At 54.9% G+C, this 56,741-nt stretch carries 55 protein-coding genes and 1 riboswitch (2 of these 56 running past the window's edge); of the genes, 22 read left to right on the top strand and 33 right to left on the bottom strand.

Features of this window, described 5'->3' with window-relative positions:
• The 5 genes from galT to modE all read right to left on the bottom strand — a co-directional run.
• Positions 1 to 1,009, bottom strand: the 5' portion of a protein-coding gene (gene galT, locus AC1MKH_RS07350; RefSeq protein WP_276218310.1) for a galactose-1-phosphate uridylyltransferase. 38 nt of this gene lie to the left of the window's left edge; 1,009 of the gene's 1,047 nt are visible here — the first part of the coding sequence; the start codon lies at positions 1,007 to 1,009; its stop codon lies off the left edge, out of view.
• Positions 1,010 to 1,018: 9 nt separating this feature from the next.
• Complete coding sequence (gene galE, locus AC1MKH_RS07355; protein WP_276218308.1) at positions 1,019 to 2,035, bottom strand: UDP-glucose 4-epimerase GalE; 1,017 nt, start codon at positions 2,033 to 2,035, stop codon at positions 1,019 to 1,021.
• Positions 2,036 to 2,286: 251 nt separating this feature from the next.
• Complete coding sequence (locus AC1MKH_RS07360) at positions 2,287 to 3,198, bottom strand: DUF2167 domain-containing protein (RefSeq protein ID WP_442961868.1); 912 nt, start codon at positions 3,196 to 3,198, stop codon at positions 2,287 to 2,289.
• A 172-nt stretch (positions 3,199 to 3,370) separates the two neighbouring features.
• On the bottom strand, positions 3,371 to 4,840 hold the full coding sequence (gene modF, locus AC1MKH_RS07365) for a molybdate ABC transporter ATP-binding protein ModF (RefSeq protein WP_327621802.1): 1,470 nt from the start codon (positions 4,838 to 4,840) through the stop codon (positions 3,371 to 3,373).
• Between the two features lie 67 nt (positions 4,841 to 4,907).
• Positions 4,908 to 5,696: a molybdenum-dependent transcriptional regulator gene (gene modE / locus AC1MKH_RS07370; protein WP_276218301.1), complete on the bottom strand. Its 789-nt coding sequence runs from the start codon at positions 5,694 to 5,696 to the stop codon at positions 4,908 to 4,910.
• A 128-nt stretch (positions 5,697 to 5,824) separates the two neighbouring features.
• Here modE and AC1MKH_RS07375 point away from each other — a divergent pair, with 128 nt between their 5' ends.
• From AC1MKH_RS07375 to modC, 4 genes are all read left to right on the top strand, one after another.
• The gene (locus AC1MKH_RS07375; RefSeq protein ID WP_015965278.1) at positions 5,825 to 5,974 is read left to right on the top strand and encodes an AcrZ family multidrug efflux pump-associated protein; all 150 of its coding nucleotides are present in this window, start codon (positions 5,825 to 5,827) and stop codon (positions 5,972 to 5,974) included.
• A 155-nt stretch (positions 5,975 to 6,129) separates the two neighbouring features.
• On the top strand, positions 6,130 to 6,906 hold the full coding sequence (gene modA, locus AC1MKH_RS07380) for a molybdate ABC transporter substrate-binding protein (RefSeq protein WP_276218297.1): 777 nt from the start codon (positions 6,130 to 6,132) through the stop codon (positions 6,904 to 6,906).
• Positions 6,903 to 7,592, top strand: coding sequence for a molybdate ABC transporter permease subunit (gene modB / locus AC1MKH_RS07385; RefSeq protein WP_149464458.1), 690 nt, complete (start codon positions 6,903 to 6,905; stop codon positions 7,590 to 7,592). The genes modA and modB overlap by 4 nt, the downstream gene beginning before the upstream one ends.
• A 3-nt stretch (positions 7,593 to 7,595) precedes the next feature.
• Positions 7,596 to 8,654 (top strand): molybdenum ABC transporter ATP-binding protein ModC, encoded by a 1,059-nt coding sequence (modC, locus tag AC1MKH_RS07390; RefSeq protein ID WP_276218295.1) that lies wholly within the window; start codon positions 7,596 to 7,598, stop codon positions 8,652 to 8,654.
• On the opposite strand, the gene AC1MKH_RS07395 is transcribed toward modC, so the two are convergent.
• Positions 8,655 to 9,473: a pyridoxal phosphatase gene (locus tag AC1MKH_RS07395; RefSeq protein ID WP_276218293.1), complete on the bottom strand. Its 819-nt coding sequence runs from the start codon at positions 9,471 to 9,473 to the stop codon at positions 8,655 to 8,657.
• Between the two features lie 151 nt (positions 9,474 to 9,624).
• Here AC1MKH_RS07395 and pgl point away from each other — a divergent pair, with 151 nt between their 5' ends.
• Positions 9,625 to 10,620, top strand: a complete 996-nt coding sequence (gene pgl, locus AC1MKH_RS07400; protein ID WP_276218291.1) for a 6-phosphogluconolactonase — start codon at positions 9,625 to 9,627, stop codon at positions 10,618 to 10,620.
• 103 nt (positions 10,621 to 10,723) lie between these two features.
• On the opposite strand, the gene AC1MKH_RS07405 is transcribed toward pgl, so the two are convergent.
• The 3 genes from AC1MKH_RS07405 to bioA form a co-directional block, all read right to left on the bottom strand.
• Positions 10,724 to 12,007: a putative acyl-CoA thioester hydrolase gene (locus tag AC1MKH_RS07405; RefSeq protein WP_276218289.1), complete on the bottom strand. Its 1,284-nt coding sequence runs from the start codon at positions 12,005 to 12,007 to the stop codon at positions 10,724 to 10,726.
• A 166-nt stretch (positions 12,008 to 12,173) separates the two neighbouring features.
• Entirely contained in the window at positions 12,174 to 12,650 is a 477-nt protein-coding gene (locus AC1MKH_RS07410) for a kinase inhibitor (protein ID WP_276218287.1), read from the bottom strand.
• 69 nt (positions 12,651 to 12,719) lie between these two features.
• Positions 12,720 to 14,009, bottom strand: coding sequence for an adenosylmethionine--8-amino-7-oxononanoate transaminase (gene bioA / locus AC1MKH_RS07415; RefSeq protein ID WP_276218285.1), 1,290 nt, complete (start codon positions 14,007 to 14,009; stop codon positions 12,720 to 12,722).
• Between the two features lie 84 nt (positions 14,010 to 14,093).
• Between bioA and bioB the strand changes: the two genes are divergently transcribed.
• From bioB to bioD, 4 genes are read left to right on the top strand one after another with little or no spacing between them, the layout of a single operon-like run.
• Complete coding sequence (bioB, locus tag AC1MKH_RS07420; protein ID WP_276218283.1) at positions 14,094 to 15,134, top strand: biotin synthase BioB; 1,041 nt, start codon at positions 14,094 to 14,096, stop codon at positions 15,132 to 15,134.
• A complete protein-coding gene (gene bioF / locus AC1MKH_RS07425; protein WP_276218281.1) occupies positions 15,131 to 16,288 on the top strand; it encodes an 8-amino-7-oxononanoate synthase in 1,158 nt (385 codons plus the stop codon). The genes bioB and bioF overlap by 4 nt, the downstream gene beginning before the upstream one ends.
• A complete protein-coding gene (gene bioC, locus AC1MKH_RS07430; RefSeq protein WP_276218279.1) occupies positions 16,272 to 17,027 on the top strand; it encodes a malonyl-ACP O-methyltransferase BioC in 756 nt (251 codons plus the stop codon). Before bioF ends, bioC begins: the two co-directional genes overlap by 17 nt.
• The gene (gene bioD / locus AC1MKH_RS07435) at positions 17,020 to 17,718 is read left to right on the top strand and encodes a dethiobiotin synthase (protein WP_276218277.1); all 699 of its coding nucleotides are present in this window, start codon (positions 17,020 to 17,022) and stop codon (positions 17,716 to 17,718) included. Before bioC ends, bioD begins: the two co-directional genes overlap by 8 nt.
• On the opposite strand, the gene AC1MKH_RS07440 is transcribed toward bioD, so the two are convergent.
• On the bottom strand, positions 17,684 to 18,406 hold the full coding sequence (locus AC1MKH_RS07440) for an ABC transporter ATP-binding protein (protein ID WP_276218275.1): 723 nt from the start codon (positions 18,404 to 18,406) through the stop codon (positions 17,684 to 17,686). The genes bioD and AC1MKH_RS07440 overlap by 35 nt on opposite strands.
• A 749-nt stretch (positions 18,407 to 19,155) precedes the next feature.
• On the opposite strand from AC1MKH_RS07440, the gene uvrB reads away from it, so the two are divergent.
• Positions 19,156 to 21,177 (top strand): excinuclease ABC subunit UvrB, encoded by a 2,022-nt coding sequence (uvrB, locus tag AC1MKH_RS07445; RefSeq protein WP_276218273.1) that lies wholly within the window; start codon positions 19,156 to 19,158, stop codon positions 21,175 to 21,177.
• 137 nt (positions 21,178 to 21,314) lie between these two features.
• Here uvrB and pmrB read toward each other — a convergent pair whose 3' ends face one another.
• The 4 genes from pmrB to yvcK form a co-directional block, all read right to left on the bottom strand.
• Entirely contained in the window at positions 21,315 to 22,457 is a 1,143-nt protein-coding gene (gene pmrB / locus AC1MKH_RS07450; protein WP_276218270.1) for a two-component system sensor histidine kinase PmrB, read from the bottom strand.
• 3 nt (positions 22,458 to 22,460) lie between these two features.
• Positions 22,461 to 23,132, bottom strand: coding sequence for a two-component system response regulator PmrA (gene pmrA, locus AC1MKH_RS07455; RefSeq protein WP_231828095.1), 672 nt, complete (start codon positions 23,130 to 23,132; stop codon positions 22,461 to 22,463).
• A 4-nt stretch (positions 23,133 to 23,136) separates the two neighbouring features.
• Positions 23,137 to 24,771, bottom strand: a complete 1,635-nt coding sequence (eptA, locus tag AC1MKH_RS07460) for a phosphoethanolamine transferase EptA (protein WP_276218267.1) — start codon at positions 24,769 to 24,771, stop codon at positions 23,137 to 23,139.
• Positions 24,772 to 24,847: 76 nt separating this feature from the next.
• On the bottom strand, positions 24,848 to 25,756 hold the full coding sequence (gene yvcK, locus AC1MKH_RS07465; RefSeq protein ID WP_276218265.1) for a uridine diphosphate-N-acetylglucosamine-binding protein YvcK: 909 nt from the start codon (positions 25,754 to 25,756) through the stop codon (positions 24,848 to 24,850).
• A 224-nt stretch (positions 25,757 to 25,980) separates the two neighbouring features.
• Positions 25,981 to 26,128: riboswitch (molybdenum cofactor riboswitch) on the top strand.
• On the opposite strand from yvcK, the gene moaA reads away from it, so the two are divergent.
• From moaA to AC1MKH_RS07500, 7 genes are all read left to right on the top strand, one after another.
• Positions 26,116 to 27,105 carry a GTP 3',8-cyclase MoaA gene (moaA, locus tag AC1MKH_RS07470; protein ID WP_276218263.1) on the top strand — a complete coding sequence of 330 codons (990 nt, stop codon included), beginning with the start codon at positions 26,116 to 26,118 and terminating at the stop codon, positions 27,103 to 27,105. Its footprint overlaps the riboswitch before it by 13 nt.
• A 21-nt stretch (positions 27,106 to 27,126) precedes the next feature.
• Positions 27,127 to 27,639, top strand: a complete 513-nt coding sequence (gene moaB / locus AC1MKH_RS07475; RefSeq protein ID WP_015965256.1) for a molybdenum cofactor biosynthesis protein B — start codon at positions 27,127 to 27,129, stop codon at positions 27,637 to 27,639.
• Positions 27,640 to 27,642: 3 nt separating this feature from the next.
• Positions 27,643 to 28,128 carry a cyclic pyranopterin monophosphate synthase MoaC gene (moaC, locus tag AC1MKH_RS07480; RefSeq protein WP_015965255.1) on the top strand — a complete coding sequence of 162 codons (486 nt, stop codon included), beginning with the start codon at positions 27,643 to 27,645 and terminating at the stop codon, positions 28,126 to 28,128.
• Positions 28,121 to 28,366, top strand: a complete 246-nt coding sequence (gene moaD / locus AC1MKH_RS07485) for a molybdopterin synthase sulfur carrier subunit (RefSeq protein WP_276218260.1) — start codon at positions 28,121 to 28,123, stop codon at positions 28,364 to 28,366. Before moaC ends, moaD begins: the two co-directional genes overlap by 8 nt.
• A gap of 2 nt (positions 28,367 to 28,368) precedes the next feature.
• The gene (gene moaE / locus AC1MKH_RS07490; protein ID WP_276218612.1) at positions 28,369 to 28,830 is read left to right on the top strand and encodes a molybdopterin synthase catalytic subunit MoaE; all 462 of its coding nucleotides are present in this window, start codon (positions 28,369 to 28,371) and stop codon (positions 28,828 to 28,830) included.
• 492 nt (positions 28,831 to 29,322) lie between these two features.
• Positions 29,323 to 30,027: a Bax inhibitor-1/YccA family protein gene (locus tag AC1MKH_RS07495; protein ID WP_327621801.1), complete on the top strand. Its 705-nt coding sequence runs from the start codon at positions 29,323 to 29,325 to the stop codon at positions 30,025 to 30,027.
• A gap of 149 nt (positions 30,028 to 30,176) precedes the next feature.
• A complete protein-coding gene (locus AC1MKH_RS07500) occupies positions 30,177 to 30,875 on the top strand; it encodes a Bax inhibitor 1 family protein (protein ID WP_276218257.1) in 699 nt (232 codons plus the stop codon).
• A 94-nt stretch (positions 30,876 to 30,969) separates the two neighbouring features.
• Here the strand turns inward: AC1MKH_RS07500 and AC1MKH_RS07505 are convergent, their stop codons facing one another.
• From AC1MKH_RS07505 to AC1MKH_RS07515, 3 genes are read right to left on the bottom strand one after another with little or no spacing between them, the layout of a single operon-like run.
• Positions 30,970 to 31,926: a lysylphosphatidylglycerol synthase transmembrane domain-containing protein gene (locus AC1MKH_RS07505; RefSeq protein ID WP_276218255.1), complete on the bottom strand. Its 957-nt coding sequence runs from the start codon at positions 31,924 to 31,926 to the stop codon at positions 30,970 to 30,972.
• A 5-nt stretch (positions 31,927 to 31,931) separates the two neighbouring features.
• The gene (clsB, locus tag AC1MKH_RS07510) at positions 31,932 to 33,173 is read right to left on the bottom strand and encodes a cardiolipin synthase ClsB (protein WP_276218253.1); all 1,242 of its coding nucleotides are present in this window, start codon (positions 33,171 to 33,173) and stop codon (positions 31,932 to 31,934) included.
• Complete coding sequence (locus AC1MKH_RS07515; RefSeq protein ID WP_276218250.1) at positions 33,170 to 33,931, bottom strand: endonuclease/exonuclease/phosphatase family protein; 762 nt, start codon at positions 33,929 to 33,931, stop codon at positions 33,170 to 33,172. Before AC1MKH_RS07515 ends, clsB begins: the two co-directional genes overlap by 4 nt.
• 131 nt (positions 33,932 to 34,062) lie before the next feature.
• Between AC1MKH_RS07515 and AC1MKH_RS07520 the strand changes: the two genes are divergently transcribed.
• Complete coding sequence (locus tag AC1MKH_RS07520; RefSeq protein ID WP_015965245.1) at positions 34,063 to 34,479, top strand: YbhQ family protein; 417 nt, start codon at positions 34,063 to 34,065, stop codon at positions 34,477 to 34,479.
• On the opposite strand, the gene AC1MKH_RS07525 is transcribed toward AC1MKH_RS07520, so the two are convergent.
• The 5 genes from AC1MKH_RS07525 to cecR form a co-directional block, all read right to left on the bottom strand.
• Positions 34,441 to 35,547: an ABC transporter permease gene (locus AC1MKH_RS07525; protein ID WP_149464490.1), complete on the bottom strand. Its 1,107-nt coding sequence runs from the start codon at positions 35,545 to 35,547 to the stop codon at positions 34,441 to 34,443. The genes AC1MKH_RS07520 and AC1MKH_RS07525 overlap by 39 nt on opposite strands.
• A gap of 94 nt (positions 35,548 to 35,641) precedes the next feature.
• Positions 35,642 to 36,775: an ABC transporter permease gene (locus AC1MKH_RS07530; RefSeq protein ID WP_276218245.1), complete on the bottom strand. Its 1,134-nt coding sequence runs from the start codon at positions 36,773 to 36,775 to the stop codon at positions 35,642 to 35,644.
• Positions 36,765 to 38,504, bottom strand: coding sequence for an ATP-binding cassette domain-containing protein (locus tag AC1MKH_RS07535; RefSeq protein ID WP_276218243.1), 1,740 nt, complete (start codon positions 38,502 to 38,504; stop codon positions 36,765 to 36,767). The genes AC1MKH_RS07530 and AC1MKH_RS07535 overlap by 11 nt, the downstream gene beginning before the upstream one ends.
• Entirely contained in the window at positions 38,497 to 39,489 is a 993-nt protein-coding gene (gene hlyD, locus AC1MKH_RS07540) for a secretion protein HlyD (RefSeq protein WP_276218242.1), read from the bottom strand. Before hlyD ends, AC1MKH_RS07535 begins: the two co-directional genes overlap by 8 nt.
• On the bottom strand, positions 39,486 to 40,163 hold the full coding sequence (gene cecR, locus AC1MKH_RS07545) for a transcriptional regulator CecR (protein WP_276218240.1): 678 nt from the start codon (positions 40,161 to 40,163) through the stop codon (positions 39,486 to 39,488). The genes hlyD and cecR overlap by 4 nt, the downstream gene beginning before the upstream one ends.
• A gap of 260 nt (positions 40,164 to 40,423) precedes the next feature.
• Between cecR and rhlE the strand changes: the two genes are divergently transcribed.
• The 3 genes from rhlE (at position 40,424) to ybiB (ending at position 45,103) form a co-directional block, all read left to right on the top strand.
• On the top strand, positions 40,424 to 41,815 hold the full coding sequence (rhlE, locus tag AC1MKH_RS07550) for an ATP-dependent RNA helicase RhlE (protein ID WP_015965239.1): 1,392 nt from the start codon (positions 40,424 to 40,426) through the stop codon (positions 41,813 to 41,815).
• Positions 41,816 to 41,964: 149 nt separating this feature from the next.
• Positions 41,965 to 44,109, top strand: a complete 2,145-nt coding sequence (dinG, locus tag AC1MKH_RS07555; RefSeq protein ID WP_276218236.1) for an ATP-dependent DNA helicase DinG — start codon at positions 41,965 to 41,967, stop codon at positions 44,107 to 44,109.
• A 31-nt stretch (positions 44,110 to 44,140) separates the two neighbouring features.
• Entirely contained in the window at positions 44,141 to 45,103 is a 963-nt protein-coding gene (gene ybiB, locus AC1MKH_RS07560; RefSeq protein ID WP_276218234.1) for a DNA-binding protein YbiB, read from the top strand.
• Between the two features lie 139 nt (positions 45,104 to 45,242).
• Here the strand turns inward: ybiB and ybiJ are convergent, their stop codons facing one another.
• The 6 genes from ybiJ to AC1MKH_RS07590 form a co-directional block, all read right to left on the bottom strand.
• On the bottom strand, positions 45,243 to 45,503 hold the full coding sequence (gene ybiJ / locus AC1MKH_RS07565) for a DUF1471 family protein YbiJ (RefSeq protein ID WP_015965230.1): 261 nt from the start codon (positions 45,501 to 45,503) through the stop codon (positions 45,243 to 45,245).
• A 283-nt stretch (positions 45,504 to 45,786) separates the two neighbouring features.
• Entirely contained in the window at positions 45,787 to 46,053 is a 267-nt protein-coding gene (locus AC1MKH_RS07570; RefSeq protein WP_276218232.1) for a DksA/TraR family C4-type zinc finger protein, read from the bottom strand.
• Positions 46,054 to 46,122: 69 nt separating this feature from the next.
• Positions 46,123 to 46,800: a PKHD-type hydroxylase YbiX gene (ybiX, locus tag AC1MKH_RS07575; protein WP_276218230.1), complete on the bottom strand. Its 678-nt coding sequence runs from the start codon at positions 46,798 to 46,800 to the stop codon at positions 46,123 to 46,125.
• A 64-nt stretch (positions 46,801 to 46,864) separates the two neighbouring features.
• On the bottom strand, positions 46,865 to 49,153 hold the full coding sequence (locus AC1MKH_RS07580; protein ID WP_276218228.1) for a catecholate siderophore receptor Fiu: 2,289 nt from the start codon (positions 49,151 to 49,153) through the stop codon (positions 46,865 to 46,867).
• 313 nt (positions 49,154 to 49,466) lie between these two features.
• The gene (mcbA, locus tag AC1MKH_RS07585) at positions 49,467 to 49,730 is read right to left on the bottom strand and encodes a DUF1471 family periplasmic protein McbA (RefSeq protein WP_231827953.1); all 264 of its coding nucleotides are present in this window, start codon (positions 49,728 to 49,730) and stop codon (positions 49,467 to 49,469) included.
• 159 nt (positions 49,731 to 49,889) lie between these two features.
• Positions 49,890 to 50,507, bottom strand: coding sequence for a flavin reductase family protein (locus tag AC1MKH_RS07590; protein WP_276218225.1), 618 nt, complete (start codon positions 50,505 to 50,507; stop codon positions 49,890 to 49,892).
• Between the two features lie 94 nt (positions 50,508 to 50,601).
• On the opposite strand from AC1MKH_RS07590, the gene rlmF reads away from it, so the two are divergent.
• A complete protein-coding gene (gene rlmF / locus AC1MKH_RS07595; protein WP_276218223.1) occupies positions 50,602 to 51,528 on the top strand; it encodes a 23S rRNA (adenine(1618)-N(6))-methyltransferase RlmF in 927 nt (308 codons plus the stop codon).
• Here rlmF and ybiO read toward each other — a convergent pair.
• From ybiO to dps, 5 genes are all read right to left on the bottom strand, one after another.
• Positions 51,525 to 53,744, bottom strand: coding sequence for a mechanosensitive channel protein (gene ybiO / locus AC1MKH_RS07600; RefSeq protein WP_276218221.1), 2,220 nt, complete (start codon positions 53,742 to 53,744; stop codon positions 51,525 to 51,527). The genes rlmF and ybiO overlap by 4 nt on opposite strands.
• A 212-nt stretch (positions 53,745 to 53,956) precedes the next feature.
• The gene (gene glnQ, locus AC1MKH_RS07605; RefSeq protein WP_276218220.1) at positions 53,957 to 54,679 is read right to left on the bottom strand and encodes a glutamine ABC transporter ATP-binding protein GlnQ; all 723 of its coding nucleotides are present in this window, start codon (positions 54,677 to 54,679) and stop codon (positions 53,957 to 53,959) included.
• Positions 54,676 to 55,335, bottom strand: coding sequence for a glutamine ABC transporter permease GlnP (gene glnP / locus AC1MKH_RS07610; RefSeq protein ID WP_276218218.1), 660 nt, complete (start codon positions 55,333 to 55,335; stop codon positions 54,676 to 54,678). The genes glnQ and glnP overlap by 4 nt, the downstream gene beginning before the upstream one ends.
• Positions 55,336 to 55,443: 108 nt before the next feature.
• Positions 55,444 to 56,190, bottom strand: a complete 747-nt coding sequence (glnH, locus tag AC1MKH_RS07615) for a glutamine ABC transporter substrate-binding protein GlnH (protein ID WP_015965205.1) — start codon at positions 56,188 to 56,190, stop codon at positions 55,444 to 55,446.
• A 362-nt stretch (positions 56,191 to 56,552) separates the two neighbouring features.
• Positions 56,553 to 56,741, bottom strand: the 3' portion of a protein-coding gene (dps, locus tag AC1MKH_RS07620) for a DNA starvation/stationary phase protection protein Dps (protein ID WP_015965204.1). The gene runs 315 nt beyond the window's last position; the window shows 189 of its 504 coding nt (coding positions 316-504); its start codon lies beyond the right edge, outside the window; its stop codon occupies positions 56,553 to 56,555.

Raw genomic sequence — 56,741 nt, forward strand, 5'->3', positions numbered from 1 at the left:
CGCGCAGGCGCTCGGCGGCTTGTTCTGCCGTCAGGTCGCGCTGGGTTTCTGCCAGCATTTCATAGCCAACCATAAATTTACGCACGGTGGCGGAGCGCAGAAGCGGCGGGTAAAAGTGCGCGTGCAGCTGCCAGTGTGCATTTTCTTCGCCATTAAACGGCGCGCCGTGCCAGCCCATCGAGTAGGGGAAGGAGCACTGGAACAGGTTGTCGTAGCGGCTGGTCAGTTTTTTCAGCGCCAGCGCCAAATCGTCACGCTGGGCATCCGTTAAGTCGGTGATGCGCAAGATATGCGTTTTCGGCAGCAGCAGCGTTTCAAACGGCCATGCCGCCCAGTAAGGGACTACGGCCAGCCAGTGTTCGGTTTCCACGACGGTACGGCTGCCGTCTGCCAGTTCGCGCTGAACATAATCGACCAGCATCGGCGCACCCTGCTCGGCAAAATAGGCGCGTTGCAGGCGATCTTCGCGCTCGATTTCGTTTGGCAGGAAGCTGTTGGCCCAAACCTGACCGTGCGGATGCGGATTAGAGCAGCCCATCGCCGCGCCTTTGTTTTCAAAGACCTGAACCCACGGGTAGGTTTGCCCCAGATCGTCGGTTTGTTCCTGCCAGGTTTTGACCACGTCCTGCAACGCGGGTAGCGTTAATTCGGGCAGCGTTTTGCTGTGATCCGGCGAGAAGCAGATCACGCGGCTGGTGCCGCGCGCGCTCATACAACGCATCAACGGATCGTCGCTTTCCGGCGCATCAGGTGTGTCGGTCATCAGCGCGGCGAAGTCATTAGTAAAGACGTAAGTGCTGGTGTAGTCGGGGTTTTTGTCGCCCGTCACCCGGGTGTTGCCCGGGCATAAAAAGCAGTCCGGATCGTGCGCGGGCAGCGTCTGTTTTGACGGTGTCTCTTGCGCCCCTTGCCAGGGGCGTTTTGCGCGATGCGGTGAAACTAAAATCCACTGCCCCGTTAAAGGGTTATAACGGCGGTGGGGATGATCGACGGGGTTAAATTGCGTCATCACAAATCCTTAGTCTGGATATCCCTGAGGATGACGGGACTGCCAGTGCCAGGTGTCCTGCGCCATTTCATCGAGATTACGGGTTACGCGCCAGTTCAGATCCTTGTCAGCTTTGGTGGCATCGGCCCAGTAGGCCGGAAGGTCGCCATCGCGACGCGGAGCGAAATGGTAGTTAATCGGTTTGCCGCAGGCTTTGCTAAAGGCGTTCACCACGTCAAGCACGCTGCTGCCTACGCCAGCACCGAGGTTATAGATATGCACACCGGCTTTGTTCGCCAGTTTTTCCATCGCGGCGACGTGGCCGTCGGCGAGGTCCATCACGTGGATGTAGTCGCGCACGCCGGTACCGTCAGGCGTGGGGTAGTCGTTACCGAAAATCGCCAGCGATTCACGGCGGCCAACGGCAACCTGAGCGATATACGGCATCAGGTTATTTGGAATGCCCTGCGGGTCTTCACCCATGTCGCCAGACGCATGTGCGCCTACCGGGTTGAAGTAACGCAGCAACGAAATGCTCCATTCCGGCTGTGCTTTTTGCAGGTCGGTCAGGATTTGCTCGACCATCAGTTTGCTTTTGCCGTACGGGCTTTGTGGGGTACCGGTTGGGAAGCTTTCAACGTAAGGGATTTTTGGCTGGTCGCCGTAGACGGTGGCGGAGGAGCTGAAAATGAAGTTTTTAACATTCGCGGCACGCATGGCGGAAACCAGTCGTAGTGTTCCGTTGACGTTATTGTCATAATACTCCAGCGGTTTTTGCACCGACTCGCCAACAGCCTTCAGGCCCGCGAAGTGGATCACCGCCTCGATGGCGTGATCGGTCAGGATCGTGGTCATCAATGCTTCATCGCGAATATCGCCTTCCACGAACGTGGCCTTTTTCCCGCCCAGACGTTCGATCACCGGTAACACGCTGCGTTTGCTGTTACACAGGTTGTCGAGAATGATGACATCGTGACCCTGTTGCAGCAGCTGCACGCAGGTATGACTTCCTATGTAACCGCTACCACCCGTAACCAGTACTCTCATTTTTCGCTCCATTAGGCATATGGTATGTAATGAAGATAGCATATCAGAGAAGGTAAAAGTGTGACATGGGATAAATTAGTGGAATCGTTTACACTAAACGCATGAAAGTGAATTTTATTATTAGTTCTTTATTTTCAATTGGTTATATCTAATCGTATAAATCTTAAAAATGTGCAGTGAAATTTTTGTGGAACAGCTTGATGTTGCGCCAGCGCAGTAAAGCCACACCGGCGCAGCAAGGGGAGGGCGGATTAGTCGTCAGATTTTTTACGGAACACCAGATGCTTCAGCCCGGCGCCGAAAGCGACCACGGCAATGGCGGCAATTTTCCAGAACTTGAGCAGGGTGATGCCAATCATCGCCAGCAGACCGATTTTCTTCGCCGCAATCCCGCCAATCAACGCGGCCAGACCATATTCAGCCAGCTTATCGGTTTTGGCGTTATAGTCGCTGTAACGCTGACCTTCGTTAAAGTTCACGGCGTTAAGCAGCGTTTTCGTCAGAGGTTTGGCGGCCTCCACGCTACCGCGATCGGTAATCAGGTTTAGCTCGAAATAACCTTCACGGCCCAGCAGATAGGTATTGTAGTTCACACCCTGTTCGTTCACGGGCACATTGCTGCCAATGTCTTTTAAGGCGGCAGACCAAATCAGGCGATGCGTGGCGGCATCGTAGCCTGGTTTTTCTACCCAGCCAATCACTTCAATGGCCGGAATGCCTTTTTTCACACGGTCTTTATTACCTTCTTTTGTACCTTCGCGAAGGCTGCTGAGTAATTCATCGGCATCCCAGTCTTTCGCATCATCGTCTTTGATATAACCGGAATTGTCATAATCGATAGAAATAAAGCCATCGATGTTTTTATGGAAAACCAAACCATAAAAATTCTCATCATCGACGTAATTCCCCAGTTCAATCATAAATACCGACGACTCTTTCGGTGGGAAATAGACGTAGTCTTTCGGTAATTGAATGGTGGCTTTTTTGCCCAGAGGAATGGTCGCCGGACCGGGAACGGCCACGCGCTTCATCGCGGCAAAGGCAATTTCTGCAGGGTCTTCGGCCTGCTGCTGTTCCGATTGATTAGCCGCAACAACCTGAAAAGATAATGCAAAAAGAAAACTGAGAAATACGCAACGTGTACGGGGAAGTCTAAACGACAGATTCATATATTTTCCTGTAAGTAACACCGCCGACCTCATTGTCAGCGCTAAAAAATAAACGAGCACCGGGATTTTATTCCGGGCGCTAGCTTTTCACTTTTTAGTTTTTGTTAATGCAGGATTAAGGTTCTCTTTATATATAATTCGGGCCCCTCAATTGGGGCCCTGATATTTATATTTTGCCTAACTGATAGCGGTATCCTTCGCCATCGGCAATAAATTCCAGCCGATGGGTAATGCAGTCTGGGGCATCTTCCGCATGGTGTGAGACAAACAGCAACTGCGTTTTCCCCTCGCTGATTAACACGTCGATAAAGCGGCGCACCACCTGGCGGTTGAGTGGGTCCAGCCCCTGCAACGGTTCGTCGAGGATCAGTAGCGTAGGATGTTTGACCAGGGCGCGGACAATCAGCGCCAGACGCTGCTGGCCCCACGACAGACTGTGGAATGGCGCATCGGCGGTACGCGCGTTCATACCGAGAATCGCGAGCCATTGATCGACCAGCTTGCGTTGCTTATCCGACACTGCCTGGTAAATGCCGATGGAGTCAAAATAGCCGGAGAGAATAACGTTGCGCACCGTGGTGCTGACGCGATAATCCAGATGCAGGCTGCTACTGACGTAGCCAATGTGCTTCTTGATATCCCAGATGGTTTCGCCGCTGCCGCGACGGCGACCAAACAGGGTGAGATCATTGCTGTAACCCTGGGGATGATCGCCGGTGACCAGGCTTAATAGCGTGGATTTCCCCGCGCCGTTAGGCCCCACAATCTGCCAGTGCTCATTTGGCGCAACGGTCCAGCTCAGGTGGTTGATAATGGGCCGATCGTTATAGGAGACGACGCCATCGCGCAGCACAATGCGTGCTTCATCGTCGGCAAGGGATAACCGCGCAGAAGGGGCGTCAGGCTCGGGCAAGGTCATGCCGGCCAGTTTTTCGCTGTGCGCCAGTTGAGCGACCAATGTTTGTGCCAGCAGCACGTTTTTCTCGCCGGTTTCGGTGAGCGTACAATCGGCCAGCACCCCGGCAAACGGCACAAAATCGGGGATATCATCGAAGCGGTTGAGAACCAGCACCAGCGTATAACCGGCTTCACTGAGGCTGGCGAGATGCTGTGCCAACTGTTGGCGGGAGGCAACGTCGAGCCCGTCAAACGGTTCATCAAGGATCAATAAATCGGGTTCCGCCATCAGCGCCTGACACAGCAGGGTTTTGCGCGTTTCGCCGGTAGACAGATATTTAAAGCGCCTTTCCAGTAAATGGCTGATGCCAAAACGTGCGGCAAGCGCTGCGCAACGCATGTCATTTTTGACCTCATCCTGAATAATTTCTGCGGTGGTGCGCCCAGTGTCATCCTCGCCGGGGCTGAGCAAATCCGTATTGTTGCGCTGCCATTCGTCGCTCACCAGTTTCTGCAATTGTTCGAAGGAGAGGCGGGTGATACGTGTGAACTGACATTCACGCGAACCGGAAAGCAGCGGAAGTTCCCCCGCCAGCGCGCGGGCGAGCGCCGATTTGCCGCTGCCGTTGCTGCCGACAAACGCCCAGCTTTCACCGGCGCGCAGGGTCAGTTGCTCAATTTTCAGCGTTTTTGTATCGCTAAGACGAAACGTGCCTTGCGAAATTTGCAATGATGACATTGTGTATCCCATTTTTTGCAGCGATTTTTATCAGGGATACGTCTTTCACATCATGATGTCAATGGCATCAGCACAACGTGGCGAGAATGATGCGGTCAGCATTAAAATATGCTGTTACCTCGGCGCCTTCTTCCAGTTCTGTGGCTTTCTCCAGCGGCAAGGTAGCGCACAGGGTTTGCCCATCCGGCAGCGTCATCAGTACTTCACACTGTTCGGAGCCGCGCTGGATGTGGCTGATACGGCAGGCGAGTTGATTGTCCGCATCGTGGGCCTGCGACGGGTCGCGCGTGACGCTGACCCAGGGGGCTTTCAGCAGGACCAGTACTTCTTTGCCTTCATCCAGCCCAAGGCGCTCGCCGCTTTGCGCGGTGATGGCCACTTTCAGACGGGTTTCGCCGTCGGCCAACAAAATATCCACATGCTGCTGCACCTGCTGGTGGTCGCGACGGGTGACAGTCCCAAACCACTGGTTGCGGGCGCTGGTTTGCAGAGAAAAACGGGAAATGGCGGCCAGCAGGCTATCGAGGGGCAGGGCGTCATCATCACTCAGCACGTCGAACGCTTTTTGCTGAATTTGCGCCAGCAGATCGTAAAGCTGAATCAGACGCTGGCCGTAACGCGTCAGCACCGCGCCGCCGCCGCCTTTCCCGCCGGTGGCGCGATCCACCAGAGCCTGCTCGCTCAGGGTATTCATCTCATTGATGGCATCCCAGGCGCTTTTATAGCTGATGCCAGCGTTTTTCGCGCCCTGGCTGATAGAGCCGGTTTGCGCGATGTGTTTCAACAGCGAGATGCGACGCGGGTCGGCAAACAGACGTTGCTGAAGCTTAAGGGTGAGGAGAATTTCTGCCTGCATAAAGAACGTCCTGAAAAAAGGGTTATTGTGACTTAAATGGCGGCAAGGGCAAAGCGCATCGCACAAAAGGGAGTGTTTTTCTCCGGAAGATGGTTACAATAAGGTAAACGTAATGTCTGGAGTAAACCATGTTAGAACTGCTGAAAAGTCTGGTTTTTGCCGTAATCATGGTGCCTATCGTAATGGCTATCATTATGGGGGCGATTTACGGACTCGGTGAAGTGTTCAACATCTTTTCTGGCGTCGGCCACAAAGATAACCGCCCGCAGAACCATTGATTTACCCCAACGCCCGGTCTTTACCGGGCGTTTTGCTTTCAAGCTTCCCGCCTTTTTGCCGATAATACCCCTTAAAAGTAATGAATTAACGCTAGGAAACGATCTGACTTGTCGCTATATTTGTCGCTATACAACGATATTCACAGGAGTTTCAAATGGCAGGTTCATGGGTACGTTTGGTTGCAGGGACAACGCTTGCGCTCTCAGTGGCAGGGCATGCGCTGGCAGATGACGGCAAAATCACCGTTTTCGCCGCGGCATCGCTGACGAACGCAATGCAGGATATTGCGAAAGAGTATAAAAAAGAGAAGAACGTGGAAGTCGTCTCCTCTTTTGCCTCTTCTTCTACGCTCGCGCGTCAGATTGAAGCGGGTGCGCCGGCAGATCTCTTTATTTCCGCCGACCAGAAATGGATGGATTACGCGGTAGATAAAAAGTCTATCGACACGGCGACGCGCAAAACGCTGCTGGGCAATAGCCTGGTCGTGGTCGCGCCTAAAGCCAGCACGCAGGGCGATATTACCATTAATGCCAAAACCGACTGGACGCGTCTGCTGAATGGTGGTCGTCTGGCGGTGGGCGATCCGGATCATGTCCCGGCGGGCATTTATGCAAAAGAAGCGCTGCAAAAACTGGGTGCCTGGGATACCCTGTCACCGAAACTGGCCCCGGCTGAAGATGTGCGTGGCGCACTGGCGCTGGTAGAGCGCAGCGAAGCGCCGTTGGGTATCGTCTACGGTTCTGACGCCGTTGCCAGCAAAGGCGTGAAAGTGGTCGGTACCTTCCCGGAAGATTCCCACCAGAAAGTGGAATACCCGCTGGCGGTTATCGACGGTCATAAAAATGCTACCGTTACTGCTTTCTACGACTATCTGCAAGGGCCGCAGGCTTCAGCCATCTTTAAACGTTACGGATTTACCACACAACAATGATATTGACGGATCCCGAATGGCAGGCGGTGTTGCTGAGCCTGAAAGTGTCATCTCTGGCAGTGTTATTCAGTTTGCCCTTTGGGATTTTCTTTGCCTGGCTGCTGGTGAGGCGTAACTTCCCCGGCAAAGCGTTACTCGATGGATTACTTCATCTGCCGCTGGTGCTGCCGCCGGTAGTGGTCGGCTATTTATTACTGGTGGCGATGGGACGACGCGGTTTTATCGGCGCCTGGCTTTATGACTGGTTTGGCCTGACATTTGCCTTCAGCTGGCGTGGCGCGGTATTGGCCGCAGCCGTGATGTCCTTCCCGCTGATGGTGCGCGCAATTCGCCTGGCGCTGGAAGGCGTAGACATCAAACTTGAACAGGCAGCAAGAACGCTGGGTGCAGGGCGCTGGCGCGTGTTCTGCACCATTACGCTGCCGCTGATGCTACCCGGTATTATTGTCGGTACCGTGCTGGCGTTTGCCCGCTCGCTGGGCGAGTTCGGGGCGACCATTACCTTCGTCTCCAATATTCCCGGTGAAACCCGCACCATTCCTTCCGCGATGTACACCCTGATTCAAACGCCCGGCGGCGAAAGCGCGGCGGCAAGGCTGTGTCTTATCTCGATTGTGCTGGCGCTGATTTCCCTGATGATTTCAGAATGGCTGGCGCGCGTGAGCCGTCAACGGATTGGGGCGTAACGCATGCTCGAACTGAACTTTAGCCAAACGCTGGGCACGCACTGCCTGACTATTCATGAATCACTGCCCGCCAGCGGGATCACCGCCGTGTTTGGCGTATCCGGCGCCGGGAAAACCTCGCTGATTAATGCCATCAGCGGCCTGACTCGCCCCGAGAAAGGCCGCATTGTGCTTAATGGTCGCGTGCTGAATGATGTCGAAAAGGGCATCTGCCTGGCCCCGGAAAAGCGGCGGGTGGGTTATGTCTTCCAGGATGCGCGTCTTTTTCCACACTACAAAGTGCGCGGCAATTTGCGTTACGGTATGGCTAAAAGCATGGAGAGCCAGTTTGATAAACTGGTGGCGCTGCTGGGGATTGAAGCACTGCTCGAGCGTCTGCCCGGAAGCCTGTCCGGTGGCGAAAAACAGCGCGTGGCGATTGGTCGGGCGCTACTCACCGCCCCGGAATTAATGCTGCTGGATGAACCGCTGGCCTCGCTGGATATCCCGCGTAAACGCGAGCTGCTGCCGTATCTGCAACGCCTGGCGCGTGAGATTAATATTCCGATGCTTTATGTCAGCCACTCGCTGGATGAAATTCTTCATCTGGCGGATAAAGTGCTGGTGCTGGAAACGGGTCAGGTCAAAGCCTTCGGCAACCTGGAGGAAGTATGGGGCAGCAGCGTGATGCATCCCTGGCTGCCGCAGGATCAGCAAAGTTCGATTTTACGCGTTACGGTGCTGGAGCATCATCCGCATTACGCGATGACCGCTCTGGCGCTGGGCGATCAGCATTTGTGGGTGAATAAACTTGAGCGTCCCCTTCAGGCCGCCGTGCGCGTACGCATTCAGGCGACGGATGTTTCGCTGGTACTGCAACCCTCCGCGCACACCAGTATCCGCAACGTGCTGCACGCGAAAGTGGTGCAATGTTACGACAGTAACGGGCAAGTGGAAGTGCAGTTAGACGTCAGCGGCAGAACGCTGTGGGCGCGGATCAGCCCGTGGGCGAGGGATGACCTGGCGGTGAAGCCAGGCCAATGGCTCTATGCGCAAATCAAGAGCGTGTCGATTACCGCCTGATTACAGCAGGCGGCTATAGATAAATTCGGCGATGGTGTCAGTGGTGTTATCACCAATCACCACGTTGGCGCGCGCTTTCACCGCGTCGTCGGCATTGCCCATCGCCACACCCATTCCGGCGGCTTCCAGCATGCTGATATCGTTAAAGTTATCACCAAAAGCGATGACGTCTTTCATCGATAATCCCTGCGATTCAACCCATTGGGTCAGACGTTTGCCTTTGCTGTTGCCCTGGCGCGCGATGTCCACCTGATCGTGCCAGGACCATTCACACTCCAGCTGTAACGTCTCTTCAACCTGCTCGCCAAATTTCCGCAGCTTCGGCAGGTCTTCATCGGTCAGGGCAAATTTCCAGACGTTTTTCACTTCATGAGCCGCCTGCGCCAGCGAATCCACCTGCGTAAATGACGGGCGCTGCGCTTCCGGCAAAGACTGCGCCCAGTTACTGGTGCGGACAACGTGCCCGGTGGGGTACTGGTACATCATGGTGTCATCCACATACATCAGGCCGTGAATCTGATATTCATCCAGCATAGCGATAAGTTGCTGCGCTTTATCGACTGGCATAGGATCGGCTTCTAACACCTTTTTTGCATGATAATCATACAAGTAAGTGCCATTACAGCAAATTGCAGGTGTATCTAACGCCAGTGCCTGATAAAAAGGATGAATGGCAACGTGATGGCGACCGGTGACGATAAGCAATTGGTATCCAGCCTCTTTCGCGCGCTTCAGCGCTTCCAGCGAGGAAGGCAGCAGCGTTTTTTTCGGAGTGAGAAGGGTACCGTCCAGATCCAGGGCAATCACACGTGCAGTCATAGTTGTGTCTCAAGTCATGTTAAAATTCACTGTGCAGGATGGTACACCGACTCGCCTGTGCAGCAAAATCGAGCGGAAAAATTCAGCATTGACCGCTAAAACAGACTATCCTGGTAATTTGCTTCCACGTGCAGTGAGGAAAGGAGTATTCATGAAACAAACCGTTTATACCGCCAGCCCCGAAAGCCAGCAGATCCACGTCTGGTCGCTGGGCCATGATGGCAACCTGACGCTGGTTCAGGTGGTGGATGTACCGGGTCAGGTACAACCGATGGTGGTAAGTCCTGACAAACGTTATCTGTACGTGGGCGTACGCCCGGAATTTCGCGTGCTCGCCTATCGCATTGCGCCGGACGATGGCGCACTGACCTTTACCGCTGAAGCGCCGTTGCCAGGCAGCCCGACGCATATTTCAACCGATCGTCAGGGTAACTTTGTCTTCAGCGGTTCGTATAACGCAGGCTGCGTCAGCGTGACGCGTCTGGAAGACGGCATTCCGCGCGAAACGGTAGACGTTGTTGAAGGGCTGGAAGGCTGCCACTCGGCAAATATTTCCCCGGATAACCGCACCCTGTGGGTTCCGGCGCTGAAGCAGGATCGCATCTGCCTGTTTACCCTGAGTGACGACGGGCATCTGGTTGCGCAGGATCCTGCGGAAGTGACCACGGTGGAAGGAGCGGGCCCGCGCCATCTGGTGTTCCATCCGAATCAACAGTACGCCTACTGCGTGAACGAGCTTAACAGCTCGGTTGATGTGTGGGAGCTGAAAGATCCGTACGGCAAAATTGAGTGCGTGCAGACGCTGGATATGATGCCGTCCGATTTCTCCGATACCCGCTGGGCGGCAGATATTCACATTACGCCGGACGGTCGTCATCTCTATGCCTGCGACCGTACCTCCAGCCTGATTACTGTTTTCAGCGTCTCTGAAGATGGCAGCGTGCTGGCAGTAGAAGGTTTCCAGCCGACGGAAACCCAGCCGCGCGGTTTTAACATTGACCACAGTGGTAAATATGTCATTGCCGCCGGACAGAAATCGCACCACATCGCGGTGTATGAAATTAAAGGCGAGCAGGGGCTACTGGAAGAGAAGGGCCGTTATGCGGTCGGGCAGGGGCCAATGTGGGTGGTGGTTAACGCCTACTAAGCGTTGAGCTTATGCTGAAAACAAAAAACCTCGCCGCGGCGAGGTTTTTTCGTTGTAGGCCTGATAAGCGTAGCGCATCAGGCAATTTTGCTAACCGTGACGCTTACTGCTTCGGCTCTGCCAGGACAGTACTTCCCACGCCGCGGTTGTTGTATTCCCACATGCGGTTGAAGTTACGGTCGTTCAGGTCACGCTGCACATTCCCTTTATCGTCTTTCGCACCAGTGTTACCTGCGAATGGACGTTTAGAGATTGCCGCATCGGCCCACGGTTTTGCCATGTTGAAGCCTTCGTTGATCACGCTGTCGCGAATAACGACCTGGCCGTTGGTGTTGCCATCGACGTCCAGAGAGCGGCCCAGCTGTGCAACGTTATCGCCAGACGCGGTAAAGCGGCTATTGATAGCCAGGAAACCGTAGTAAATGTTTGCCTGGGTTGCCGGTGCGAAGACGTAGCCTTCCTGCTGAGTACGAGAGTTCACCACGCGGAAGTCGGTGTTATCAAACACCACTGCGCCACGGCCAGAAACGATGTCCACATCGCCTTCGAGGTAGCTGTTGCTCACCAGCGTACGGGTCTGACGATCGTTTTGCAGGCGGTTGTTGACGCTGCTGTTGGTCACAAAGAAGGTGTTCTGGCGACCCAGAATGTTCACCTTGTTGATTTGTACCTGATCGCCATCGGTACGCAGAGCGACTGCCTGATGGGTACCGGCATCGACGCTGTCGCCGAGGTTGTTTTCAATGGTCAGGTTCTGCAGTTGCAGGCCGTTGTTCTGTGACCAGAAGACCGCTGAACACATCACGCCAATGGTTGCGCTGCGTTTGCTCTGGCAGTTGTCATACATGTACCAGGACGGTTTGCCCGGCATATATTTTCCGGCCGGGTTGACCAGATGACGCCAGGCGGCAGGGGCCATTTCAGAGTCGATCGCCAGACCAATTTTCACGTCGAGCGGTTTTTCGCCCGTACCGTACAGCGTTACGCTGCCCGGTGCGGCAGGAACATAGACGGTGCCCTGATACTCGCCCGGCAGAATCGCAATGTACTGACGCTTGCTGCTGTGACGCGCAATGGCGGCATCGACGGCGGCCTGGATGGAGGTGTGCGTTACGCCCTGCTGGCCCGCTGCGCCAACCACGAAATCAGGTTGTGCCGGGGTGCTAATCGAAGACGGCGACCAGGTCGCGCCATTAGGATCGAGAGCAGTGAAGTAACGTGCGGCAACGAAGTTTTGCGCTTCATCTGCGGATAAAACCGGACGGGATGACGTCCCCGGCGCGGCCTGTTCAGACGGGCGTTGATCCGCAGGGGTTGAGCTGCAAGCAGTCAGTGTCACGCCGAAAGCCAATGCCAGCGCCAGACGGGAAACCGATAAAGTGTTCATGTTGCTCCAGGCTAGTTGAGTAAAAGGGTTCCATTTAAACCAGCCTTTTTATACTAAGTTGAGCGAAACGGGAAGATGTGCTGCATAAAAAAGCGCAGTGACTGATGTAAAAGGTTTTTTAGAAAGGATTAGGGCCGGAATGCAGGGATACATTCCGGCAAATCGATTAGCTGAACAGGGCCGTAATTGAAGCGCTGCCGAGCGTATGGAAATGGACGTTAAAGCCAACCATCGCGCCGCTGGCGTCTTCGTCAACGTCGATGCGTTCCACATCCAGCGCGTGGACGGTAAAGATATAGCGGTGCGTTTCCCCTTTCGGCGGCGCAGCACCGCCGTAGCCCGCTTTGCCGAAATCGGTGCGGGTCTGAACGGCGCCTTCCGGCAAAGCGGCAATGCCGGAACCCGCGCCCTGCGGCAGCTCGCGCGTATCGGCAGGCAGGTTCGCCACCACCCAGTGCCACCAGCCGGAACCGGTTGGCGCGTCCGGGTCGAAACAGGTCACCACAAAGCTTTTGGTACCCGGCGGAACCTCATCCCACGCCAGATGCGGAGAGAGATTGTCACCCTCATAGCCCATGCCATTAAACACCTGACGCTGCGGCAGTTTTTCGCCATCACGTAGATCATGACTGACTAAAATCATCGTTGTCTCCATCCTTTAATTTACTGATTAATAAGCAGTATAGCGGGCAAGAGGCAACCTTACCGTGCATTAATCGATAAAAAATGTGTCCGTTTCAAGCGCTGCACAGACTGCGCGCGTCAGGCGGCTGAGTTGTTCCGGGGAAATGAGATACGGCGGCATCAGGTAGATGAGCTTGCCAAACGGGCGGATCCACACGCCTTGTTCGACGAAGAAGCGTTGCAGCGCCGCCATGTTCACCGGCTTGCGAGTTTCTACCACGCCAATCGCTCCCAGCACGCGAACATCCGCCACCTGTGCCATGGCTTTTGCCGGGGCAAGTGCACGACAGAGCTGTTCTTCAATAGCGGCGACCTGCTGCTGCCATTCGCCACTCTCCAGAATCGCCAGGCTCTCCGTCGCCACTGCGCAGGCCAGCGGATTCCCCATAAAGGTTGGTCCATGCATAAAGCAGCCCGCTTCACCGTTGCTGATGGTTTCTGCCACCAGCCGGGTGGTGAGCGCGGCGGAAAGGGTCATGGTGCCGCCAGTGATCGCTTTCCCAAGGCAGAGAATATCAGGCGTGATACCCGCATGTTCGCAGGCAAACAGTTTGCCGGTGCGGCCAAACCCGGTGGCGATTTCATCGGCAATCAGCAGAATGCCTTCCCGGTCGCACATCTTACGAATGCGTTTCAGCCACTCAGGATGATACATGCGCATCCCGCCCGCGCCCTGAACTATGGGTTCGAGGATCACCGCCGCAATTTCGTGACGATGTGCGGCCATCAGGCGAGCAAATGCCACCATGTCACGTTCATCCCATTCGCTGTCGAAGCGGCTGGTTGGTGCTGGTGCGAACAGGTTTTCCGGCAGGTAGCCTTTCCACAGGCTGTGCATGGAGTTGTCCGGGTCGCAGACCGACATCGCGCCAAAGGTATCGCCATGATAACCGTTGCGGAAGGTCAGAAAACGCTGGCGCGGCTCGCCTTTAGCCTGCCAGTACTGCAATGCCATTTTCATCGCCACTTCCACCGCGACGGACCCGGAGTCGGCGAGGAAAACGCATTCCAGTGATTCTGGGGTCATCGCCACCAGCTTGCGGCATAGCGCCACTGCGCTGGGATGCGTAATGCCGCCGAACATCACGTGCGACATCTGGTCAATCTGCGCTTTCATCGCCGCATTCAGACGCGGGTGATTGTAGCCGTGGATGGCGGCCCACCACGACGACATGCCGTCCACCAGCTGTTCGCCGCTCGCCAGCTGTAGCTCGCAGCCGTGCGCGGAAACCACCGGATACACGGGAAGCGGGGCGCTCATGGAAGTGTAGGGGTGCCAGATATGCTGTTGATCGAAGGCGAGATCGTCCGTTGTCATAATCGACTTGTAAACCATTTTGAAAAGTTTTAGGTTTACGAGTATAAACCGATCCGAAAATTAACAAAACCCCCGGAGAAGCCAATGGCTAACCCTTTACGCTGGACAATGTCGCAGGTCACCGAACTTTTTGAAAAACCATTGCTTGATTTGCTGTTTGAAGCGCAGCAGATCCATCGTCAGCATTTTGACCCACGCCAGGTGCAGGTCAGCACCCTGTTGTCGATTAAAACCGGCGCATGCCCGGAAGATTGCAAATATTGCCCGCAAAGCTCGCGTTATAAAACCGGGCTGGAGAGCGAGCGCCTGATGGAAGTGGAGCAGGTGCTGGATTCTGCCCGCAAGGCGAAGCTTGCCGGTTCTACCCGTTTCTGCATGGGCGCGGCGTGGAAAAACCCGCACGAGCGCGATATGCCTTACCTTGAACAAATGGTGCAGGGCGTGAAGGAGATGGGTCTGGAGGCCTGTATGACGCTCGGTACCTTGTCCGACACGCAGGCGCAGCGCCTGGCTTCGGCGGGGCTCGATTACTACAACCACAACCTGGACACCTCGCCAGAATTCTACGGCAATATCATCACCACCCGCAGCTATCAGGAACGCCTCGATACGCTGGATAAAGTGCGTGATGCCGGCATCAAAGTCTGTTCCGGCGGGATTGTTGGCCTTGGCGAAACGGTCACCGATCGCGCGGGGCTGCTGCTGCAACTGGCGAACCTGCCGACGCCGCCGGAAAGTGTACCCATCAACATGCTGGTGAAGGTGAAGGGCACGCCGCTGGCGGACAACGACGACGTTGATGCCTTTGATTTCATTCGCACTATCGCCGTGGCGCGCATCATGATGCCGACCTCGCACGTGCGACTGTCCGCCGGTCGCGAGCAGATGAACGAACAAACTCAGGCGATGTGCTTTATGGCCGGGGCCAACTCGATTTTCTACGGCTGCAAACTGCTGACGACGCCGAACCCGGAAGAAGATAAAGATCTGCAACTGTTCCGCAAGCTGGGCCTGAACCCGGAACAAACCACCGTTACTGCGGGCGATAACGAACAGCAGCAGCGTCTGGAGCAGGCGCTGATGACCCCGGATACCGAAACGTATTACAACGCGGCGGCGGTATGAGCTGGCAGCAACGCATCGATAGCGCTTTAGCACAACGGCGTGAGGCTGATGCTTTTCGTCGTCGTGTGCCGCTGGCTCAGGGCGCCGGGCGCTGGCTGGAGTGTGAAGGTCAACGCTATCGCAATTTTTCCAGTAACGACTATCTGGGGATGAGCCAGCATCCTAAGGTGATCCGCGCCTGGCAACAGGGCGCGGAACAGTACGGCACAGGCAGCGGCGGCTCGGGCCACGTCACCGGATTCAGTCATGCCCATCGCGAGCTGGAAGCAGAACTGGCCCAGTGGTTGGGCTACCCGCGCGCGCTGCTGTTTATGTCTGGTTTCGCCGCGAATCAGGCGGTGATCGCCGCGCTGATGAGTGATAAAGACAGGATCGTTGCCGATCGTTTAAGTCACGCCTCGCTGCTGGAAGCCGCAGCGTTAAGCCCGGCGGCGTTGCGCCGTTTTCAGCACAACGACAGCCTGCATCTGACGCGGTTGCTAAGCAGCCCCATTGAGGGGCAGCAACTGGTGGTCACCGAAGGTGTGTTTAGCATGGACGGCGATAGTGCGCCGTTGGCAAACGTCGCAGAGGTGACAACGCAAGCAGGCGCGTGGTTGATGGTGGATGACGCGCACGGTATCGGCGTGAAGGGCGAGCAGGGGCGGGGAAGTTGTTGGCAACAGGGCGTGCGCCCTGAGTTGCTGGTGGTGACTTTTGGTAAAGCCTTTGGCCTGAGCGGTGCGGCGGTGCTGTGTAGCGACTCGCTGGCCGATTATCTGCTGCAGTTTGCCCGTCATCTGATTTACAGCACCTCGATGCCCCCGGCGCAGGCCGTGGCGCTGCGGGCATCTCTTGAGGTGATTCGCAGCGGCGAGGGCGATGAGCGGCGGGAAGTCCTGGCGCAGCATATCGCCCGCTTTCGCGCGGGCGCGCAGGGGCTGGACTATCAGCTCACGCCATCGGAGAGCGCCATTCAGCCGCTGATTGTCGGGGAGAATGCGCGCACGTTGTCCCTGGCGCAAACGCTGCGTGAAAAAGGCTGTTGGGTGACGGCAATCCGCCCACCTACCGTACCCGCCGGAACCGCGCGTTTGCGCTTAACGCTGACGGCGGCGCATACGCGTGAAGATATCGATACTCTGCTGGAGGTGCTGCATGGCGTCCGTGAATAAACAGGCGGTGGCGGCGGCCTTTGGCCGGGCGGCAGCGCATTATCACCAGTTTAACGAACTTCAGCGCCAGAGCGCGGCGCATCTGCTCGAACAACTCCCGGTGCGGGCGTTTGCCCGTGTGCTGGACGCAGGCTGCGGCCCCGGTAGCTATAGCCGCTACTGGCGTGAGCGGGGGAGCGAAGTGACCGCGCTGGATCTCTCCGCTGATATGCTTGCGCAGGCGCGCCAGCAGCAGGCGGCACAGCACTACTTGCTGGCGGATATCGAAGCCATTCCCTTGCCTGATGCCGGGTTTGACCTGGTGTGGAGCAATCTTGCTGTGCAGTGGTGCAGCGATATCCGCATTGCGCTGGCCGAGCTTTATCGCCAGTTGCGCCCCGGTGGCGTGCTGGCCTTCACCACGCTGACCGCCGGATCGTTACCCGAGCTGAATCAGGCCTGGCAGGCCGTGGATGCGCATCCCCATGCGAACCGTTTTCTGCCGGAAGAGACGCTACGACAGGCGCAGGCGAGCTGGCCCCAGCACAGTAGCGCACGCTCGATGACTCTGCTGTTTCCCGATGCCCTGAGCGCGATGCGCTCTCTGAAGGGGATCGGCGCGACGCATCTGCATGAAGGTCGGGCGCGCGAGCCGTTAACCCGCAGCAAACTACAGCAGTTGCAACTGGCATGGCCAAAAATTCAGGGGCAATGCCCGCTGACCTACCATCTTTTTTCTGGAGTCATTACTCGTGATTGAACGTTATTTTGTTACCGGCACCGACACGGAAGTGGGGAAAACGGTGGCCAGCACGGCGCTGCTACAGGCCGCTCGGGCACTCGGATACCGGACAGCAGGCTACAAACCCGTCGCCTCTGGCAGTGACGAAACGCCTGATGGGCTGCGCAACAGTGATGCGCTGGCATTGCAGCGCAATAGCGTGCTGCCGCTGGCGTACGAGCGGGTGAACCCGTACACCTTTGCTGAACCCACGTCGCCACACATTATCAGCGAGGTGGAACAGCGCCCGATTGAGGCTGATGTGATGTCGGCGGGTCTTCGCACGCTGGAAGCGCAGGCGGATTGGGTGTTAGTGGAAGGGGCTGGTGGTTGGTATACGCCGCTGTCGCCCCATCTGACGTTCGCGGATTGGGTGCAACGCGAGCAGTTGCCGGTGATTCTGGTGGTCGGAATGAAACTGGGCTGCATCAACCATGCACTCCTGACCGTGCAGGCCGTTAAGCAGGCGGGCCTGCATCTGGCGGGCTGGATAGCCAACGATGTTGAGCAGCCAGGGAAGCGTCACCAGCCCTATCTGGCGACGCTGCAACGGATGATTGATGCGCCGATGCTGGGCGAAATTCCCTGGCTGGGCGCGACGCTGGTAGAGCACGACCTTGGACAGTATCTTGACCTCACAGCCCTGACTCAGGCGTCATCCACGCTTTAATCATCTGTTCATCCAACTGCGCCACACCGCCCTGGGCCACGTTTCTGCCGCGATGCAACAGGCAGAAACGGTCCGCCACGCGCTGAATAAACGGTAACTGCTGTTCCGCCAGCAATATCGTCAAGCCAATCTCCCGATTCAGGCGCAGGAGCAAATCCCCCAGCCGATGGATAAATGCGTGGCCCACGCCGCGTGTCGGCTCATCCAAAATCAGCAGCTGTGGCCGCGTGACCATTGCACAGGCTACAGCCAGTTGATAACGATCGTCCTCCGTGAGTGCGGAGCCCTTAAGTTGTCTGACAGCATACAGAGAGGGGAAGAGCGCGTAAATTTCCGGACTCACCGTTCCGCTGCTTTCACCCGCCGCCTTGAGGGCAATCAGCAAATTCTCTTCCACGCTAAGCTGCGAAAAAATACGTTTATCCTGAGGGACATAACCGATCCCAAGCGTGGTGCGCCGCACGGGTGAAAGGGGCATTAAATCGCAGGGGGGCGAACCGGTTTGTTGCCAAATCATGCTGCCGCTTTCAATGGGTTGATGGCCGGTAATACAGTTCACCAGCGTGGTCTTCCCCGTACCTGGAAGGCCGATTAAACAGGTGCATTCGCCGGAAGCCAGTTCGAGGTCGATGTTCCAGAGCGTGTGCTGGTTTCCGTAGAAATGATTGACTGCATGCAAACTCAACATCGTGTTCTCCTCAAGCCAAAGGACAGGGTCACGAAAGAAGATTGCAATTCTCTTGCCAGAACAGGTTTTCCTCAGCATAACGGCTGATTTTTAAGAATTAACTTAAGAAATAGAGGTGAAGCGGAGTAAGCGTGATGCACAGCACTGGCGCAAAAAACAGCGAGTGTTGAGCGAAAATTATACGAAAATGTGAGGGCTGTCACGCAGAAACCACATGATGATTTTCGCTGATAAAAATCAAAAATTAACGATAAAAAATTTTTACCCGCCGCTTTTGGGTCGATCGGCGAAAACGCCCGAGTGACAGGGGATAGGGGCTCCAGACACTTATCCACTATTCCTGTGGATAACCTTGTGTATTAGAGTTAGAAAACCTGCGGAAGGCGAGAGAATACGCGGCTTGCCAGTAAATTGATGCGAAACGCGGCTTTTCAATCTTTCCTTTTATTATCAGTAAGATGAATAAAAGCAATGGCAGAGGTTGGCGCGCGACTCACTGACATAAAAGTTTAATGACACATATTGACAAATGTTAAAACAGAAAAAGTTCTGGGGATAACCTCCTCAGGGCGTTTTTTTATCCTGCCAGAGCGCAAATTTCAGTCGCTACGCATGGATTCAGGACGGCGTAACAGTAATACCATAATGCGCTACTGTTTTTATATCCAGTGTTTTTTGTTGGCAAATTTAGCGCCGGGGAGTAGAATTAATCACCTGCCCGATCAACCCGCCACCAGGTAGCTTTGTTCATGAGTAAACCGTTCAAATTACATTCGGCCTTTCAACCCTCTGGCGACCAGCCTGATGCCATCGCGCGCCTGAAAGAAGGGCTGGAAGATGGTCTCGCGCATCAAACGCTATTGGGGGTAACCGGCTCGGGGAAAACCTTCACCGTGGCCAACGTCATTGCCGATCTCCAGCGCCCAACGATGGTGCTTGCGCCAAACAAAACGCTGGCGGCGCAGCTTTATGGTGAGATGAAAGAGTTTTTCCCCGAAAACGCCGTTGAGTTTTTCGTCTCCTACTACGATTACTATCAGCCGGAAGCCTACGTTCCCAGTTCAGATACCTTTATCGAGAAAGATGCCTCGGTAAACGAACACATTGAACAGATGCGTTTGTCGGCGACCAAAGCCTTGCTTGAGCGCCGCGATGTCATCGTGGTGGCTTCCGTGTCGGCAATTTACGGGTTGGGCGACCCGGATCTCTACCTCAAAATGATGCTGCATTTGACGGTCGGCATGATTATCGACCAGCGCGCCATTCTGCGCCGTCTGGCCGAGCTGCAATACGCGCGCAACGATCAGGCATTCCAGCGCGGTACCTTCCGTGTACGTGGCGAAGTCATCGACATCTTCCCGGCAGAATCAGACGACCTTGCGCTTCGCGTTGAACTGTTTGATGAAGAGGTCGAACGCCTGTCACTGTTTGACCCGCTGACCGGCCATGTTGAATCTACTATCCAGCGCTTCACGGTCTATCCAAAAACGCACTACGTTACCCCGCGTGAGCGCATCGTGCAGGCAATGGAAGAGATCAAAGACGAACTGGTTGAGCGTCGTAAGGTGCTGCTGGAAAACAACAAACTGCTCGAAGAGCAGCGGTTAAGTCAGCGCACGCAGTTTGACCTCGAAATGATGAATGAACTGGGCTACTGCTCGGGCATTGAAAACTACTCGCGCTACCTCTCTGGGCGTGGGCCGGGCGAGCCACCGCCAACGTTGTTTGACTACCTTCCGGCGGACGGCCTGCTGGTCATCGATGAATCCCACGTGACCATCCCGCAAATTGGCGGCATGTATCGCGGCGACCGGGCGCGTAAAGAGACGCTGGTGGAGTACGGTTTCCGTCTGCCGTCGGCCCTTGATAACCGCCCGCTAAAGTTTGAAGAATTTGAAGCCCTCGCGCCGCAAACGATTTACGTGTCTGCGACGCCGGGTAACTACGAGCTTGAGAAATCCGGCGACGAAGTTATCGATCAGGTGGTGCGTCCTACTGGTCTGCTTGATCCGGTCATTGAAGTGCGTCCGGTCGCGACCCAGGTCGATGATCTGCTGTCAGAAATTCGCCTGCGCTCCGCCATTAACGAGCGCGTACTGGTCACGACGCTGACCAAGCGGATGGCGGAAGATCTCACCGAGTATCTTGAAGAGCACGGTGAGCGGGTGCGCTATTTGCACTCGGACATCGATACCGTCGAACGTATGGAAATCATTCGCGATCTGCGTCTTGGCGAGTTCGATGTGCTGGTGGGCATCAACCTGCTGCGAGAAGGTCTCGATATGCCAGAAGTGTCGCTGGTGGCGATTCTGGATGCCGATAAAGAGGGCTTTCTGCGTTCCGAGCGTTCGCTTATCCAGACCATCGGTCGTGCTGCGCGTAACATCAACGGTAAGGCGATTCTGTACGGCGATAAAATCACGCCATCAATGGCGAAGGCTATTGGTGAAACCGAACGTCGTCGCGAGAAGCAGCAGCGCTACAACGAAGAGCACGGCATTGTTCCGCAGGGTCTGAACAAGAAAGTGGTCGATATTCTGGCGCTGGGTGAGGGGCTTGCGAAAACGAAAGGCAAAGGTCGCGGTAAGTCTCGTGGCAGCGCGCAAATTGTGGAAGCGGATCAGGTACTGACGCCGAAAGCATTGCAGCAGCAAATTCAGTCGCTGGAGGCGCAAATGTTGCAGCATGCGCAGAATCTGGAGTTTGAAGAAGCCGCCGAGATCCGCGATAAACTTCATCAACTACGTGAATTGTTTATCGCGGCGTCATAACCGCAAAAAATTGAGGCTGGCATCACACGAGTAAATGCCAGCCTTAATGTTCGCTTAATATCCAACATGGATAATTTCCTCATCAACAAGAGGATAGTTCCATGTCTAATCTAAATGTTCAGCAATCTCTGACTCTGTTATTTTCCGGCCTGATTGTCGTCGGTTTTCTCTGCCACTGGATTTTGACTTTCTAACTTCGGTTTCAGGTTCGCGGGCGTGAATGCAATCCATGCCCGCGTGCCGCTTCTCTCTTCCCGATTTTGCAAATAAAACGCCGCTTCGTGCAGTTGCGCAATTCGCGTGACAATACTTAACCCCAGCCCAATTCCGCCATAGCGGCTGTCCATTCGTACAAATGCCTGGCTCAGTTCGCCCACTTTAGATTCATCGATGCCAGGACCTTCATCCTCGACAATCAACATCGGTGTGGGAGATGCAGCAGCCGAAAGCGTAATGGATGAATGGGTTGGGCTGTAACGGTACGCGTTTTCGACCAGGTTACGCACCATCACCTTTATCAACGTGGCATCGCCGGCAACCGCGATATCGTGGACGTTTTCGCTTATCACCAGCGTTTGTTCGCGCCCTTTCAGCATCGATTCCAGCTCATCCTTCAGCGGCAAAATGACATCCGCCATTAACTCAACGCGCTGGTAGCTACCGGCAGAAAATGACTGGCCCACACGCGCGAGTTGCAGTAGCTGGGCTACGCTGTTAGTCATTTGATCCAGACGCTGAATCAGCGGTCCAACGTTAATGGCATGTGCTTTTTCAATGAGTTCCAGATGTAAGCGTAAACCCGCCAGAGGGGTGCGGAGTTCATGGGCCACATCGGCGGTGAATAATCGTTCGCGATCGAGTGTTTGCGTCAAACGCGCCACCAGTTGGTTGATGGCCGATGTCACGGCATCCACTTCCAGAACGGTTCTTTCCAGATGGATAGGTTGCAGATTATCCGGAGTACGCGCATCGAGCTCTTTTTGCAGGTCAGACAGCGGGCGGGTGATGCGTTTTACCGCCTTCATACACACAAACAGCGCCAGGCCGATAATCACCAGGCTTGGCACCAGCAAACTGGCAACCGCTTCGCGAACCTCGTGCTGAATATGTTTGGCGTTGTTGTGGCCCTTCAGGATGCTGGCAACCTCGAGGTCTATCTGCTCCTTGCTTTCATGCCAGAGCCAGAAAACGCTGATAACCTGAAAAACCACCAGAATGATACCGACGGTCAGTAAAAGCTGGTGGCGCATCGGCCATTTTCGGATTGCGGAAAGAGGCATAAGTTAATCTGTCACCTCGCTGTTTTCCAGCTGGTAGCCAAAGCCTCTGACTGTGCGAATACGTGATTTACCCACTTTATCGCGCAGGTTGTGAATATGCACTTCCAGCGTATTGGTCGACGGCTCGTTATCCCAGTTGTAAATATCGTTGTAGAGAATTTCGCGATGTACCGGGCTCCCGGCTTTCTGCATCAGACGCGAGAGCAGGGCAAACTCTTTTGGCGTCAGTTCCAGCGGTTGTTCATCCAGCCAGACCTGACGACGCGTTGTGTTAAGCCGTAAGTTCGCCACCGTGATTTCGTTTTCGCCCTGATTATAATGACGACGCAACAGCGCGCGGATTCGGGCGTTAAGCTCTTCCAGGGCAAAGGGTTTCACCAGGTAATCGTCCGCACCGGTGTCCAGGCCGCTGATACGATCGTCCAGGGTGTCTCGGGCAGTCAGAATCAACACCGGAAGGCTGCATTTTTCCTGACGAATACGTGAGAGAAAATGCAATCCATCTTCGTCTGGCAGGCCTAAATCCAGCACGATCAAACTATAGAGCCCGGATTGCAGGCTAAGCTCAGCCTGACGCGCGGTGGTTACGCCATCGCAGGCGTAACCTTCACTTTGCATCGCCAGAATTAAGCCCTGTAATAACAGCGCGTCATCTTCCACGACTAAAATTTTCATTTCATTATCCTCTGCACGTCTTGAGTATGTCATCAGTCGCGCGATATTCAGTGGTCTCTACGCCCAGTATACCCAACATCGTAGAGAAGAGATTATCCTGAGAATATTCATTTTGTGTCGATTCTTTTTTCAGACAGTCGTAATTCACGCCATAACGTTTCTGATAATCGTCGGACAGCCACAGCAGCATCGGGACATGTTTTTGGGTATCCGGCGCAATGGAATAGGGCAGCCCGTGCAGGTAAATGCCGTTTTCACCCAGTGATTCTCCGTGGTCTGACAGATAAACCAGGCTGGTGGTGAACTTATCCTGTTTGGATTGCAGTAATTTAATCGCTTTATCGACGATATAATCAACGTACAGCACGGTGTTATCGTACGTGTTTACCAGTTGCTCCTGAGAGCAGGACTGAATTTCGTTGGTGTCGCAGGTTGGCGTGAATTTACGAAATTCCTTTGGATAACGGTTGTAATAGGTTGGGCCATGGCTGCCAATGGTGTGTAACACAATCAGCCCATCGCCGTTTAATTTATCAATATAGTTGTCCAGGTCGTGAAATAGCACTTCATCATAACATTCGCCGTCAATACACTGGCCTGGCAGGTTCAGCACGTTCATGTTCTGATGCGGTACACGGTCGCATGCGCCTTTGCATCCACCGTCATTTTCATTCCACTGTACCTGTATACCTGCGCGCTGCACGATATCCAGCAGGCCTTCCTCATGATGTGCCAGTTGCTCGTCATAATGGGCGCGCGGCATATTGGAAAACATGCAGGGAACTGAAACGGCAGTGGCGGTACCGCAAGAGGTCGTTTTCGGGAAATAAACCACGTTGTCCTGTGCAAGCCGTGGGTTAGTTTCGCGCGAATAACCCCCGAGCGAGAAATCTTCACCGCGCGATGTTTCGCCGACAATAAGAATGGTCAGGTTTTTTCGCGGCCCGTTTTTCATCGCTTCTTTCTGTTTTGCATCTTCGCCAATGCGCACCAGCGGTAGGTTATCCATTTTATTATGGGCGTACCAGGAGTTGATTGCGGTGATGCTGTTGGAAGGATTTAATGACTTCACCAGCTCTTTATTGTTGCGGAACAGTGAGGCGTAATCTTTATAAAAGAAGGCCGCGACAATCACAATTAGTAAAACAGAAGCCAGCACCGAAGCGGCTCGCAACCCGACCTCACGCCATTTCCGTGTTGCCGGTTTTATTTTTATCCACCACGCAAGGGCGACGAAAAGCGCTGCGGTAAAAAGCAGTGTAAGAATCATCTTGCCCGACATCAGGGCATAACTTTCCGCCGGAGTGGTATCGAGAATATTGGTAATCATCGACCGGTCGATAATCACGCCGAAGGTCATAATGAAATATTGCGCCGATGCGCTGAGTAAAATAAACAGCGTCGTCAGCACTTTTTCCAGTCGCAGGAAGGAGGCCAGCGCAAGGCAAATCACCATCACCGAAAAGGCGACCAGCGGCATCGTGAAGAAGACCAGCGTGTTATGGACGGTATTTACGGGTAAAAGGGTCCAGGCCTGGCGATAAAAAGCAACATTCAGCGCCAGCGCAATATAGAGCGCAAAAAGCAGAATATAAGTTAAGCGGCTAACGGTGGGGCGATAGCGTAAATAGCGCAACATAGCGATCTTCCGGGATAAATGATGTTCGCTATGTTGCCGGGGAATTTTTAAGACAACCTTAAGATTTTAAGGAAAGCTAACCTAATGCCTGAATCGCTTTTTCCAGCGCGTCGCGCAATAGCTGACGATCGTGACGATAGCGAATATCGCTGGCTTCCAGCGGTTCCTGAATGACGACACGATCGCCAATATCAGTGGTATCGACTTTCGGCCCAACGACCACCGCATCAATTACCGGTTTCCCGACGTAATGTTCCAGAATGTCGAGTTTTTTCGCAAGCGTAAGGCTGGCTGCCGCCGGACTGAGCTCACGGCCTAAGTTACCGATATAGACCATTGGCGCAGGCGTACGACGCAGCGCCTGAGCCACATCGCTCAACAATAATGCGGGCAGCAGGCTGGTATAAAAACTGCCGGGGCCAATCAGGATGAGATCCGCTTCGCCAATCGCCTGCACCGCTTCACGCGTCGCACTAACTGAAGGCGAAAGCATCAGCTCCTGCGGCGGCAACGGCAGTTGATCAATATTCACTTCCCCATAGACTTCATGGCCTTCCTGGTCGATAGCCATTAAATCGACCGGTTGTTCAGACATTGGAATAAGTGATGCCTCTACTTTCAGTAGATTTCTTATTAAATTGATCGCCTCTAAAGGCCGCACACTCAGGTGGTCCAGCGCCTTTAACATCAGATTTCCGAGGTTATGACCGGAAAGTTCGCCATTGCCGCCAAAACGGTACTCAAACATGGCAGATGCTACGCTGGGTTCGGTGATCAACTGGTTGATGCAGTTTCGCATATCGCCCCAGGCGATGCCGCCTTCAGAGCGGCGAATACGTCCGGTTGAGCCACCGTTATCAGTGGTGGTGACAATACCGGTTAAACGAGAGCCGAGGGAGGAGAGTGAGGACATCACTCGTCCCAATCCATGTCCACCCCCAAGGGCGACGACGCGATCGAGATCGGCCAGAGTGCGATTGCGCATACAACTTCCTTATGTTGGTACATCTGCTTACATTAGCGTAACTACTCCCAAAAGACGATGCCGCACCCCAGGCAAAATGACGTATATCAATGCAAAAGCGTGATTTATGCGTATTCTGTAGGGAAAGTGCACGATCAGGTCGCTATATATCATTTTATATAGCGAAAGCGAAAATGGCGAAGTCGTCCATCTCGCGCTACTATCGGCATATCCCTTTCAGCAACATGGCTGAAAAACACTCTAGCCTCTGTGCCTAAGTCGAAAGATAAGGCGTTTTGGCCGTGATGCTCCAGGCTTTACAGAACATCACCAGGGCGAAGGAAGAAATGACCTCGCCTCCCGTATTTGGAAAGGTGTCTATGGCTTCACAACTGACTGATGCGTTCGCGCGCAGATTCTATTATCTGCGTTTGTCGATAACCGATGTATGCAACTTCCGTTGTACCTACTGTCTGCCCAACGGCTACAAGCCGGGCGAAGTCACCAACAATGGCTTTTTGTCGCTGGATGAAGTGCGGCGGGTTACCCGCGCCTTTTCCGCACTGGGTACGGAAAAAGTGCGTCTCACCGGCGGCGAGCCGAGCCTGCGTCGCGACTTTGTTGACATCATCGCAGCAGTAAGAGAAAACGCGGCCATCAAACAGATTGCCGTGACCACCAACGGTTACCGCATGGCGCGTGATGTTGCCGCCTGGCGGGAAGCGGGCCTTACGGCGCTGAACGTCAGCGTCGATAGCCTCGACGCGCGTCAGTTTCATGCGATTACCGGTCAGGACAAATTCCGCCAGGTGATGGACGGCATCGACGCCGCCTTCAGCGCGGGCTTTGAAAAGGTGAAGGTCAACACCGTGCTGATGCGCGATGTAAACCATCACCAGCTCGACACCTTTCTGGCGTGGATCAAACCGCGCCGCATTCAACTCCGATTTATCGAACTGATGGAAACCGGCGACGGCAGCGATTTGTTCCGCAAACACCATATCTCCGGGATGGTGCTGCGCGACCAACTGCTCAAACGCGGCTGGATACATCAGATCCGACAGCGCAGCGACGGCCCGGCGCAGGTCTTTTGTCACCCCGATTACGAAGGGGAAATCGGCTTAATCATGCCGTATGAAAAAGATTTTTGCGCCACCTGTAACCGTCTGCGCGTCTCTTCCGTGGGAAAACTGCATTTATGCCTTTTCGGCGACGGCGGTGTAGACCTTCGCGACCTGTTAGCGGCAGATGCCCAGCAGCAGGACCTCGAAGCACGCATTGCAGAAGCGTTAACCCATAAGAAGCAGACCCACTTCCTGCACCAGGGCAACACCGGGATCACCCAGAACCTGTCCTGGATTGGTGGATAATTCGTTTTCAAGGAGTGTTAAATGAGTCAGGCGAGCACTGAATTTTTCCCAACCCGTATCGCTATTCTTACTATTTCCAGCCGTCGCGGCGAAGAGGATGATACCTCCGGCCATTATCTGCGTGATTCCGCGCAGGAGGCGGGCCACACGGTTGTCGATAAAGCGATTGTGAAAGAGAATCGCTACGCCATTCGCGCAAAGGTCTCCGAGTGGATCGCGCGCGATGACGTGCAGGTGGTGTTAATCACCGGCGGCACCGGCCTGACCGATGGCGACCAGGCGCCGGAAGCGCTGCTTCCGCTGTTCGATCGTGAAATCGAAGGTTTCGGCGAAGTGTTCCGCATGCTCTCTTTTGAAGAGATTGGCACCGCCACGCTGCAATCCCGCGCCATTGCCGGGATGGCTAACCGGACACTGATTTTCGCCATGCCGGGCTCGACCAAAGCGTGTCGTACCGCGTGGGAAAATATTATTGCGGCGCAGCTCGATTCCCGCACCCGTCCTTGTAACTTCTACCCTCATCTGAAGAAATAAACGATGTCGCAACTGACCCATATCAATGCGGCGGGCGAAGCCCATATGGTGGATGTGTCCGCCAAGGCTGAAACCGTGCGCGAAGCCCGCGCGGAAGCGTTCGTCACCATGCTGCCGGAAACGTTATCGATGATTATCGACGGTAGCCATCACAAAGGCGACGTGTTCGCCACCGCCCGTATCGCAGGGATTCAGGCCGCTAAGCGCACCTGGGACCTGATCCCGCTCTGTCATCCGCTGATGCTCAGCAAAGTGGAAGTGAATCTTCAGGCCGAGCCTGAGCATAACCGCGTGCGTATTGAAACGCTGTGTCGTCTGACCGGGAAAACCGGCGTGGAGATGGAAGCGTTAACGGCGGCGTCGGTGGCGGCGCTGACGATTTACGATATGTGCAAAGCGGTGCAAAAAGATATGGTCATTGGCCCGGTGCGCCTGCTGGCGAAAAGCGGCGGCAAATCGGGCGATTTCAGGGTGGATAGCGATGATTAAGGTTCTGTTTTTTGCGCAGGTGCGCGAACTGGTCGGCACGGACGCGTTGCAGCTTCCGGCGGAGTTCGCCACGGTAGACGCTATTCGTCAGCATCTTGCGGCTCAGGAAGGGCGCTGGGCGCTGGCGCTGGAAGAGGGCAAACTGCTGGCGGCGGTCAATCAGACGCTGGTCAGTTTTGATACGCCCGTTGCTGATGGCGATGAAGTGGCATTTTTCCCGCCGGTAACAGGAGGTTGATGATGAGCGAAACGCGTATTCGCGTCGGCCACGAAACGTTTAACGTGGGCGACGAATATGTCTGGCTTGCCGAACGTGATGAAGATGGCGCAGTGGTGACGTTTACCGGCAAGGTGCGGAACCACAACCTTGGCGATAGCGTAAAAGCGCTGACCCTGGAGCATTACCCGGGCATGACCGAAAAAGCGCTGGCGGAGATCGTTGAGGAAGCGCGCGGCCGCTGGCCGCTGGGGCGCGTCACGGTCATTCACCGCATCGGCGAACTCTGGCCGGGCGACGAAATTGTTTTCGTCGGCGTTACCAGCGCGCACCGCAGCAGCGGTTTTGAAGCCACCGAGTTCATCATGGACTACCTGAAAACACGTGCGCCGTTCTGGAAACGAGAAGCCACACCGCAAGGCGACCGTTGGGTGGAAGCCCGCGACAGCGATAAGCAAGCGGCAGGGCGCTGGCATAGCGCCTGATGGCGCTGCGCTTATCAGACCTACAATACCAAATTTGATGGTTCCGTCTGCACAATGCCTGGTGGCATTTCGCTTATCAGGCCTACGACACCAGACCCGACGGTTTCGTCTGCATAATGCCTGATGGCGCTGCGCTTATCAGGCCTACAACACCAAGCCGGACGGTTTCGTCTGCACAATGCCTGATGGCGCTTCGCTTATCAGGCCTACGACACTAAATTCGATGGTTCCGTCTGCATAATGCCTGATGGCGCTGCGCTTATCAGACCTACAACACCAAATTCGACGGTTTCGTCTGCATAATGCCTGATGGCGCTTCGCTTATCAGGCCTACAACACCAGACTCGTAGGCCGGGTAAGGCGTAGCCGCCACCCGGCGGTTTCACCCGCACAATGCCGGATGACACAACACATACGTTTACTCTCCGTCGATGCACACCCGCAACATTTGCGATATCCTTGAGGTATTCCTTATATCATCAGGAGCTTCTCATGGACCGATTCCCTCGTTCTGATTCAATCGTACAGTCCCGTTCCGGGCTGCAAACGTATATGGCGCAAGTGTATGGCTGGATGACCTGCGGATTGCTGCTGACGGCGTTTATCGCATGGTATGCGGCGAATACCCCTGCGGTGATGATGTTTGTCTTCTCCAGCAAAATCACTTTCTTCGGCCTGATTATTGCGCAACTGGCGCTGGTCTTTGTGCTATCAGGTATGGTGCAGCGTCTGAGTGCAGGTGTCGCCACCACGCTGTTTATGCTCTATTCGGCGCTCACCGGGTTAACGCTTTCCAGTATTTTTATCGTTTATACCTACTCCTCCATCGCCAGTACCTTTGTGGTGAGCGGCGGGATGTTCGGCATCATGAGCCTGTACGGCTACACCACCAAACGCGACCTCAGCGGCTTGGGAAATATGCTGTTTATGGCGCTGATCGGCATCATTCTGGCGTCGGTGGTTAACTTCTGGCTGAAAAGCACCGCGCTGATGTGGGCGGTGACCTATATCGGTGTGGTGGTGTTCGTCGGCCTGACCGCGTATGACACACAGAAGTTGAAAAATATCGGCGAACAAATCGATGTGCGTGATACTTCAAGCCTGCGTAAAACCGCCATCCTCGGCGCGTTAACGCTGTATCTCGATTTCATCAACCTGTTCCTGATGCTGCTGCGGATATTTGGCAACCGCCGTTAACGGACAATCACGCAAAAATCCCGGACTGGTTCCGGGATTTTTTTCGGAATTTATAAAGGGGAATTACGCACGAATTAGCCAACAACGCAGCGTTGTGGCTGCCAGATTATGCCTGATAACAAGGATGTCTTCTAAAGGATCGCTGGCACATGAACACGTTCTCATCTATACGACTCAATCAGGTTCGCGCTGCGCCATCAAATATGATGATTCGCATCTGGTTTTCGAACGCGATTATGACGGGGTTGACGCCTGTTGTGGCGTGGCTGGCGATTATCTCTGGTGTACAAAACCTCGGCAGTCGATCAGGAATGTGTATGTTCAATCTTGTGCTTATCGTGCTGATTTCCTTCTGGGTTGATTCCAGGAGGGATAAATTCAGTACGTTTCTCACAAGTGCGATTGGCGTGGTGCTGATTGTTTTGGTGGGCACGACGTTATCGATGTTCTTTTCTATTCAGGGGATTGCCACTGTATTTGGCATTGTCAGCGTCATGTTTGCGCTTAATGCATTGATGAGCCTGTTTCTGGGGTGGAATCCTGGCTCCCGATGGTTGATATTGCTGATGGCGATAAGCGGGTCTATTCTCGCCGTCATAATTAACAGTTTGCTGGGCAGCTATTTCTCTGTATGGATCATGAGTATTCTGGCTGTACTGGTCTGGCCCCTGGCGGTTGGTTATAAATGCGATGTGTTAAGTGAACTCTCGCGTAAATTGTTCGCTGCCGAATTTTCTACAATGTCTCGCTGTATGGTGTTGGGCAGTGTCATTACCTATTTAAGTGCGCTGAGTCTTTTCTGCCAGGCTGTGATGTTCTTGCTTGAGGCGTTGTTTAGTTCGGTGTAGGGATGTGGGTATGGTGAAAATAATGTCATCATTAAATGACCTGGCGATGACAACAGTCGGTAAGAATTGCAATGCGAATAGATCTGGAAGTTTCTCACCCTCCAGCCTTCTCCTCATTCCTCTCCCGAATCCTTTTCGCCTGGCTCTCCAGCCCCAGATAACACACCAGCGCCAGCAGCAGCGGAATAAAGTAATACAGCACGCGCCACACCAGCAGCGCCGCAATTATTGTTCCGGAAGAGATTTCTTCACTGGCCAGTAGCGCGACAAAGACCGCTTCCAGCACGCCGATCCCCGCCGGAATATGCACAATCACCGCCACCACGCTGCTTACCAGCAGCACGCCGAGGACGAAGAAATAATCAACGGCCTGACCCATCAGCAGCCAGATGGTTGCGCCCATCGCCATCCAGTTCAGGCCGGAAATCGCCATCTGGGCGAGGGCGAACTTCCAGGTGGGCAGCACCAGCGTTTGACCTTTAACGGAATACTGGCGTTTTTTGGCGAATGCGCAAAATCCCAGATAAATCAGCACCGTCGCCAATAGCGCCGCGCCGAGCAGTCGAAGAGTCGTATCGTTGATGTACCAGTGTGCCGGCAGGTCGATTGCCCCCACGGTAAACATCACGCCTGCCAGTAATAAATAACCCAGCCAGTTGGTCGAGATACTCAGGGAAAAGATGCGGGTGATGGTGCCGGGTTTCAGGCCAAGCCGTGAGTACAGGCGATAGCGCATGCCAATGCCGCCAACCCAGGTGCTGAGCGTCAGGTTGAAGGCATAGCAGATAAACGACACCAGCATGACCTGGCGTTTTGCCAGCTTATGCCCGCACCAGACGCGCGCCAGCAAGTCGTAGCAGCCATACAGCAGGTAGTTAAATATCACCAGGCCTACCGCGCCCAGCAGCGCCAGACGGTTATAGTCGCGGATGACGTTCCACACTTCGTGCCAGTCAATTTTTCGCGCGTAAAGCACCAGCAGCACCGCAACGGCAACCAGAAATAGCCAGGTGAGCGCGCGTTTGGTCCACTTCCATTGTGACTTGCTCATCCATTTCATTGTCGGGCTCCGGAGTTCTCCGGCTCGACGCGGTCCTGCGTTTCCATTGCGGGCTGCGCGGGAGGAGGGACCTCCGCCAGTTTAGGTGTGTGCGCCGGTAGCCAACCGGCCATTGCCGGGAAATGGCGCAGGAAGTGGAACACCACCACACCAATTCCCAGATTTAACCAGCTGCGCTTAGGCACCATACTTTCGTCCACGCGCTGCGAATCACGGGTGATTAGCGTATTCAGATTGTCGCGTAAGGTCTGGTTAAACTGGCGATCGTGGATCATGAGATTGGCTTCAAGATTCAGCGACAAGCTCAATGGGTCGAGGTTGCTGGAGCCGACCGTCGCCCAGTGGTCGTCCATCAGGGCGACCTTACCGTGCAAGGGGCGGCGCTGGTACTCATAGATATGCACGCCGCTTTTCACCAGATAGCGATAGAGCAGCACCGCGCCCACTTTGACAATCGCCATATCCGGGTTGCCCTGAACCACCAGTTTCACCCGCACACCGCGTCGCGCCGCGCGTCGCATGGCATGCAGCAGACGATAGCCGGGGAAGAAGTAGGCGTTGGCGATGATCACCTCACGTTTGGCGGTCGCCAGCATCCGCAGGTAGTGACGTTCAATATCCGTACGGTGTTCGTCGTTGTCGCGCCACACCAACAGGGCTTGTGCCTCGCCTGGCGTGCGGTTCTCTTCTGCACGATGATGGCGGCGCCACCAACGGCGCAAAGGGGTGTTCTCGGGCAGATTCTCCAGCTCAAACTGCACGATGTCCTGTACCACCGGGCCTTCAACCTGTACCGCGTAATCCTGCTTGGCTTCCGGGCCATAGTCGGACATATGTTCGGCGGAATAGTTGATGCCGCCAATAAAGGCAATACGGGCATCGACCACCACGATTTTGCGGTGCATACGGCGAAAGAGATTGGTGCGCATCCCTAGCAGGCGTGGGCTGGGGTCGTAGTAGCGGAAAATAACGCCCGCTTCGGTCAGCTCATTGACGAAGTCGTCGCTCAAATCAGGGGAGCCGTAGCCATCCAGCAGCGCTTCTATCTGTACGCCGCGCTTCGCAGCACGCAGTAATACCGCATGCAGCTGTTTACCTACTGCATCTTCAAACCAGATAAACGTTTCAAGGATCACTTTACTCTGCGCACGATCGATGGCTTTGAAAACCGCAGGGTAGTACTGGTCGCCATTCTCCAGCAGGGTAATCTGGTTGCCTTCTCGCCAGGCGCATTTCATAGGTGGATCTCCGCGCTAAGGGGCGCATGGTCTGAAAGGTGTCGCCAGCCGCGCAGGGCAAGCTTGGTTGGCTGGCTGGCGTTAGCATTTTTCACATAGATGCGATCCAGGCGTAATAACGGCAAACTGACCGGGAAAGTGCGCGCCGGGCGGCCCCGGGCGCGGGTAAAAATCTCTTCCAGCCCGGCTTTTGCTTTTAATGGATGGTTAGCCTTCTGCCGCCAGTCGTTGAAATCACCGGCCACCAGCACCGGTTCGCCCTGCGGCAGCGCATTGACAAAATCGGCCAGCATCACAATTTGCGCCTGACGCTGTTTTTCGCCGAGGCCAAGATGCACGCAAATCACATGAATCGGCGTAGCAAGCTGCGGGGGGGCGATTCGGCAATAGAGTAATCCGCGCTTCTCGCTGTCGCCGATGGAAACATCGTGATTTTCAAAATGTTCGATAGGGTATCGTGAGAGCACCGCGTTGCCGTGATGCCCTTCCGGATAGACCGCATTTCGCCCATAGGCGTAATCGCTCCACATGGTGTCGGCGAGAAATTCGTAGTGGCTGGTATCCGGCCAGTTTTCGACGTGCAGCGGATGCACTTCATGCGCCCCCAGTACTTCCTGCAGGCAAACAATATCCGCGCCGACGGTGCGAACGGCGTCGCGAAGCTCCGGCAAAATAAAACGTCGGTTAAATGCCGTAAAGCCCTTATGGGTGTTAATTGTCAGTATTTTTACCGAAAAAGGCGTGCTGTTCGCGGACATTTGGCTCCCGTTATTTTTTTTATCCTGACTAAATAGTGTAGTCGGCGTCACAAAAAGATGCGGTGATACGGAATTTTCCGTAAAGTGGCGTACTCTGAATAGGCAAATAAAATCCTTCAGGAGAAGAAGCCATGAAGTGGCAACAACGCGTTCGTGTCGCAACAGGGTTAAGTTGCTGGCAGATTATGTTGCATTTGCTGGTTGTGGCGGTGCTGGTTATGGGCTGGATGGGCGGTGCATTAGTCCGCGTCGGCCTGGGCCTGTGTGTGCTCTACAGCGTAACGGTGATTCTGATGCTGGCATTACAGCGCCACCGTGAACAGCGCTGGCGTGATGTGGGCGATGTACTCGAAGAACTCACCACCACCTGGTATTTTGGCGCGGCAATTATCGCCTTATGGCTGCTGTCGCGAGTGTTACACAATAACTTCCTGCTGGCCCTTGCGGGGCTGGCGATCCTCGCCGGGCCAGCGTTGGTCTCTTTGTTAGTCAAAGAGAAAAAACGCAACTCAGGCGATCTTCCGGCGAAACATCGCGTACGCCACTGAGCCTGTCGTGGCCGCTATCACCAGTAGCGGCCACAAACTTCCCCACACAATCGTTAAGCTCGCGTCCTTCAGATAAATTTGCTTGGTGATATCCGTAAAGTGACGAATCGGGTTAATCCACGTCAGATTCTGCAACCAAACCGGCATGTTCTCCACGGGCGATACGTAACCCGACAGCAGAATCGCCGGCATCATAAAGACGAACACGCCGATAAACGCCTGCTGCTGGGTTTCGCACAGAGAGGAAATCAGCAGCCCAAAGCCTACCAGCGATAACCCATAGATAATCATAGTGAAGTAGAACAACGCCAGCGAACCGGCGAAGGGAATCTGATACGCCCAAATGCCGATACCCAGCACGATAGTGGCCTGGAAGGTCGCCACAATCAGCGCCGGAACCGCTTTGCCGATGAATATCTGCCAGGTCGCCAGCGGTGAAACCAGTAGCTGATCCAGCGTCCCCTGTTCACGCTCGCGAGCGACGGAGAGCGACGTTACGATCATCACCCCGATGGTGGTGATCATGGCGATCAGCGACGGCACCACAAACCATTTGTAGTCCAGATTCGGGTTATACCAGTTGCGCACCACCAGCTCGCTGTTGTTGGGTTTTGCCTGGCCGTCGGTTAACTCCTGCTGATAGTCTTTGACGATCTGTTGCAGGTAGTTGGCCGCGATTTGCGCGCTGTTAGAGTTTCGCCCGTCAAGAATCAACTGCATGGGCGCCTGCTGGAAGGTATCCAGATTACGCGAAAAATCCGCCGGAAAGCGCACCAGCAGCAGCGCTTTTTGAGTGTCGATGGTCGGTTGGATCTCCTGCGGGCTTTTCAGCAGCAGAATATGGGTGAACGCTTTGGCGCGGGCGAAACGTTGCGTCAGCTCCACCGCGTGCTTACCGTTATCCTCGTTATAGATAGCGATGGTGGCGTTGGTCACTTCCAGCGTCGCGGCAAAGGGGAAGAGGATCACCTGAATCAGCACCGGCAGAATCAAAATAGCGCGCGTCTGCGGCTCGCGCAGCAGCGATTGCAGCTCTTTGCGGATTAATGTCCATAAACGATAAAACATGGTGTCGTCCTCATGTCGGGTGGCGCTGCGCTCACCCGACCTACGAATCGTAATTGTGTAGGCCGGATAAGGCGTAGCCGCCATCCGGCGAAGTTTAATCCAGTCGACGTTTCGTTTTCAGCCATGTCAGGCCAATAAACATCACCGCCGAGGCAATCAGAAACAGGGTGTTAATCACCAGCACCACCGGGATATTACCGGCCAGGAACAGGCTTTGTAGCGTGCTCACGAAGTAACGGGCCGGGATGATATAGGTCACGATGCGAATTGCCGCCGGCATGCTGTCTATCTGGAAAATAAACCCGGACAGCATAATTGACGGCAGAAACGCGGCGTTCAGCGCCACCTGCGCGGCGTTAAACTGGTTGCGAGTAATAGTCGAAATTAACAACCCCATCCCCAGCGTGCTGAGTAAAAACAGGCTGGTAATGAAAAACAGTACCAGCAGCGAGCCGCGATAGGGCACGCCGAGAATAAACACCGAAACCAGCATACAAAGCAGCATCGCCAGCATGCCGAGGAAGTAGTAGGGAATCAGCTTACACAACAGCAGTTCAACGCGGGTCACTTCGGTTGAAAGTAGCGCTTCCATCGTACCGCGCTCCCATTCTCGCGCCACCACCAGCGACGTGAGGATCGCCCCAATTACCGTCATGATGATGGTTACCGCACCGGGAATGATAAAGTGCTGGCTGATGGCGGCCGGATTAAACCAGTAGCGGGTCTGGACATCAATGAGTGGTGTGAATGATTGCCCATTGTCTTCCGCACGCTGAGCCTGCCATAGTTGCCAAATCCCTTGCGTATAGCCTTGTACAAAGTTGGCGGTATTTGGCTCGCTGCCATCGGTAATGACCTGAATTGGCGCGGTTTCATTGTCGCGCGCCATCTGGCTGTCGAAATTCACCGGGATCACCACCAGGCCACGAATACGCCCGGCCTGCATCATCTCAACCAATTGCTGGCGATTATCGCTGATGGTGGCGTCAATATAGGGCGAGCCGGTCATAGCGTGGGTAAAATCAAGCGCCTCTTCACTCTGCTGTTCCAGCAAAATGCCTACCCGCAGCTTGCTGGAGTCGAGGTTGATGCCGTAGCCAAAGATAAACAGCAGCAGCAACGGAATGACTACTGCAATCAGCCAACTGCTGGGGTCGCGGATAATTTGTCGCGTTTCCTTCACGCACAGCGCACGTACGCGTCGCCAGGAAAGGGTGCTATTGCGCATCGGCGTGCTCCTTATCCCAGTTGTGGATTAAGGTGATAAAGGCCTGCTCCATGGTCGGGTCGCGTTGTTCATCGTCGGCGGCCTGCGCTTTCAGGTCATCCGGTGTGCCGCTGGCAATCAGTTTGCCACGATACACCAGGCCAATTCGGTCGCAATACTCGGCTTCATCCATAAAGTGCGTCGTCACCATCACGGTCACACCTTTTTCCACCATACTGTTGATGTGCAACCAGAATTCGCGTCGGGTTATCGGGTCAACGCCGGAGGTGGGTTCATCGAGGAACAGAATATCTGGTTCGTGCATCAGCGAGCAGGCGAGCGCCAGACGCTGCTTAAAGCCAAGGGGCAGAGAGTCGGTCGCATGGCTGGCGATGCTTTTCAGGCCGAAGGCTTCGCTCATGCGGGCGATTTTGTCATTCTGCGCTCGCCCGCGCAGGCCATAGACGCCGGAGAAAAAGCGCAGGTTCTGTTCCACGGTCAGGTTGCCGTAGAGCGAGAATTTTTGCGCCATATAACCTAAATGCTGACGCGCTTTACCAGAGCTGACTTTCAGGTCCATATCCAGTACCAGTGCTTTGCCCGATGTGGGTACCAGCAGGCCGCACATCATCTTAAAGGTGGTCGATTTACCCGCACCGTTAGGGCCGAGCAGGCCAAAAATTTCCCCACGTTTAACGGCAAAATCCACGTGGTCGGTGGCGGCAAAGTCGCCGAATTTTTTGGTAAGCTGTTTGGCCTCAATCACCGTCTCTTCCGGCGAACCCTCAACCGTATGTAGAATGGCGCCCAGCGGCGATTCCGAGGTTCCCGCACCGCCCAGCAGGTCGATAAAGGCATCCTCAAAGCGTGGCGTGGTTTCGTTAATCTCGATTTCTGGCATTTCCGGTGCGTGGCGAATATCGTCGGCGGTGGCCTCTTTTTTGAGGATCACCCGCACCGAGCGCCCCTGAATCATTCCATCGCTCACCTGGGGTAATTTCAGCGCGCGCTGTAACAGACGGCGGTTGTTTTCCGCCGGGCTGCTCATCAGGAAACTGCGTCCGGCCATGGTTTTGGTGAGCGCCGTCGGCTCGCCCTGATAGAGCAATTCGCCTTCGTTCATCAGCAGCACGTCGCGGCATTGCTCGGCTTCATCGAGGTAGGAGGTGCTCCACAAAATCAGCATCCCGTCACCCGCCAGTTCGTGCACCATCTGCCACAGTTCGCGGCGCGAGATGGGGTCAACGCCCACGCCCGGTTCATCGAGCAACAACACTTTCGGTTCGCCCACCAGCGTACAGGCGAGCCCCAGTTTTTGCTTCATCCCGCCGGAGAGCTTCCCCGCCAGCCGCCCGGTAAACGGCCCCAGCGCGGTGAACTCCAGCAGACGCGCGAAGGTTTTCTGTCGCGCGTCACCGGTAACGCTGCGCAGGTCGGCATAAAGATTGAGGTTCTCCATCACCGTTAAATCTTCGTACAGGCCAAATTTTTGCGGCATGTAGCCCAGCATGCTGTGCAGCTCGCTGTCGTTTTCGATAGGATCGAGCCCCAGAACAGAAGCCGTTCCTTCGTCGGGCTTCAGCAGGCCCGCCAGCATACGCATCAGGGTGGTTTTCCCCGCGCCGTCCGGCCCCACCAGCCCGGTAACATAACCAGAGTGGATGGTACAGTTCAGCGGCGCGACGGCGGGTTTATCCATACCGGCGAAGCGTTTCACCAGCCCGTCGAGCTGGATGATCTCTTCACTCATGGCGCGACTCATCGCTGAATTTCAGGGTGACAGGCATACCCTGACGTAGAGTATCGTCGGCATCAGTGACGATAATACGCAGGCGATAAACCAGGTCGGTACGCAGATCCGGTGTCTCAACGGTTTTCGGCGTAAATTCTGCGGTGGGCGATACGAAGCCGATTTTGCCGTGATACGGCTTATCCGGGCGACCGTCGGTATAGAGCAAAATTTCCCGTCCCGGCTGGGCCTGATTCAGATTCTTTTCGTCAACATAAGCGCGAACCCACACTGGGCGCGTCAGCGAAAGGGTGAGGGCGGTGCTGCCCGCATTGAGCATGCTGCCGGGTTCTACCGCGCGGGTAAGCAACGTGCCGTCCGACGGTGCCACCAGGGTGGTGTCGTGCAAGTCGAGCGTCGATTGCGCCAGCTGCGCCTGCGCCTGTTCAAGATTGGCTTTCGCCTGGGCAATTTCCTGCGGACGATTCCCGGCGCGGTACTGGCTCAGTTTATCCTGCGTCGATTTCAGCGTTGCCAGCGCCTGATCACGCGAGGAACGCGCATTTTCCAGATCGTTGGCGGAAATCGTGCGGCTTTTCCACAATCCTTGCTGACGCGCGTAAAAGTTCTGCGCGTAGTCATAGGCGGCCTGCGCCTGTTTCACGGCGGCGGCGGCCTGGGCAATCTCTTCAGCCCGATAACCCGCCATCATCAGGTCATATTGTGCCTGGGCGGTTGAGACGTTGGCTTTCGCCTGCATTAGCGCATTTTCATAGGGCGCTTTATCGAGCTGTCCCAGCGTTTGCCCGGCTTTAATGGCATCGCCTTCATCCACGGTTAATGACTGTAAACGGCCACCGACGCGGAAACTCATATTGACGGTGCGAATATCCACGTTGCCGTAGAGCGTCAGCCCGTTGTCCTGGCGGCTCTGATACCACCAGGTTCCGCTAATGGCGGCAACAATTAGCACCAGCACCAGTGCAATAATGACCGGTTTCTTCATTGTTTCAGGCTCCTTTGCGTTAGTCCCTGCAAAATGAAATCGATGTGGCAGCTCACCACCTGGAAAATCTGTTCCGCTTTCTCGTCATCAAAACGGGCCCATCCGGCGCGCAGTAAAATGGTCTCGCGTCCCAGACGGAACGCGAGGATTTCACCGAGCAGGGCGTGCGTGTGCAGGATGGTTTGCGTGTCGTGCGGATCGCGCCCGGTATAGGCGGCAATCAGATGCGTAAGATGCGTATGCATCGGCGCAATCACCCGATCGTGAATATGTTGATAGGCGGCGGTGGGCGAGAACTGTTCACGTGAAATAAACTTACTAAGGTTGACCGTATCGTCCTGGGTCAGCAGCAGAATCATGTTCTTGCAGGCACGCAAAATCAGTTCATGAATGGCGGTTTTATCGGGCTCCGGCTGGGCGAAAAGCGCCTCGGCGGCCTGCACGTGCGGGCGGAAGTTCTCGCCGATAAAATCAGCAATCCACTGGGCACAGGCGAGGTATAAGTCGTCCTTTGAGCCGAAGTAGTAGGTTATCGCCGCAATGTTCTGCCCGGCCTGCGCCGCGATATCGCGGGTGGTGGCATGCAGCCCATACTCGCCAAACTGAGCGAGTGCGGCGGCGATGAGCTGGCTTTTGGCCTGTTCGCCTTTGGTAGTGATGGGAGTCGTATTCATCGCGTTACAGAAAATTAATCAATCGATTGATTAACATTATGTCCGAATTTTGAGCTTGTCCAGTCACATACGCAAAAAACGGCGAAAACACAGAATATTCACCGCCTCGCAGGCCACCTGGCTGGCGAGATATTTTATGCGCCAGGTCACAAAAGCTGCTACACTCCGGCCCTTCATGACATTGTGGTTTTTGTCATTATCTGGTTTGTAATCCCCTCGAAAACTACACCGCATGCGGTCGGGGTGGGTGTGGAGTAATTATGTCTTTTGATTCCCTGGGGCTTAGCCCTGAAATTTTGCGTGCCATTGTTGAGCTTGGCTATCGCGAACCCACCCCCATTCAGCAGCAAGCAATTCCTGCGGTATTACAGGGCCGTGACCTGATGGCCAGCGCCCAAACCGGCACCGGTAAAACAGCAGGCTTTACGTTGCCGCTGTTGCAGCATCTGATTACCACTCAGCCGCATGCAAAGGGCCGTCGCCCGGTGCGCGCGCTGATCCTCACGCCAACCCGTGAACTCGCTGCGCAAATTGGCGAAAACGTGCGTGAATACAGCCAGTATCTGAACATTCGTTCGCTGGTGGTATTTGGCGGCGTGAGTATCAATCCGCAGATGATGAAGCTGCGCGGTGGCGTCGATGTGCTGGTGGCAACGCCGGGACGTCTGCTGGACCTCGAACATCAAAACGCGGTAAAACTCGATGGCATCGAAATTCTGGTGCTGGATGAAGCGGACCGTATGCTCGACATGGGCTTTATCCACGATATCCGCCGCGTGCTGGCAAAACTGCCGGCCAAGCGTCAGAACCTGCTGTTCTCTGCGACGTTCTCCGACGACATTAAAGCGCTGGCGGAAAAGCTGCTGCATAACCCGCTGGAAATCGAAGTTGCGCGCCGCAACACTGCCTCCGAGCAGGTGACGCAGCACGTGCATTTCGTTGATAAGAAACGTAAACGGGAACTGCTGTCACAGATGATTGGCCAGGGCGACTGGCGTCAGGTGCTGGTCTTTACCCGTACCAAACACGGTGCAAACCACCTGGCAGAACAGCTAAATAAAGACGGCATTCGCAGTGCGGCTATTCACGGTAATAAATCGCAGGGCGCGCGTACCCGTGCGCTGGCTGATTTTAAATCCGGCGATATCCGCGTGCTGGTGGCAACCGACATCGCCGCGCGTGGCCTGGACATCGAAGAACTCCCGCACGTAGTTAACTACGAACTGCCAAACGTACCGGAAGATTACGTGCACCGTATTGGCCGTACCGGCCGTGCGGCGGCAACCGGTGAAGCGCTGTCGCTGGTTTGTGTTGATGAACACAAACTGCTGCGTGATATCGAAAAACTGCTGAAAAAAGAGATCCCGCGTATTGCACTGCCGGGCTACGAACCAGATCCGTCCATCAAAGCGGAACCAATCCAGAACGGCCGCCAGCAGCGCGGCGGCAACGGCGGCGGTCGTGGGCAAGGTGGTCGTCCGCAAGGGCAGGGCCAAAGCCAGGGCCGTGGTCAGCAACAGCCACGCCGCAGCGAAGGTGGCGCGCCGAAATCTGACGCTAAACCGAAACAGTCTCGCCGCATTGGCGATGCCAAACCGGCAGGTGAACAACAGCGTCGCCGCCGCCCGCGTAAACCGTCTGCTGCGCAATAGCGATTCACGCCTTGCAGGGCGGATGAGCGTAGCGCCTCTGCCTTGAAGCCAATTTCTGAAGCCTGGCCGCAAGCCAGGCTTTATTTTTTGCTGCCCGCGTAAGAAAGTGCCACAATAGTGGCTGTTTATACAGTATTTCAGGTTTTCTCATGGCATTGACCGCTGCGCTGAAAGCGCAAATCGCCGCCTGGTATAAGGCGCTTCAGGAACAGATCCCGGACTTTATTCCCCGCGCGCCGCAGCGGCAGATGATTGCTGACGTGGCAAAAACGCTCGCCGGGGAAGAGGGGCGGCATCTGGCTATCGAAGCGCCGACCGGCGTCGGGAAGACCCTTTCTTATCTCATTCCCGGCATTGCCATTGCCAGGGAAGAGCAAAAAACGCTGGTGGTCAGTACCGCCAACGTCGCGTTGCAGGATCAGATCTACAGTAAAGATCTCCCGCTACTGCGCAAAATTATCCCCGACCTTAAGTTTACCGCCGCCTTTGGGCGCGGGCGCTACGTTTGCCCGCGTAACCTCAACGGGTTGGCGAGTACCGAGCCCAATCAGCAGGATCTGCTCGCGTTTCTGGATGACGACCTTACGCCGAACAATCAGGAAGAGCAGAAGCGTTGCGCGAAACTGAAGGCCGACCTCGACAGCTATAAATGGGACGGCCTGCGCGATCACACGGATATCGCGATTAACGATGATTTGTGGCGACGTCTGAGCACCGATAAAGCAAGCTGCCTTAACCGCAACTGCCTCTATTATCGCGAGTGCCCGTTCTTCGTCGCGCGGCGCGAGATCCAGGAAGCGGAAGTGGTGGTGGCAAACCATGCGCTGGTCATGGCGGCGATGGAAAGCGAAGCGGTGCTGCCGGAGCCAAAAAACCTGTTGCTGGTGCTGGATGAAGGCCATCATCTGCCGGATGTCGCACGCGATGCGCTGGAGATGAGCGCGGAAATTACCGCGCCCTGGTATCGCCTGCAACTCGATCTTTTCGTCAAGCTGGTGGCGACCTGCATGGAGCAGTTTCGCCCGAAAACCACGCCGCCGCTGGCTATCCCGGAGCGTTTGACTGCTCACTGTGAAGAACTTTACGAGCTGATTGCCTCACTCAATAACATTCTGAATTTATATCTTCCGGCGACCCAGGAAGCGGAACACCGCTTTGCGATGGGCGAGCTACCGGAGGAGATCATGGAAATTGTCCAGCGGCTGGCAAAACTCACCGAGATGCTGCGTGGGCTGGCGGAACTGTTTTTAAACGATCTCAGCGAGAAAACTGGTTCGCACGATATCGTGCGTTTGCATCGCGTTATCCTGCAAATGAACCGTGCACTGGGGATGTTTGAGGCGCAAAGCAAGCTCTGGCGTCTGGCGTCGCTGGCGCAGGCCTCCGGCGCACCGGTCTCTAAGTGGGCGACGCGCGACACGCGTGATGGTCAGATGCATCTGTGGTTTAACTGCGTGGGTATCCGCGTCAGCGATCAGCTGGAACGCCTGCTGTGGCGCAGCGTGCCGCACATTGTGGTCACCTCTGCGACGCTGCGGTCTCTCAACAGCTTCTCGCGTTTGCAGGAGATGAGCGGGCTGAAAGAGAAAGCGGGCGACCGCTTTGTGGCGCTCGATTCGCCTTTTAATCACGTTGAGCAGGGCAAAATCGTGATTCCGAAAATGCGCTACGAGCCGTTGATGGAAAACGAAGAGCTGCACATTGCTGAAATGGCGGCCTATTTCCGCCAGGAGCTGGAAAGTAAAAAACATAAAGGCATGCTGGTGCTGTTCGCCAGCAACCGCGCGATGCAACGTTTTCTGGAGCACGTGACCGATTTGCGCCTTTTGCTGTTGGTGCAGGGCGACCAACCGCGTTATCGGCTGGTGGAACACCACCGTAAACGCGTCGAAAATGGCGAGCGCAGCGTGCTGGTCGGGCTACAATCATTTGCAGAAGGGCTCGATTTAAAAGGTGAGCTGCTAAGCCAGGTGCATATTCATAAAATCGCCTTCCCGCCCATCGATAGCCCGGTGGTGATTACCGAAGGCGAATGGCTGAAAAGCCTGAACCGTTATCCGTTTGAAGTGCAAAGCCTGCCCAGCGCGTCGTTTAACCTGATTCAGCAGGTGGGGCGACTAATCCGTAGCCACGGCTGCTGGGGCGAAGTGGTGATATACGATAAGCGTTTGTTGACCAAAAACTACGGCCCGCGCCTGTTAAATGCGCTACCGGTATTTCCTATTGAGCAACCCCCGGTGCCCGATGTTAAAGTAAAAAGCAAAGCCAAAACGACCCGTCGCAAAAAACGCTAATCGGCACGCGACACCGGACAAGGAGCATCTGATGGATTTACGCAATGTGATTAAAGAGATTGGCCGGGGTAAAAACCATGCCCGCGACCTCGATCAGGACACCGCCCGAAGTCTCTATACCCACATGCTGAATGGCGATGTGCCGGATCTCGAAATGGGCGGCATCCTGATTGCGCTGCGCATTAAAGGGGAAGGTGAGGCAGAGATGCTGGGCTTCTATGAGGCGATGCAGCAGCACACTCTGCGCCTTAAGCCGCCGGTGGGTAAACCGATGCCGATTGTCATTCCAAGCTATAACGGCGCGCGTAAGCAGGCCAACCTGACGCCTCTGCTGGCTATTCTGCTGCACAAAATTGGCTTCCCGGTGGTGGTACACGGGGTGAGCGAAGACCCGACCCGGGTTATCAGCGAAACCATTTTTGAATTGCTGGGCATTGAACCTACCCGCCATGCCGGGCAGGCGCAGGCTAAACTTGATGGCCATCAGCCGGTGTATATCCCGGTTGGCGCGCTGTGTCCGTCGCTGGAAAAACAGCTTTCTATGCGCTGGCGGATGGGCGTGCGTAACAGTGCGCATACCCTGGCGAAGCTGGCCACGCCGTTTGCCGAAGATGCCGCGCTGCGCTTGTCGAGCGTTTCACATCCGGAATATGTAGGGAAAGTTGCGAAATTCTTCTCGGATATCGGGGGCCGTGGACTGCTGATGCACGGTACAGAAGGTGAAGTGTACGCTAACCCGCAACGTTGCCCGCAAATCACGCTGATCGATGCGCAAGGTACGCGCATTGTGAGCGAACGGCAGACGGAAACAGCAAATGAAGCCTTGCCTGAAGGAAAAGATCCGCAAGTGACCGCTCGCTGGATTGAGCGCTGCGTGGCAGGAAGCGAGCCGGTGCCGCAATCGCTGAAAATCCAGATGGCATGCTGCCTGCTGGCGGCAGGGGAAGTGGCATCGCTGGACGCGGGGCTGGCGAAGGTGGCGGAGTCCTACTAATCGCCGGGAAAAAGGCAAAAAAAAACCCGGCGTGGCATGCCGGGCGTCAAAAAGGGTATCAACAAGTTCAATGAGGGTTACAGCAGCCGCCAGTGGGTTAAGCTGGCGGGGTACAACTTCTGGCAGTTAATTCTTTCGGTTATTTGTAGATAACCGCAGTACCGCTAACTTTGTTGTTGGTGTTAGCAGAGGTGATGCTGTAAGCAGATGCGCCAGCCGCTTCTGCTTTCGCAGCCAGTTTTGCTTCCAGACCATCCAGAGTCGATGCGCCTTCCGCAGAAACAACACCAATTTTGTTCATGTTCTGAGCCTGAGCCGCACTTACCGCTTCAGCAGCGAAAGCACCAAAGGACAGGGTAGAAAGGGCAATAGCAGCAACAGCATATTTGATAGTTTTCATTTTCAATCTCTCGCAGGTTATTTGTTAGGGGACGATGTTCTGTCGATGTGATGAGTATCACGTTTTATTGCGAAAGAATAAATCGAAGAGAATTGATAACCTTCATCAATAATTTTGAACAAGTATTAATTTACTGATTATTAATAAATTATTTTCGCAATGAATGGTTTCGGAGGGGGATAATAACCTGCTCGATGATTTAAGGCACTTTTTGCTACTTATTTAGCCGAAAAAGGTGGTCGTAAAGATAACCGTTTGCGCTGTATTTTCAGGTAGAGAACTGTCAACGAAGCTGGCTATCTTTCGATCCTCTGCGATTATATCCTGCAAATGTAGAGTTGTGTAAATCTTTCTCCTGCTGGCAGATCACGCACAACTGCACACCCGGAATAGCCTGCCGACGCGCCTCTGGAATCGGTTTCCCACATTCTTCACAAAATTTGGCGCTTTCGCCCTTCGGCAGACCACTTCTTGCCCGCGCCACCGCATCTTCAATGGTGCTGTCGATTTGATCCTGCACAGCACCGTCGTTTGCCCAACCTGAAGCCATTGTCCACCTCCTGATTATTTATTGAGCTAATTATACTCAATATGGGGGCGTCTCGCGTACAGACAAGGCCTAAATCTCAGACCACTCGCGCAGCAGGTTGTGGTAAAGATTGAGCAACGACAGCACTTCTTCGGACTCACCATGACGGGCTTTCAGCGTCTGAATGTTGCGGTCGAGGTCGAACAGCATCGCCCTGCGCTTATCGTCGCGAATCATCGACTGGATCCACAGAAATGACGCGATGCGCACGCCGCGCGTGACGGGCGTAACGCAGTGCAGGCTGCTGGAAGGGTAGAGCACCAGGTCGCCCGCCGGGAGCTTCACGTTGTGCTGGCCGTAGGTATCGTTCACCACCAGTTCACCGCCGTCGTAGCTTTCCGGGTCGCTCAGAAAGAGCGTGGCGGAGAGGTCGGTACGCATCCAGCCGCTTTGCGGGTGACTGCGGACCGCACCATCCACGTGAAAACCATAGGTTTCTTGTTGCTGGTAGCGGTTAAACAGCGGGCTGGAGAGTGTTTTGGGGAGCGCGGCGGCGAAGAAGAGTGAGTGCTGATTCAGTGCGGCCAGAACTCGCGCCTGAAGCGTGGCGTAGAGCGGGCTCTGGGTGTCTATTTGCTGGTTGTTTTTCACCTGCGCGCCCTGTGCGCCAACGGTTGCACGACCGTCAATCCACTGGGCGTGGTTGAGGTCCTCTGCCATCTGGTGAAGTTCATCGGCGGTCAGTACGCTGGGAATGTGGTACATCATGATGAGGTTCTCCTTGCCTGATGCGCTGCGCTTATCAGACAAGCGCAGCGCTTCGGCAATGTGATCAGAAATGCACGTTCGCCGTTAACAGGAACGTTCTCGGCTCGCCTGGATGGTAACGGTAGCCGCTCTTGTTAATCGAGGCGACGTAATCCGTATCAAACAGGTTGTAGACGTTCAGCTGCAAATCGAGATTGCTGTTGATGCGATAACCCAGCTTGGCATCTGCGACCCAGTAGCCTTCGGTGTAGGACGGCGTACCGACGGCACCATCGCTGCCACGGTGCATGCTGCCCACGTAGCGCGCGCCTGCGCCTACGGAGATATCACTCGTTGCCTGATACTGCGTCCACAGGGTAAATGCGTGCTCTGGCGTGTAAGGCAGGGCAGAGCTTCCATCCTGCGCCACATTTGCGCCTTCCTGAATCGATGCTTTTTGCTGAGTGTAACCGCCAATGACCTGCCACTCCGGGGTGATGTTACCCGCGACGGACAACTCATAACCTTCGACACGTTTTTTGCCGTACTGCGAATAGGTGCCGTCGTCATTCTCAGCGACTTCATTTTCGATGTCGGTGCGGAACAGCGCGGCGGTCAGCAACAGGCGCTTATCAAACAGCTCCCATTTGGTACCCACTTCACTGGTTTTCGCTTTTTGCGGTTTGAAGTCAGTACGGTTGGCGCTATTCCCGGTCCCGCCCTGCGCCAGCGCGAAGTTGCTGCCGCCCGGAGGCTGTTGGGAAATGGCGTAGTTGACATAGATATTGCCCTGTTCCGTCAGGTGATAGAGCGCACCGGCTTTCCAGTTCACAAGGTTGCCGGATTTCGCCGTATCAACGGTTTTGATCGGCGAGCCTTTTGGCGTACCGGTTGGGCAAGTCAGCGCACCACGGCCAGAGCCGCCGCAGGCTGTCGAACTGTCGTATTCGGTGTGGTAGTTATCCAGACGAATGCCGCCGTTCAGTTCAAAATTATGAGTGATTTGCAGAGTATCAAAGGCATAGATACCGAAGGTATCAGTCTGGCCGTTGGCGTTCGCGCCGTTACGGTGCAGGCTGCCGACGTTGATATTGCTGTTCGGGCTGTAGATATTCACCGGCGGCGCGGTAATCGCGTTCACGCCATAGTTGGTTTGCGTCTCGCGGGTGAACTCTACGCCAGTGCTGATATCGTGACCGACCGCACCGGTATAAAACTTCGAGGTGAGGTTGGTCTGGTTGGTGAGGATCTTGTTACTCACGTCTTTGGTGTTTGGCGTGCGCGTCCAGGTCCAGCTACCCACGTTGTTCGGGTCAGGCATGCCGATATTGTTGGCGCCACCCATCACCGCCGTCATCAGATAATCCTGCTTTACGCGTGACCAGCGGGTGGTGTTTCGGATGGTCGTGGTGTCATTAAAATCATGCTCGAAGCGCATAGTGGCGGTGTCGGTGGTGGAGTCGTCGTAATCGGAATCCGTACCGTAGAAGTTGCTGGTGTTCACCTTGCCGGAACCGTTGAGTGCGGAGGTGGCGGCATTCGGCGCAGAGTAGCCCGGCAGACCGATAGTCGGGATACCGCCATCCGGAGTGTTGTGCTGGGTAACGTGCAGGTAGTTCAGGTAAAGCCGGTTTTCCGTCCCTAATCCGAAGGCCACGGAGGGCGCAACGCCATAGCGTTCGTTCTGGACTTTATCGCGACCCGCGTCGTGGGTTTTCTCGCCCATCACGTTCAGACGCACGGCGGAGGTTTCGCCGATCGCTTCGTTAATATCAAGCGTGCCACGGCGGAACCAGGCGCTGCCGATGCTGGCGGAGGCGTCGATCCCGGAATCCAGGCGCGGCTGTTTGCTGATCATATTGATTGAACCGGTTGGCGCGCTGCGGCCATAGTCGCTGCCCGACGGGCCCTTGATCACTTCCACCTGCTCGGTGTTGAACGTGTCGCGCGAGACGCTGCCGATATCACGCACACCATCGATATAAATGCTGTTCGAGGTATCCGCACCGCGCATATAAATGGCGTCACCCGTCGATGAGCTACCGTTTTCACCGGCAAAAAACGCGCCCACGCCCGGCACGTTTTTCAGCGCATCGGTTAGGTTATTGACGCCCTGATCTTTTAACACCTGGTCGGAAATCACGGTAACGGTGCGCGTAGTATCTGCAATCGGGCGGCTAAATTTCGGGTCAGCGGATTTCTGCGGCGCGTAGAGGGAAGGGGCCTGCGCCTCCACCACCAACGTATCGCCGGGTTTTTGATCCTTACTGTCTGCGGCGGCGGCCTGACCAACCGGGGTTAAGCCGATACACAGGCCTGTAAAGAAGGTGAGCGAACTAAAGCTGTTGAACGGTAAATTGCGATTATTATCCATATTAATGAGCGTCTTATAATTTTTAACGAGCTGTTTTTACGATGACAACAGGGCACTTCTTTGCCCTGGCCACGGCAGGTTTTACAAATACGTTTGATAATGATTGTGAGAAGCATTATCAAACGCGTAACTTTCTAACACTCATTTATGGAAAAATAAATACAATAATTTACATTTGCTCCTTTTTTTATACATAAGGCGCAGAGTACGAGGGGACTTTCTTCTGCCAGCAGAAAAAAACAGCGTAAAGCGGGGATAAATAAAACTGCCCGAAGCGGGCGCTATCGGGCAGGGAAGTGGATGTGTGAAGCCATTATTTATAAATGGTCGCTGTACCAAACATCTTGTTATTGCCGCTTGCAGATTCAACCACAAACCCTTTTGCCCCCTCTTTCTGGGCTTTTTCCGCGAGTTTTGCTTCCAGATCGTCAAGCGAGCTGGCACCTGAGGCTGAAACCGTACCGGCCGGGCGGAGTTGCCCGGTGTTATCACCATCAAGGGGTTGCGGAGCGGCGACGGCAGAGAAGGTAACGACGGCAAACGCGCCTGCGACAAGCAGGGCGAGACTCTTCTTCATAAGAACATCCTCCAGTTACGACGGGGTAACCCAGTAAGTGTAGGCGGTGGTGAAGAGGCTTTATCCGCAAAAAATCGCGCAAGACAGGTGGTTTTTTTGAATGAAAAAAGTTGACGAAATACTGACAAATCAGCCACATACAAGTGGCTGATTTTAAAGCTATCGGCGCGCGTCCGGGCGGATGAGATCGAAGCGATGCGCTTCATCGATGGTGTAGTAGGCGGAGGGCCCGCCGGCTCGCAGCACCGGTTTTGCGCGGGCTGTTTGATAGATGCCCTCTTCGAGCAGAGACTCAGCGATATGAATACCGACCACTTCGCCCAGCACCAGCCAGGTGTCAATGGCTGCGCCATCGGCTGAGGTTAGCTGGATACATTGCGATAACCGACACTCAAAATTGACCGGGCTCTGTGCCACGCGCGGGGCGTTAACGAGACGGCTGGGTGCGGCGGTTAAGCCCGCGCGAACAAATTCATCTTCCCCGTGCGGCAAGGTGGCGGACGTTTCATTCATCGCGACGGCAAGATCCTGGGTGGTCAGGTTCCAGACGAACTGTTTGGTTTCCATGATATTCTGCACGCTATCTTTCCAGCCGCTGCTGGCGAAGCCGATAATCGGCGGACGATAATTAAAGCAGTTGAAGAAGCTGTAGGGCGCGAGATTACGTTTTCCCTGCGCATCCTGTGAGGATATCCAGCCGATTGGGCGCGGCCCGACGATGGCGTTGAGCGGGTCATGCGGCAGCCCGTGTCCCTGTGAGGGTTCATAGAAATACATAGCGTACCTGTTATTTGCAAAGGTATTCCAGACTCCCTTATTTACCGCGCCGCCGTCAACGGGTATCTTACGCCGCTTAAGACAGGAGAAAGTCATGAATGCCCAAAAACCGGGTCTACACCCGCGTAACCGTCACCATAATCGCTACGACCTTACCGCACTGTGCCAATCGTGCCCGGAACTGCGTGAATTTATCACCCTGAATCCGGCCGGTGAGCAGACCATTAACTTTGCCGATCCGCAGGCGGTGAAGACCCTGAATAAAGCGCTGCTGGCGCATTTTTATGGCATCAGTTCGTGGGATATTCCTGACGGTTTCCTGTGCCCGCCGGTTCCGGGGCGAGCGGATTACATCCACCATCTGGCCGATCTGCTGACCGATGAGAGCGGTAACGTGGTGCAGGGCGCGAATGTGCTGGATATCGGTGTGGGCGCAAACTGTATTTATCCGCTGATTGGCGCGCATGAGTACCGCTGGCGTTTTACCGGCAGTGAAACACATCCCGAGGCGTTTGCCAGCGCGCAGGCGATTGTCAGCGCCAACCCGTCACTGACTCGTATGATCCGCCTGCGTCGTCAGAAAGATAATGAATCCATGTTCAATGGCATTATCCACAAAAATGAACAGTATGACGCCACGCTCTGCAATCCGCCGTTCCATGACTCTGCCGCCGCAGCGCGCGCCGGTGGTGAGCGTAAGCGCCGTAATCTCGGCCAGGATCGCAACGATGCATTGAACTTTGGTGGTCAGCAGCAGGAGCTGTGGTGCGAAGGCGGTGAAGTGGCATTTATCAAAAAGATGATTGCCGAAAGCCGCGACTATGCCCGTCAGGTGATGTGGTTTACTTCGCTGGTGTCGAAGGGGGAAAACCTGCCGCCGCTGTACCGCGCATTGACGGATGTCGGCGCGGTAAAAGTGGTGAAAAAAGAGATGGCCCAGGGGCAGAAGCAGAGCCGCTTCATTGCCTGGACCTTCATGAACGACGAGCAGCGCCGTCGCTTCCTGACGCGTAAACGTTAGAGCGTCGGTTCCGCGGGCGGCAGCCCCGCATTCGGCGGGGCCGTGTTCGCGGGTGCGGGTAGCACCTGATAGGTCTGCACCGGCGGGCGCACGCCCGCCAGATCAAAGTGTTTTTTCACCATGCTGTCCAGCGCAAAGCGCACCGACCACTGTTTCAACGGCAGCGTGGTAAAGGTGACGCGCAGCGTGAAGGCGGTATTGGTGAGCCCGACGATCCCGGCAAACGACGGTTCGCCAATAATCAGGCCGCGAATATCCTCCATCTGCATTAACTCATCCACCGCATCCTTCAGGGCCTGATTGGCTTTCTCTGTTTCTTCATGGCGGTCAACATCGTAGTTCGCCACCACGGAGCCAATGCCGCGCACAAAGTTGGCGAAGGTAGTGATAGAGGACCACGGAATAATATGATACGCCCCGGTATCCTGGCGAACGCCCACCGATCGAATCGACATTCGTTCAACGGTACCGGTCAGCGGCCCGATGGTCACCAGGTCGCCAGTGTTCATACCATTTTCAAACTGAATAAATACCCCGGTAATAATATCCTTCACCAGGGTTTGCGCACCGAACGAAATAGCCAGGCCCAGCGCCCCGGCACCGGCCAATAGCGGTGCGATGTTAACGCCTATCTCAGAGAGCAGAATCATCACCGTGATGGTGCTGATCACCACCGCCAGCGCGTTACGGAACAGCGTCAGAAGCGTACGCGTGCGTGCGCTGGGCAGCGGTCGGCCATGAATATCCGAGGCCAGTCGGTTCTCAATCAGGCTGGCAAGCACCGTCCAGCCGACGGCGGAGAAGAAGAGAATTAAGGCGATGCGGATAAGCACATCCACCGTTTTCTCGCCCGTTCCCTGATGCAGCCAGCTCCAGAAATCGAACAAGCCCCAGGCGCTGAGCAGCAGCATGACCGCCACACAGACAACCAGCGTGCGTGCGGTTTTCAGTGCGCCGGATAACCAGCCGTTAAGCCGCTTTTGCAGTTCCGGGTAATTACGCTGTGTCTCCGGCGACAGGGTGATGGTTTTGGCTATCCAGCGTGACAGGATGCCGGAAATAAAGGCGGCGATCCCCATAATCGCCAGGCTTTTCACTGACGCGCCCATCATAAATTTCAGGCTGTTGCCCGGATCGAACAGGGAAAAGAAGAACAGTACAATGAAGTAAGCGCTCGCCAGCCAGTGCCACACCAGCGCAAACGCGCGGATGAACAGGCTGAAAAACGCCAGCGAGCGGTCGGCAACTTGTAGTAAGCCGTCGGTAATCGCTTTTTTGTTGTGAAAAATCAGATACAACGCCCACAGCGTAATGGTCAGCATAATGACCACGTTCGCCATCGCGCCCGCCTGTACGTTGACCTGGTTGGAGATAATCGGCACGGCGACCACCAGCCCGTAACCGATTAAGCTGCTCAGCGCGCTAAGGCGTAAGTTCCAGTAATGTGCGGTTTGGTCGGTGATGGCAAAGGGGCGAAGATCCGGTACGCGCGGGCAGAAAATCAGGCGCAGTAAGGCTTTGAAAAACTCAATCAGCGCAAAGGCATTGAGGAACAGACTTTGCTGGAAGGCGATGGTGCTGTTTCCGCCATTTAAATTGTCGCTCAGTAGCTGACCGATAAACAGCGTCAGCGCCAGCAGCAGTAAATCGATAATCAGCGCGCCGGTGATCATTGCCGGAAGCTGCAACCAGTTGCTGCGATCGCGGTTCTTGTGCCGCCCCCAGCGCCCCATTTTACGGTACAGCGGCAGGGCGCAAAGGCGCACCAGGCCATAAAAAGCAAAGACCAGCGCCGCCAGCATCAGAAAATGAGTCACCGCATTGAAGAAGGTCGCTGTATGAAACGGTTTATGCGGCGCTGTAGAGATGTTGCGCCACAGCTGGGCGAAACGGGTAGAGAACTCGCCGCCGTAGTGACGCGTCACATCCGTCACGTTCTCCAGAACCGTTTTTTCCTCTTTCACATCCGGAGGCGTCAGGGTCGGCGCGGCTTCCGGAGGGGGCGTGGCGGCAGCGTGGCGTAGCTGTTCAATCAGCTCTTTGCGCGACGCGTCGTTTTCCAGCACATCGGCAAGCGCAGAATAGGCCGCTTTTTTCTGTGCGGCATCGGGCTCGCTGGCGGTAGTATCGCTGGTGGTCGATGTTACGCCGGGGATGGTTACCGCATGCAGCGGCGCGCTGATAAGGGCGAGCAAAAACAGCAGGATGTATGGCACGAGTCCCTCCGAAAGCAACACTCACAAAGGGTTAAGTATAGATTGCGAGGAGAAGGGGGAGCGATTTTGGGAGAAATACCGGGACTCGGTGCGCGTTGTTGCCCTCACCCCGACCCTCTCCCACGGGGAGAGGGAGAAAAATCGCACCGGCCTCACCGCTTGCACGGTCAGTTCCCTCTCCCTTAAGGGAGAGGGTTAGGGTGAGGGGGAAATTACGATACGTGCTGCAAAAACTCCTGCAAACGCTGGCTCGGCGGGTTTTTCACCAGGACCTGCGGGTCGCCATCTTCGGCAATACGGCCTTTATCGATAAAGATCAATCGCGATGCCACTTTCTCGGCAAAGCCGATTTCATGGGTCACGATAACCATCGTCATGCCTTCTTCCGCCAGATCCTGCATCACTTTCAGCACTTCGTGGCGCAGTTCCGGATCGAGGGCAGAAGTGGGCTCATCAAACAGCATCATCTTCGGTTTCACCGCCAGCGCGCGGGCAATCGCCACGCGTTGTTGCTGGCCGCCGGAGAGTTCAGACGGATAATGATGCGCGCGTTCCGCCAGGCCCACTTTCGCCAGCAGCTCTTTCGCCAGTTTTTCCGCATCTGCCTTTTGTGTACCACGCACTCGCAGCGGGCCGAACATCACGTTCTCCAGCGCCGTCAGGTGCGGGAAGAGATAGAACTGCTGGAACACCATCCCGGCTTCCTGACGAATCAGGCGCTCATCCACTTTCGGGTCGTTGACCTTCAGGCCATCAACGAAAAGATCGCCGCTGGTGATCTCTTCGAGCTTATTAATGCAGCGCAGCAGCGTGGATTTACCGGAACCGGACGGCCCGATGATCACCACCACTTCGCCCTGTTTCACGTTGAGGTCGATATTGTGCAGCACCTGGGTTTTGCCAAAGTGCTTGGAAACGTTTTTAAATTCAATCACAGGATTTTCATCCTTCTTTCAAGAATGCGAAGCACGATGTTCAGTACCTGAGTAATGATCAGGTAAATCACACCGACGGCGGTCCAGATTTCCAGCGCGCGGAAGTTACCGGCGATAATTTCCTGGCCGCTGCGGGTCAATTCGGCCGCGCCGATAACGATAAACAGCGAGGTATCTTTGATACTGATAATCAGCTGGTTACCCAACGCAGGCAGCATACGGCGAACCGCCAGCGGCATAATCACGTGAAGAATGGTTTCGCGACGAGACAGGCCCAGCGCCAGCCCGGCTTCGCTGAAGCCTTTGTGAATCGACAGCACGGAACCACGGGTAATTTCCGCGATATAGGCGCCGGAGTTGATCATGATGGTGATCACGGCGGCGGAGAAGGTATCGATACGAATATCCGGGAAGGCCATCGGCAGGGCGAAGTAGATATACATCACCTGTACGACGATCGGCGTGCCGCGAATCACTTCGATAAAAACAAGGGCAATGTGGTTTGAAATCCAGCCGCCATAGGTACGGGCTAAACCGGCCAGCAGACCGATAACAATACCCCCGGCGAGGCCAAGGACCGAAATCCACAGAGTCATTTTGGCGCCATCCAGCAAAATTGGAATGGCCGGCCAGATGACGCTCCAGTCAAACTGCATAATGTGTTCCTGTTACCGTGGTGGAAGAACAATAGCTCACTAAAAGGGTGCGCTAAAAAACGTGCCCGGTGCGCAGTGCGCAACCGGGCACGGTAATCTCAGTCAATCTTATTTAGGCTCAGTACCGAACCATTTTTTGTAGATTTCGTTATAGGTGCCGTTTTCACGCAGGGTTTTCAGCGCGCCATTCACTTTTTCACGCAGCTCGTCGTTGCCTTTGGAGAAGGCAATGCCGTAGTCCTGTGCTTCAAGTGAATCACCTACCGCTTTAAACTGGCCGTTGCCAGCGGTTTTGATGAAGTAAAGAATATTCGGGGTATCGTGCAGCACGGCGTCAGCGCGGTTGGTGCCGAGTTCCATGTATGCATTATCGATGTTCGGGAACTGACGCAGATCTTTGGTTTTGATATTGGCTTTCGCGTAATCAACGGAGCCGGTACCGCTCTTCACGGCAACCACTTTACCGTCCAGATCTTTCACGCTTTTCACGTCGTTGTTGTTGGCTTTCACCATCACCAGCAGGCCGCTTTTGTAGTAACCGTCAGAGAAATCGACCGCTTTTTTGCGCTCTTCCGTGATGGTGATACCGGCCAGCGCCAGGTCAACGTTTTTGGTTTGCAGTGCCGGGATGATGCCGCTGAAATCCATTGGTTTCAGGGTGTAGTCCAGTTTCAACTCTTTGGCGACAGCGGCCCACAGGTCAACATCGAAACCCACGTATTTATCGCCCTGTTTGAACTCAAACGGAACGAACGCCGTATCGGTTGCCACAACCAGTTTCTTCTCAGCAGCCTGAGAGGAGACGGCAAACGCCAGGGTAAGTGCAGCCAGGGAAACTTTAAACAAAGACTTCATAACATTTCCTTTTATATCCACGGGGCAATCCCCTGCGAGAACGTACGAGCTATGAAAGAATCATGCCAACTTTTTAACTTATTGTTTTGCAACAAAAGAGAAAGAGAGGGATGCACGATTTCGGCGACTGACGGACTCTGGTGCACCATGATGGGGCTTTATGATGGTGCAGCATGCCTGTTTCGCGATTCATGCTGTTTTTTAACGCAAGTGGCGGTGATAAAACAATCTTTTATTAACGATTGTGTGAGGTGATTATTACAAATAGTTTACTTGGGCGAGAGTATTTAACAGAAGGGTGCACCCGGATGGTGCAAACCCCCTCATCGGGGTGATGAGAGGGTAATAAGAATAACCTATGGTTATTCGATGTTAGCTTCGATGAACCACAGGAATTTATCCAGATCGCGTGAAGCCGCGGTTAAGATATCCGCTGTGTCTTCATCTTTCGCTTCTTCAATGGCTTTACGCACGTCGTTCGCGACGATTGCGTAGCGGTCAGCCAGCTCTTTCAGGTGATCCTGAACGGTGTGGATGTCCAGCGGGTAGCT

Source organism: Pseudocitrobacter sp. CD920760, assembly GCF_057782505.1.

Coding starts and splice junctions, on each gene's coding strand:
- AC1MKH_RS07410 (WP_276218287.1), bottom strand. CDS start 12,650: ATGATTTTAGTCAGTCATGATCTACGTGATGGCGAAAAACTGCCGCAG.
- AC1MKH_RS07440 (WP_276218275.1), bottom strand. CDS start 18,406: ATGTTGAGTTTGCATGCAGTCAATCATTTCTACGGAAACCAGCACACG.
- modF (WP_327621802.1), bottom strand. CDS start 4,840: ATGTCATCATTGCAAATTTCGCAAGGCACGTTTCGTCTTAGCGATACA.
- mcbA (WP_231827953.1), bottom strand. CDS start 49,730: ATGAAGAAGAGTCTCGCCCTGCTTGTCGCAGGCGCGTTTGCCGTCGTT.
- ybiB (WP_276218234.1), top strand. CDS start 44,141: ATGGATTTACGCAATGTGATTAAAGAGATTGGCCGGGGTAAAAACCAT.
- ybiX (WP_276218230.1), bottom strand. CDS start 46,800: ATGATGTACCACATTCCCAGCGTACTGACCGCCGATGAACTTCACCAG.
- AC1MKH_RS07535 (WP_276218243.1), bottom strand. CDS start 38,504: ATGAGTGAAGAGATCATCCAGCTCGACGGGCTGGTGAAACGCTTCGCC.
- moaC (WP_015965255.1), top strand. CDS start 27,643: ATGTCGCAACTGACCCATATCAATGCGGCGGGCGAAGCCCATATGGTG.
- AC1MKH_RS07530 (WP_276218245.1), bottom strand. CDS start 36,775: ATGCGCAATAGCACCCTTTCCTGGCGACGCGTACGTGCGCTGTGCGTG.
- moaE (WP_276218612.1), top strand. CDS start 28,369: ATGAGCGAAACGCGTATTCGCGTCGGCCACGAAACGTTTAACGTGGGC.
- AC1MKH_RS07520 (WP_015965245.1), top strand. CDS start 34,063: ATGAAGTGGCAACAACGCGTTCGTGTCGCAACAGGGTTAAGTTGCTGG.
- AC1MKH_RS07580 (WP_276218228.1), bottom strand. CDS start 49,153: ATGGATAATAATCGCAATTTACCGTTCAACAGCTTTAGTTCGCTCACC.
- moaD (WP_276218260.1), top strand. CDS start 28,121: ATGATTAAGGTTCTGTTTTTTGCGCAGGTGCGCGAACTGGTCGGCACG.
- pmrB (WP_276218270.1), bottom strand. CDS start 22,457: ATGCCTCTTTCCGCAATCCGAAAATGGCCGATGCGCCACCAGCTTTTA.
- bioB (WP_276218283.1), top strand. CDS start 14,094: ATGGCTAACCCTTTACGCTGGACAATGTCGCAGGTCACCGAACTTTTT.
- AC1MKH_RS07405 (WP_276218289.1), bottom strand. CDS start 12,007: ATGAACACTTTATCGGTTTCCCGTCTGGCGCTGGCATTGGCTTTCGGC.
- modE (WP_276218301.1), bottom strand. CDS start 5,696: ATGCAGGCAGAAATTCTCCTCACCCTTAAGCTTCAGCAACGTCTGTTT.
- glnH (WP_015965205.1), bottom strand. CDS start 56,190: ATGAAGTCTTTGTTTAAAGTTTCCCTGGCTGCACTTACCCTGGCGTTT.
- bioC (WP_276218279.1), top strand. CDS start 16,272: ATGGCGTCCGTGAATAAACAGGCGGTGGCGGCGGCCTTTGGCCGGGCG.
- modC (WP_276218295.1), top strand. CDS start 7,596: ATGCTCGAACTGAACTTTAGCCAAACGCTGGGCACGCACTGCCTGACT.
- AC1MKH_RS07590 (WP_276218225.1), bottom strand. CDS start 50,507: ATGTATTTCTATGAACCCTCACAGGGACACGGGCTGCCGCATGACCCG.
- dinG (WP_276218236.1), top strand. CDS start 41,965: ATGGCATTGACCGCTGCGCTGAAAGCGCAAATCGCCGCCTGGTATAAG.
- AC1MKH_RS07505 (WP_276218255.1), bottom strand. CDS start 31,926: ATGAGCAAGTCACAATGGAAGTGGACCAAACGCGCGCTCACCTGGCTA.
- uvrB (WP_276218273.1), top strand. CDS start 19,156: ATGAGTAAACCGTTCAAATTACATTCGGCCTTTCAACCCTCTGGCGAC.
- rlmF (WP_276218223.1), top strand. CDS start 50,602: ATGAATGCCCAAAAACCGGGTCTACACCCGCGTAACCGTCACCATAAT.
- ybiJ (WP_015965230.1), bottom strand. CDS start 45,503: ATGAAAACTATCAAATATGCTGTTGCTGCTATTGCCCTTTCTACCCTG.
- AC1MKH_RS07525 (WP_149464490.1), bottom strand. CDS start 35,547: ATGTTTTATCGTTTATGGACATTAATCCGCAAAGAGCTGCAATCGCTG.
- bioF (WP_276218281.1), top strand. CDS start 15,131: ATGAGCTGGCAGCAACGCATCGATAGCGCTTTAGCACAACGGCGTGAG.
- rhlE (WP_015965239.1), top strand. CDS start 40,424: ATGTCTTTTGATTCCCTGGGGCTTAGCCCTGAAATTTTGCGTGCCATT.
- modA (WP_276218297.1), top strand. CDS start 6,130: ATGGCAGGTTCATGGGTACGTTTGGTTGCAGGGACAACGCTTGCGCTC.
- pgl (WP_276218291.1), top strand. CDS start 9,625: ATGAAACAAACCGTTTATACCGCCAGCCCCGAAAGCCAGCAGATCCAC.
- hlyD (WP_276218242.1), bottom strand. CDS start 39,489: ATGAAGAAACCGGTCATTATTGCACTGGTGCTGGTGCTAATTGTTGCC.
- AC1MKH_RS07375 (WP_015965278.1), top strand. CDS start 5,825: ATGTTAGAACTGCTGAAAAGTCTGGTTTTTGCCGTAATCATGGTGCCT.
- eptA (WP_276218267.1), bottom strand. CDS start 24,771: ATGTTGCGCTATTTACGCTATCGCCCCACCGTTAGCCGCTTAACTTAT.
- clsB (WP_276218253.1), bottom strand. CDS start 33,173: ATGAAATGCGCCTGGCGAGAAGGCAACCAGATTACCCTGCTGGAGAAT.
- AC1MKH_RS07395 (WP_276218293.1), bottom strand. CDS start 9,473: ATGACTGCACGTGTGATTGCCCTGGATCTGGACGGTACCCTTCTCACT.
- AC1MKH_RS07570 (WP_276218232.1), bottom strand. CDS start 46,053: ATGGCTTCAGGTTGGGCAAACGACGGTGCTGTGCAGGATCAAATCGAC.
- yvcK (WP_276218265.1), bottom strand. CDS start 25,756: ATGCGCAATCGCACTCTGGCCGATCTCGATCGCGTCGTCGCCCTTGGG.
- galE (WP_276218308.1), bottom strand. CDS start 2,035: ATGAGAGTACTGGTTACGGGTGGTAGCGGTTACATAGGAAGTCATACC.
- moaA (WP_276218263.1), top strand. CDS start 26,116: ATGGCTTCACAACTGACTGATGCGTTCGCGCGCAGATTCTATTATCTG.
- AC1MKH_RS07495 (WP_327621801.1), top strand. CDS start 29,323: ATGGACCGATTCCCTCGTTCTGATTCAATCGTACAGTCCCGTTCCGGG.
- pmrA (WP_231828095.1), bottom strand. CDS start 23,132: ATGAAAATTTTAGTCGTGGAAGATGACGCGCTGTTATTACAGGGCTTA.
- AC1MKH_RS07515 (WP_276218250.1), bottom strand. CDS start 33,931: ATGTCCGCGAACAGCACGCCTTTTTCGGTAAAAATACTGACAATTAAC.
- cecR (WP_276218240.1), bottom strand. CDS start 40,163: ATGAATACGACTCCCATCACTACCAAAGGCGAACAGGCCAAAAGCCAG.
- AC1MKH_RS07500 (WP_276218257.1), top strand. CDS start 30,177: ATGAACACGTTCTCATCTATACGACTCAATCAGGTTCGCGCTGCGCCA.
- moaB (WP_015965256.1), top strand. CDS start 27,127: ATGAGTCAGGCGAGCACTGAATTTTTCCCAACCCGTATCGCTATTCTT.
- bioA (WP_276218285.1), bottom strand. CDS start 14,009: ATGACAACGGACGATCTCGCCTTCGATCAACAGCATATCTGGCACCCC.
- modB (WP_149464458.1), top strand. CDS start 6,903: ATGATATTGACGGATCCCGAATGGCAGGCGGTGTTGCTGAGCCTGAAA.
- glnP (WP_276218218.1), bottom strand. CDS start 55,335: ATGCAGTTTGACTGGAGCGTCATCTGGCCGGCCATTCCAATTTTGCTG.